The 50,028-nt window shown below is 71.2% G+C and carries 46 protein-coding genes, 3 pseudogenes and 1 riboswitch; of the genes and pseudogenes, 17 read left to right on the forward strand and 32 right to left on the reverse strand.

Annotation, left to right across the window (positions count from 1 at the left end; all coding sequences use genetic code 11):
• Together lysX and G3I40_RS12365 are read left to right on the forward strand one after the other, a co-directional pair.
• On the forward strand, positions 1-3,078 hold a 3,078-nt coding region (lysX, locus tag G3I40_RS12360), incomplete at its 5' end, for a bifunctional lysylphosphatidylglycerol synthetase/lysine--tRNA ligase LysX (protein ID WP_164302202.1).
• Positions 3,079-3,206: 128 nt separating this feature from the next.
• Positions 3,207-3,671 (forward strand): DUF4870 domain-containing protein, encoded by a 465-nt coding sequence (locus G3I40_RS12365; RefSeq protein WP_164302203.1) that lies wholly within the window; start codon positions 3,207-3,209, stop codon positions 3,669-3,671.
• Positions 3,672-3,737: 66 nt separating this feature from the next.
• On the opposite strand, the gene G3I40_RS12370 is transcribed toward G3I40_RS12365, so the two are convergent.
• Positions 3,738-4,145, reverse strand: a complete 408-nt coding sequence (locus G3I40_RS12370) for a hypothetical protein (protein ID WP_164302204.1) — start codon at positions 4,143-4,145, stop codon at positions 3,738-3,740.
• A gap of 156 nt (positions 4,146-4,301) precedes the next feature.
• On the opposite strand from G3I40_RS12370, the gene G3I40_RS12375 reads away from it, so the two are divergent.
• From G3I40_RS12375 to G3I40_RS12390, 4 genes are all read left to right on the forward strand, one after another.
• Positions 4,302-5,738 carry a hypothetical protein gene (locus tag G3I40_RS12375; protein WP_164302205.1) on the forward strand — a complete coding sequence of 479 codons (1,437 nt, stop codon included), beginning with the start codon at positions 4,302-4,304 and terminating at the stop codon, positions 5,736-5,738.
• Positions 5,739-5,957: 219 nt separating this feature from the next.
• A complete protein-coding gene (locus G3I40_RS12380; protein WP_164302206.1) occupies positions 5,958-6,770 on the forward strand; it encodes a hypothetical protein in 813 nt (270 codons plus the stop codon).
• 225 nt (positions 6,771-6,995) lie between these two features.
• Positions 6,996-7,256, forward strand: coding sequence for a hypothetical protein (locus tag G3I40_RS12385; protein ID WP_164302207.1), 261 nt, complete (start codon positions 6,996-6,998; stop codon positions 7,254-7,256).
• The gene (locus G3I40_RS12390) at positions 7,235-7,657 is read left to right on the forward strand and encodes a hypothetical protein (protein WP_164302208.1); all 423 of its coding nucleotides are present in this window, start codon (positions 7,235-7,237) and stop codon (positions 7,655-7,657) included. Before G3I40_RS12385 ends, G3I40_RS12390 begins: the two co-directional genes overlap by 22 nt.
• Positions 7,658-7,735: 78 nt before the next feature.
• On the opposite strand, the gene G3I40_RS12395 is transcribed toward G3I40_RS12390, so the two are convergent.
• Positions 7,736-8,257, reverse strand: a complete 522-nt coding sequence (locus G3I40_RS12395; RefSeq protein WP_164302209.1) for a hypothetical protein — start codon at positions 8,255-8,257, stop codon at positions 7,736-7,738.
• A 279-nt stretch (positions 8,258-8,536) separates the two neighbouring features.
• Here G3I40_RS12395 and G3I40_RS12400 point away from each other — a divergent pair, with 279 nt between their 5' ends.
• Positions 8,537-9,616: a Ku protein gene (locus G3I40_RS12400; protein ID WP_164302210.1), complete on the forward strand. Its 1,080-nt coding sequence runs from the start codon at positions 8,537-8,539 to the stop codon at positions 9,614-9,616.
• Positions 9,617-9,667: 51 nt separating this feature from the next.
• Here the strand turns inward: G3I40_RS12400 and G3I40_RS12405 are convergent, their stop codons facing one another.
• Positions 9,668-10,732, reverse strand: a complete 1,065-nt coding sequence (locus G3I40_RS12405; protein WP_343244908.1) for an aromatic acid exporter family protein — start codon at positions 10,730-10,732, stop codon at positions 9,668-9,670.
• A gap of 247 nt (positions 10,733-10,979) precedes the next feature.
• Entirely contained in the window at positions 10,980-12,098 is a 1,119-nt protein-coding gene (locus G3I40_RS12410; protein ID WP_164302212.1) for a serine hydrolase domain-containing protein, read from the reverse strand.
• A gap of 199 nt (positions 12,099-12,297) precedes the next feature.
• On the opposite strand from G3I40_RS12410, the gene G3I40_RS12415 reads away from it, so the two are divergent.
• Complete coding sequence (locus G3I40_RS12415) at positions 12,298-12,960, forward strand: TetR/AcrR family transcriptional regulator (RefSeq protein WP_164302213.1); 663 nt, start codon at positions 12,298-12,300, stop codon at positions 12,958-12,960.
• A 167-nt stretch (positions 12,961-13,127) separates the two neighbouring features.
• Here the strand turns inward: G3I40_RS12415 and G3I40_RS12420 are convergent, their stop codons facing one another.
• Entirely contained in the window at positions 13,128-13,928 is an 801-nt protein-coding gene (locus G3I40_RS12420; protein ID WP_239091691.1) for a SigB/SigF/SigG family RNA polymerase sigma factor, read from the reverse strand.
• A 119-nt stretch (positions 13,929-14,047) separates the two neighbouring features.
• Between G3I40_RS12420 and G3I40_RS12425 the strand changes: the two genes are divergently transcribed.
• Entirely contained in the window at positions 14,048-14,314 is a 267-nt protein-coding gene (locus G3I40_RS12425; protein ID WP_164302215.1) for a hypothetical protein, read from the forward strand.
• 44 nt (positions 14,315-14,358) lie between these two features.
• Here the strand turns inward: G3I40_RS12425 and G3I40_RS12430 are convergent, their stop codons facing one another.
• The 9 genes from G3I40_RS12430 to G3I40_RS12470 all read right to left on the reverse strand — a co-directional run bounded on the left by G3I40_RS12430 (position 14,359) and on the right by G3I40_RS12470 (position 21,612).
• Positions 14,359-15,348: an SDR family NAD(P)-dependent oxidoreductase gene (locus G3I40_RS12430; protein ID WP_164302216.1), complete on the reverse strand. Its 990-nt coding sequence runs from the start codon at positions 15,346-15,348 to the stop codon at positions 14,359-14,361.
• A 90-nt stretch (positions 15,349-15,438) separates the two neighbouring features.
• Positions 15,439-16,623 carry a zinc-dependent alcohol dehydrogenase gene (locus tag G3I40_RS12435; protein WP_164302217.1) on the reverse strand — a complete coding sequence of 395 codons (1,185 nt, stop codon included), beginning with the start codon at positions 16,621-16,623 and terminating at the stop codon, positions 15,439-15,441.
• 40 nt (positions 16,624-16,663) lie between these two features.
• Entirely contained in the window at positions 16,664-16,990 is a 327-nt protein-coding gene (locus G3I40_RS12440) for a plasmid stabilization protein (RefSeq protein WP_164302218.1), read from the reverse strand.
• Positions 16,991-17,033: 43 nt separating this feature from the next.
• Complete coding sequence (locus G3I40_RS12445; protein ID WP_164302219.1) at positions 17,034-17,591, reverse strand: hypothetical protein; 558 nt, start codon at positions 17,589-17,591, stop codon at positions 17,034-17,036.
• 124 nt (positions 17,592-17,715) lie between these two features.
• Positions 17,716-18,237 carry a DUF6328 family protein gene (locus G3I40_RS12450; protein WP_164302220.1) on the reverse strand — a complete coding sequence of 174 codons (522 nt, stop codon included), beginning with the start codon at positions 18,235-18,237 and terminating at the stop codon, positions 17,716-17,718.
• 267 nt (positions 18,238-18,504) lie between these two features.
• Entirely contained in the window at positions 18,505-18,747 is a 243-nt protein-coding gene (locus G3I40_RS12455) for a hypothetical protein (RefSeq protein WP_164302221.1), read from the reverse strand.
• Between the two features lie 203 nt (positions 18,748-18,950).
• Complete coding sequence (locus G3I40_RS12460) at positions 18,951-19,517, reverse strand: type 1 glutamine amidotransferase domain-containing protein (RefSeq protein WP_164302222.1); 567 nt, start codon at positions 19,515-19,517, stop codon at positions 18,951-18,953.
• Positions 19,518-19,615: 98 nt separating this feature from the next.
• Positions 19,616-20,575, reverse strand: coding sequence for an LLM class F420-dependent oxidoreductase (locus tag G3I40_RS12465; protein WP_164302223.1), 960 nt, complete (start codon positions 20,573-20,575; stop codon positions 19,616-19,618).
• 461 nt (positions 20,576-21,036) lie between these two features.
• Positions 21,037-21,612: a TerD family protein gene (locus G3I40_RS12470; protein WP_164302224.1), complete on the reverse strand. Its 576-nt coding sequence runs from the start codon at positions 21,610-21,612 to the stop codon at positions 21,037-21,039.
• A gap of 149 nt (positions 21,613-21,761) precedes the next feature.
• Here G3I40_RS12470 and G3I40_RS12475 point away from each other — a divergent pair, with 149 nt between their 5' ends.
• Positions 21,762-21,974 (forward strand): hypothetical protein, encoded by a 213-nt coding sequence (locus tag G3I40_RS12475; RefSeq protein WP_164302225.1) that lies wholly within the window; start codon positions 21,762-21,764, stop codon positions 21,972-21,974.
• A 35-nt stretch (positions 21,975-22,009) separates the two neighbouring features.
• Here the strand turns inward: G3I40_RS12475 and tatA are convergent, their stop codons facing one another.
• Positions 22,010-22,222 carry a Sec-independent protein translocase subunit TatA gene (gene tatA / locus G3I40_RS12480; RefSeq protein ID WP_164302226.1) on the reverse strand — a complete coding sequence of 71 codons (213 nt, stop codon included), beginning with the start codon at positions 22,220-22,222 and terminating at the stop codon, positions 22,010-22,012.
• Positions 22,223-22,366: 144 nt separating this feature from the next.
• On the opposite strand from tatA, the pseudogene G3I40_RS12485 reads away from it, so the two are divergent.
• Positions 22,367-23,698, forward strand: a pseudogene (locus G3I40_RS12485) (LCP family protein); the annotation flags it as partial.
• Between the two features lie 27 nt (positions 23,699-23,725).
• Here the strand turns inward: G3I40_RS12485 and mgtA are convergent.
• From mgtA to G3I40_RS12520, 7 genes are all read right to left on the reverse strand, one after another.
• Positions 23,726-26,548 (reverse strand): magnesium-translocating P-type ATPase, encoded by a 2,823-nt coding sequence (gene mgtA / locus G3I40_RS47085; RefSeq protein WP_239091692.1) that lies wholly within the window; start codon positions 26,546-26,548, stop codon positions 23,726-23,728.
• A complete protein-coding gene (locus G3I40_RS12495; RefSeq protein ID WP_164302229.1) occupies positions 26,451-26,825 on the reverse strand; it encodes a metalloregulator ArsR/SmtB family transcription factor in 375 nt (124 codons plus the stop codon). Before G3I40_RS12495 ends, mgtA begins: the two co-directional genes overlap by 98 nt.
• Positions 26,826-27,141: 316 nt before the next feature.
• Complete coding sequence (gene tsaD, locus G3I40_RS12500; protein ID WP_343244909.1) at positions 27,142-28,212, reverse strand: tRNA (adenosine(37)-N6)-threonylcarbamoyltransferase complex transferase subunit TsaD; 1,071 nt, start codon at positions 28,210-28,212, stop codon at positions 27,142-27,144.
• 159 nt (positions 28,213-28,371) lie between these two features.
• A complete protein-coding gene (locus tag G3I40_RS12505; protein WP_164302230.1) occupies positions 28,372-29,964 on the reverse strand; it encodes an ATP-binding cassette domain-containing protein in 1,593 nt (530 codons plus the stop codon).
• A complete protein-coding gene (locus G3I40_RS12510; RefSeq protein ID WP_164302231.1) occupies positions 29,961-30,794 on the reverse strand; it encodes an ABC transporter permease in 834 nt (277 codons plus the stop codon). Before G3I40_RS12510 ends, G3I40_RS12505 begins: the two co-directional genes overlap by 4 nt.
• Entirely contained in the window at positions 30,791-31,738 is a 948-nt protein-coding gene (locus G3I40_RS12515; protein WP_164302232.1) for an ABC transporter permease, read from the reverse strand. Before G3I40_RS12515 ends, G3I40_RS12510 begins: the two co-directional genes overlap by 4 nt.
• Positions 31,739-31,742: 4 nt before the next feature.
• On the reverse strand, positions 31,743-33,305 hold the full coding sequence (locus G3I40_RS12520; RefSeq protein ID WP_164302233.1) for an ABC transporter substrate-binding protein: 1,563 nt from the start codon (positions 33,303-33,305) through the stop codon (positions 31,743-31,745).
• A 51-nt stretch (positions 33,306-33,356) separates the two neighbouring features.
• A riboswitch (cobalamin riboswitch) is annotated at positions 33,357-33,486 on the reverse strand.
• 147 nt (positions 33,487-33,633) lie between these two features.
• Here G3I40_RS12520 and G3I40_RS12525 point away from each other — a divergent pair.
• Positions 33,634-34,425 carry a class I SAM-dependent methyltransferase gene (locus G3I40_RS12525; RefSeq protein ID WP_164302234.1) on the forward strand — a complete coding sequence of 264 codons (792 nt, stop codon included), beginning with the start codon at positions 33,634-33,636 and terminating at the stop codon, positions 34,423-34,425.
• A gap of 68 nt (positions 34,426-34,493) precedes the next feature.
• Here G3I40_RS12525 and G3I40_RS12530 read toward each other — a convergent pair whose 3' ends face one another.
• From G3I40_RS12530 to G3I40_RS12555, 6 genes are all read right to left on the reverse strand, one after another.
• Positions 34,494-34,892: an NUDIX domain-containing protein gene (locus G3I40_RS12530; RefSeq protein WP_164302235.1), complete on the reverse strand. Its 399-nt coding sequence runs from the start codon at positions 34,890-34,892 to the stop codon at positions 34,494-34,496.
• Positions 34,893-34,994: 102 nt separating this feature from the next.
• Positions 34,995-35,897: an MEDS domain-containing protein gene (locus G3I40_RS12535; protein WP_164302236.1), complete on the reverse strand. Its 903-nt coding sequence runs from the start codon at positions 35,895-35,897 to the stop codon at positions 34,995-34,997.
• A gap of 59 nt (positions 35,898-35,956) precedes the next feature.
• Positions 35,957-36,310, reverse strand: coding sequence for an STAS domain-containing protein (locus tag G3I40_RS12540; protein WP_164302237.1), 354 nt, complete (start codon positions 36,308-36,310; stop codon positions 35,957-35,959).
• Positions 36,307-40,452 (reverse strand): SpoIIE family protein phosphatase, encoded by a 4,146-nt coding sequence (locus G3I40_RS12545; RefSeq protein WP_164302238.1) that lies wholly within the window; start codon positions 40,450-40,452, stop codon positions 36,307-36,309. The genes G3I40_RS12540 and G3I40_RS12545 overlap by 4 nt, the downstream gene beginning before the upstream one ends.
• 247 nt (positions 40,453-40,699) lie before the next feature.
• Positions 40,700-41,188 carry a hypothetical protein gene (locus G3I40_RS12550; protein ID WP_164302239.1) on the reverse strand — a complete coding sequence of 163 codons (489 nt, stop codon included), beginning with the start codon at positions 41,186-41,188 and terminating at the stop codon, positions 40,700-40,702.
• A 112-nt stretch (positions 41,189-41,300) separates the two neighbouring features.
• Positions 41,301-41,924: a TetR/AcrR family transcriptional regulator gene (locus G3I40_RS12555; protein ID WP_164302240.1), complete on the reverse strand. Its 624-nt coding sequence runs from the start codon at positions 41,922-41,924 to the stop codon at positions 41,301-41,303.
• A 141-nt stretch (positions 41,925-42,065) separates the two neighbouring features.
• Here G3I40_RS12555 and G3I40_RS12560 point away from each other — a divergent pair.
• Positions 42,066-43,219: pseudogene (locus tag G3I40_RS12560) on the forward strand (NAD(P)/FAD-dependent oxidoreductase).
• 437 nt (positions 43,220-43,656) lie between these two features.
• Positions 43,657-43,842 carry a CsbD family protein gene (locus G3I40_RS12565; RefSeq protein WP_164302241.1) on the forward strand — a complete coding sequence of 62 codons (186 nt, stop codon included), beginning with the start codon at positions 43,657-43,659 and terminating at the stop codon, positions 43,840-43,842.
• Between the two features lie 100 nt (positions 43,843-43,942).
• Here G3I40_RS12565 and G3I40_RS12570 read toward each other — a convergent pair whose 3' ends face one another.
• Both G3I40_RS12570 and G3I40_RS12575 read right to left on the reverse strand, forming a co-directional pair.
• Positions 43,943-44,521, reverse strand: a complete 579-nt coding sequence (locus G3I40_RS12570; protein WP_164302242.1) for an anthrone oxygenase family protein — start codon at positions 44,519-44,521, stop codon at positions 43,943-43,945.
• Positions 44,518-45,375 carry an NAD(P)H-binding protein gene (locus G3I40_RS12575; protein ID WP_164302243.1) on the reverse strand — a complete coding sequence of 286 codons (858 nt, stop codon included), beginning with the start codon at positions 45,373-45,375 and terminating at the stop codon, positions 44,518-44,520. Before G3I40_RS12575 ends, G3I40_RS12570 begins: the two co-directional genes overlap by 4 nt.
• A gap of 87 nt (positions 45,376-45,462) precedes the next feature.
• Here G3I40_RS12575 and G3I40_RS12580 point away from each other — a divergent pair, with 87 nt between their 5' ends.
• Positions 45,463-45,951 (forward strand): MarR family transcriptional regulator, encoded by a 489-nt coding sequence (locus tag G3I40_RS12580; RefSeq protein WP_164302244.1) that lies wholly within the window; start codon positions 45,463-45,465, stop codon positions 45,949-45,951.
• 393 nt (positions 45,952-46,344) lie between these two features.
• Positions 46,345-46,923: a TetR/AcrR family transcriptional regulator gene (locus G3I40_RS12585; RefSeq protein WP_164302245.1), complete on the forward strand. Its 579-nt coding sequence runs from the start codon at positions 46,345-46,347 to the stop codon at positions 46,921-46,923.
• A gap of 253 nt (positions 46,924-47,176) precedes the next feature.
• On the opposite strand, the gene G3I40_RS12590 is transcribed toward G3I40_RS12585, so the two are convergent.
• Together G3I40_RS12590 and G3I40_RS12595 are read right to left on the reverse strand one after the other, a co-directional pair.
• Complete coding sequence (locus G3I40_RS12590) at positions 47,177-48,697, reverse strand: hypothetical protein (protein WP_164302246.1); 1,521 nt, start codon at positions 48,695-48,697, stop codon at positions 47,177-47,179.
• Between the two features lie 119 nt (positions 48,698-48,816).
• Entirely contained in the window at positions 48,817-49,668 is an 852-nt protein-coding gene (locus G3I40_RS12595) for an NAD(P)H-binding protein (RefSeq protein ID WP_164302247.1), read from the reverse strand.
• Positions 49,669-49,764: 96 nt separating this feature from the next.
• Between G3I40_RS12595 and G3I40_RS12600 the strand changes: the two are divergent.
• Positions 49,765-50,028, forward strand: a pseudogene (locus G3I40_RS12600) (hypothetical protein); the annotation flags it as partial.

A 50,028-nucleotide genomic window follows, 5' to 3' on the forward strand; every position in this document is an offset into this window, starting at 1 on the left:
CCGGTCCGCGCGAACCTCGCCTACGCCGCCTTCCTGCTGCTGCTCGCCGGGGCCACCGCGGCGCGCAAGAAGGTCGCCTGGTGGCTGGTCATGGTCTACCTCGGACTGCTGATCGCGGTGGATGCGCTGGGTGTCGGTGTCGGACTGTTCTCGGACTCGCTGCCTTCGTTGATCGTGTGCGCGCTCGTCTTCGCCGTCCTGTGGGTGGCGCGGGGTGAGTTCTACGCCCGCACGAGGCGCGGCTCGGTGCGCCGGGCGTTGGGCGCTCTCCTGCTGGGGCTCGTCGTGGCCGTGGCGGCCGGCTGGGGGCTGGTGGCGCTCTTCCCCGGGACTCTTCGATCCGGTCAGCGTCTGCTGTGGGCGGCGGACCGCGTGTGCGGTGGGCTGGTGTCGGCCGGCTCCTACGACGGCAGTCCGCCCCGGCCGCTGTACTTCTTCCTCGGCCTGTTCGGCGCGCTCGCCCTCCTCAACGCCTGCGCGGTGCTGTTCCGGTCGCAGCGCATGGAGGCGGCCCTGCACGGCGACGAGGAGGCCCGCATCCGCGCCCTGCTGGGCGCCTACGGATCCCAGGACTCCCTCGGCTACTTCGCCACCCGCCGCGACAAGGCCGTGGTCTTCTCCCCCAGCGGCAAGGCGGCCGTCACCTACCGCGTGGAGGCGGGTGTCTGCCTCGGCAGCGGTGATCCCGTCGGCGACCGCGAGGCCTGGCCGCACGCCATCGACGCCTGGCTCGACGTAGCCCGCCGCTACGGCTGGTCCCCGGCGGTCATGGGCGCCTCCGAAGAGGGCGCCACCGCGTTCGCACGGTCCGGGCTCGGCGCCCTGCAGCTCGGCGACGAGGCGATCCTGAACGTCGCCGACTTCGACCTCGACGGCCGCGACATGCGCGTCGCCCGCCAAGCCGTCGGCCGGGTGCGCCGCACCGGCGCCACCTGCCGCATCCGCCGCCACGCCACCCTCACCGACGAGGAGATGGAGGCGATCGTCGACAAGGCCGACGCCTGGCGCGACACCGAGACCGAACGCGGCTTCTCCATGGCTCTCGACCGGCTCGGCGACCCGCAGGACGGCGACTGCGTCCTCCTCGAAGCCCTCGACGCCGACGGCCGCCTGCTGGCCCTGCTGTCCTTCGTGCCCTGGGGCAAGGACGGTGTCTCGCTCGACCTGATGCGCCGGGACCGCAGCGCACCCAACGGCATCATGGAGTTCATGGTCGCCGAACTGTGCGACGCGGCAGGCAGGCTCGGCATCCGGCGCGTCTCCCTGAACTTCGCCGTCTTCCGCTCCGTCTTCGAGGAGGGCGCCCGCATCGGCGCGGGTCCCGTCCTGCGCCTGTGGCGCAACCTGCTCCTCTTCTTCTCCCGCTGGTGGCAGCTCGAAGCCCTCTACCGCTCGAACGCCAAGTACCACCCCGAGTGGTACCCGCGCTTCATCTGTTACGGCGACACCGCCTTCCTCGCCCGCATCGGCCTGGCGTCCGGCATCGCCGAGGGGTTCGTCTCCGTACCGTCGCTGCGCAAGCTGTGGGGCAAGCGGCGCCACCCGGACGGTGTCACCACACCGGCCACGACCGAGGGCCTGCCGCCCATCGAGGCCCTGGGCCTGACGGGACCCGAGGAGACCGGCCCCGCCCGGCTGCCCGACCAGATCCGCGTGCGCCACCGCAAACTGGACCGGCTGCGCGACGCCGGCATCGACCCCTACCCGGTCGGGCTGCCCGCCCGCAGCCACGCCCTCGCCGCCCTCACGGAAGACCTCACCGGCAGCACGGTCACCGTCGCCGGCCGCCTCATGATGGTCCGCGACTTCGGCGGCATCGTCTTCGCCGTGCTCAGGGACTGGACCGGGGACCGTCAACTCGCCCTGACCCGCGACCGATCGGGCCAGGACCTCGTCGACGCGTTCACCTCCGGCACCGACATCGGCGACCACCTCACCGCCACCGGCGAGGTCGGCGCCAGCGACAGGGGCACCCTCACCGTCTTCGTCGCCGACTGGCAGCTCACCGGCAAGTGCCTGCGCCCGCTGCCCGACAAACGACGCGGCCTCACCGACCCCGAGGCCAAGGTCCGCAACCGCTACGTCGACCTGATCGCCAGCCCCGACGCGCGCGACATCGTCCGCGCCCGCTCCAGTGCCGTCCAGGCCCTGCGCCAGGGCCTGTTGGAGCGCGGCTACCTGGAGGTCGAGACGCCGATGCTCCAGCAGATCCACGGCGGCGCCAACGCCCGCCCCTTCACCACCCACATCAACGCCTACGACCTCGACCTGTATCTGCGCATCGCCCCGGAGCTGTATCTCAAGCGGCTGTGCGTCGGCGGCATGGAGAAGGTCTTCGAGATGGGCCGCACCTTCCGCAACGAAGGCGTCTCCTACAAGCACAACCCCGAATTCACCATGCTGGAGGCCTACCAGGCCTTCGCCGACTACGACGACATGCTGCACCTGACCCGAGAGCTCATCCAGGGCGCCGCCACGGCCGCGTTCGGCTCCCCCGTCGCCCGCAAGAACGGCGTCGAGCACGACATTTCAGGGGCCTGGCCGGTCAAGACCGTCTACGGCGCGATCTCCGAGGCGCTGGGCGAGGAGATCGACGCCGACACCTCCCTCGACGCCCTGCACCGGCACTGCGACCGTGCCGACGTGCCGTACACCCCGGACGACCAACGCGGCGACGTCGTCCTGGAGATGTACGAGCGGCTCGTCGAGGAGAAGACGCAACTGCCCACCTTCTACAAGGACTTCCCCACCGACGTCTCCCCGCTGACCCGCCAGCACCGCCTCGACCCCCGCCTCGCCGAGCGCTGGGACCTGGTCGCCTTCGGCACCGAACTGGGCACCGCGTACAGCGAGTTGACCGATCCCGTCGAGCAACGCCGCCGCCTCACCGCGCAATCGCTGCTCGCCGCCGGAGGGGACCCCGAGGCCATGGAGCTCGACGAGGACTTCCTCGACGCCCTCGAATACGCGATGCCGCCCACCGGCGGCCTCGGCATCGGCGTCGACCGGCTCGTCATGTTCCTCACCGGCCGCACCATCCGCGAGACCCTCCCCTTCCCCCTGGTCCGCCGCCACTGACCGGCTCCGCGCCGTCAGCCGCCCGACGGGAAGTCGCAGGGTGCCTGTTACACAAGCCTGCGGGCACTGTGACCTGCGTCTCCTACGGTGGAGTGGTCACCCAGGGGGGCCGACGGGGAGCCATACACATGACGCCCATGACCACCGTGAACACCATGACCACGCAGCAGGCCTGGCCTCGGCCCGCTCATCCGCGCGGCGCGGCCGCCTTCCACGACACCGACAAGGCCTTCTGGGCGCACTTCAGCCTCGCGCTCGCCAAGATCCTGGCCCTCCTGCCCTTCGGCGCGATCGTGCCGTTCCTCCTGCGCCGCAAGGCCAAGGACGCCCACACCCGGCGCAACGCCACGACAGCCCTGAACTTCGCCCTCACCCACGTCCTGTGGCTCGCGGGATTCGCACTGCTGCTGTTCCTCCCGGTCTTCGCCACGCTGAGCTTCAGCGTCGGCTACTGGTTCATCGGCTGGATCGTCCTGTTCGCCGCATGGGAGATCGGTTCCTGGGTGCTGCTCATCCGGGCCATGGTCAAAGCCGTGCGCTACGAGCGCTACAGCTACCCGCGCCTGTACGCCGTGCAGTTCGTGAAGCCCTGATCCATCGGTTCCCGCGGCGCATGGGGCCGACGCCGCCATGCCACCCGCACCGCGGGGGCGGGAACCTCAGCAGTTCCCGATGCAGTCCTTCTTGAAGACCTGCCGGCCGCCGACGGTTCCCGTGATGGAGGCACCCCGGACCTTCGGGTTGTCGCCACTGACGACCTGGGAGTCCGTGCCCAGGTCGGCGGTCATCTTCGCGGGCTCGCCGTCCTCGGTGGTGCCCGTGCAGGTGACGACCATGCGGGAGTCGGACGTGTCGTCGCTCGAGCAGGTCAGCTTGCCCTTGAGGGGGTGCCCTGCCGCCTGGAAGGCCGCCTTCCCGGCCTGGGACGCGCCCGTGCGGGCAACGCCGCCGCCGACCAGGTCCTCCGTTCCGCACCCTGTCAGCGCCACGGCGGCAACAAGAGTCGTGAGCGCGCAGGCGGCACCCGTACGCCGGGTCCTGCCGCGCTTTACGTGTGTGAGGGGCATACGTCCACTGTCGAGCGCCCACCGTCGGACGACCGCACCACTGCGCCACCCGGCGTAAGGCGTGCACCCGTACAGATGACCCAGCAGGCCCGCACGCGAGGCCGGCGCCAGCGTGGCAGGGGTACGTGTCCCTTCCACCGGTGGGAGCTCCTTCTCATGCGCATGCCCGGTCAGCTACGCCCCCGGATCGGCCTGGCCCTCGTCGCCCTCGTGGCGGCCGGCTGCACCACGACCCAGGCCGCTGAGCCCCAGGATGCTTCGACGGGGGCGCCCCGTTCCTTCGACGAACTGGTCGACCGGGTACAGAAGGACGTGGCGACAGCCTGGCCGCACACCGGCCAGGTCTGGCCGGGCGCCGACTTCGCCGGCCACAACCTGCTGCTCACCGACGGAACCGACACGTTCGCCGTGGACACGCACGGCAAGACGACGGTGTCTGCCGAGGACCTGGAGAAGGCGAAGATCGACATCCCGGCCGAGGACGCCTTCGACGTCGTCACCTGGGACGACAAGCCCTCGCTGATCATCCACGTGCCGAAGGACCTGGGACGCGGCCAGAAGTCCGACCCGACGGGGCTCACCGCACCCCAGCCCGGGTACACCTTCGCTCTGGCCGGCCACGAACAGTTCCACCCCTACGTCCAGAACGAGCCCCGGCAGTGGCCCTCGCTGAAGACGCTCAACGAGCAGGACGAAGGCGACCGCACCGAGATGTACCCGCTCAAGTCGGGCCCGCGCGTGGACCGGGCCATGGTCTACAACAGCCTCCTGTCCGCTCTCACCAGCCCCGACGAGCGCGACCAGCACCTGTCCGAAGCCGCCTGGTGGAACGCCGAGTGGCGCAAGGACTACCCCGACGACGCCAAGGGCCAGGACGCGACGGACCTGTTGGAAGGCACCGCCAAGTACTTCGAGCAGTACACGCTGGCCATGACCGAGGTCGACAAGCCGACCGACGCCGCGCAGGTACGGGACCGACTCGCCACGACGCTGAAGCCGATGGCCGTCGCGTCCAAGGGAATCGAGCCCTACGCGATCGGCACCGTCGCGCTGCTCAACGCCGACGCCCAGGGCAAGGACTTCAAGAAGAAACTCACCACCGAACCCACCACACCCCTGGCGGAACTCCTCAAGGGCGTTGCCCCCTCGGACGCCCAGAAGGCCCCGGACAACGTGCAAGAGGGCATCGACAAGGGCGTGAAGTCCACCAACGCGGAGCTGGCCAAGTCGATCGACCCCTTCGTCAAGAACGTCCAGGACGCCGGGCACAGCGTGCTCATGCTGCCCGTGGAATCGGTCTCGGGAAGCATGGGCGGCAAGGGCTTCTACACCACCGAGGAACTCCCCGTCACGATCACGCCCGAGGCGAAAGTGACCTTCAAGCCCGCCGGCGGCCGGCTGCGCGCGGAGAACGTCACGGTCGGGGAGATCGACCAGGACGGCAAGGGCTACTTCGCCATCCCCATCAAGCCCGGCGAGGGCGGCGCCGAGCTGAAGGGCTCCCGGCTGACGCTGCACGGCGGCGGCCTCGACGGCTCCCTCACCGTCAAAGCCACCACCGACGGTGGCCAGAACTTCCTCTACGCCCAGTAGCCGCCGGAGCGGGGCGCGGGGCACCGGAAGGGCGCCACCAGAGGATTTCCTGCCACCCGCGGCACGCTGTGAAGAATTTGCGTTATGTATGCCTTTTGGTCGTTACATCCTCTATGGGTGAGCTTGATGTGGGGTGCGTAACTTCGTAGATGTCGCCACGGAGCAACCGGCTCGGCGGCCATCACCACGAGAACCGCGACCCGAGAGGGCCCCTTTCCCATGCGTATGACCCCCCGCGCCCTGCGTACCGGCATCATCACCGCGACCGCCACCACGGCGATCACCCTCGGCGCCGCCTCCGGCGCCCTGGCCGCCACCCAGCACCAGGCCCCGGCCTCCGTCGAAGCCGCCGCGCACCACACGAAGACGAAGCGCGTCTACGTGAAGACCGTGAAGCTGGCCTCGAAGGGGCACACCGCGAAGGTCTACAAGCTCGGCAAGAACAAGTACCAGGCCGACATCCTGTTCCACGGCAAGAAGATCGCGGTGCTGAGCGCCTTCGGCAAGTCCAAGGCCGCGAACCTCAACGGCTTGCACGTCAAGCTCAGCAAGTACGGGCAGGTCACCTCCTGGGCCGACCGCGCCAAGCCGCAGCCCAAGCCCAAGCCCAAGCCGCAGCCCAACAAGCGTGAGCACGTACGCAACGACACCCTCGCCGACGGTTCGATGGCGCGCATCTACAAGCTCGCCCCGAACCACTGGCAGGCCTCCATGGCGGGTCTGGGCACCTTGGACGCCCACGGCCGCTCCGCCGCGGGCGAGCACAACGGCATGCACGTCGTGCTGAATCCGGACGGCTCGCTGAAGTCGTGGATCGACCAGGCTCCCGCCCCGGCTCCCACTCCGGACCCGGACCCGACGCCGGACCCCGACCCGACCCCGGACCCCGACCCCGTCGTGCCCGATGAGCACGACGGCGGCCTCGTCGACCAGGACACCAAGCCCCAGCCGGACGAGGACACCAAGCCCGCCCCGGCACCGATCGTCCCCTCCACCGACCCGGGCACGGTCACCCTGACTCCCGCCGTCTGACGGCGGGACGGTCCGGCGCCCCCGCGAGGGCGGGAGATCCCTCGACGGGAGCGCGCCGGACCACCACCCCCGACCAGGACAGCGCCGTCCTGACCGCTCACCGCCACGGCCTCCTCCATGACCGGCGGTGAGCAACCTCCCCGACCGAGGCCCGCCCAGGATGCTGTGGGACGCAATCCGGGGCGGGCCTCGGTGCCCGCCACCAGTTGGAAGGTCCGACGCCTCGTGTCCGCGCGTCTGCGAGCCCTGCTCATCGTGTGCGGCGCTCTCGCCGCCACCGCCCTGCCGACCGTCGCCGCGTTCGCCGCCCCGCCCCACGTACCGGCAGACGCCCCGCACTCCACGCCCCGCGAGGAGATCCAGCCCGCCGCACACATCGTCGGCCAGATCGCCCGCAAGACCGCGGAGCGCTCCACGGGCAAACCCCTCGGACTCGTCCCCGAACAGGCCACGCATCGCATCGCGTGCAAAGCCCCGCTCACCTGACCCTGGAGACCCGCGTGTTCGCCGAGCTCGCCCTGGCAGGCACCCTGGCCGTCGCCACCCTGACGACGTCCGTCATCAGCACCCACGTGCCCGCCGACCACCCCACACTGACCCTCAGCCCCGCCACCGTGCGCGCCGGGGACCACGTCGCCGTCACCCTGACCGGCTGTCCCGATCCGGAGGCCGGCGCCCGCGCCGAGGGGCAGCTCGTCGGCGACGGCACGACCGCTCACACGCCCGTCGAGCCGGTCGACCTCAAGCCCACGGGGCCGGACAGCCACACCCTGACCGGCGAAGCGGTCGTCACCGCCGACGTGAAGCCGCACAGCGGCACCCACACGGTCTACGCCGCCTGCGCGGCCGCCCCCGACGATCCGGTCGGCTTCGACCTGCACACCTGACCCCCAGCGCGGAGCCCCACTGCACCGGCCTTCCCTGCCGGTGTGCCAGGGCACCCTGCGCCGCCTCGAAGCCGGCCGCTACTCCTCGCGCGGCCTGCGCGACCGGAGCCAGGCGTAGCCGCCCGCCGCCGAGACCAGGCCGACACCGCCTGCGATGTACGCGGGGTCCATACCGCCCTGGGAACCGCCCACACCGGCGTGGACACCACGGTTCGGGAGCGGATTCGGCATCGTCGGCATCGGAGTCGGCACGACTGCCCCGGACACCGTGAAGCTGTAGGTCGACGTACCGCCGTCACAGTCGACGTCGACGTTGTAGGACCCGGCCTGGACGGTGGAGCTGACCTTCGCTGTACCGGTGTAGACGCGGGCCGAGCCGGTCGACAGGGTGACGTCCCCGTCGAAGGCGTCGGAACTGGCCGTGGCCGAGTCGGCGTCGCAGCCGCCGGACACGGAGAGGATCACCGAGTCGCCCGGCTTGGCGGGGTTGGGCGACGCCGAGAACGACGGCTGGTCGCCCGCGTAGGCGGACGGCAGGGCAATGGTGAGAGCGCTCGCGGTGGTCAGGGCGCTGATGGCGAGGGTCGGTATGACACGCATGAAGGAGGTCCTCGTTCCTCGCGCGGCCCGACGGCACTCCCGTCCAGGGGACACCGCGCACACCCTCATCCATGACAGCCCGACGTCCGGGCGGCGCGGCCAGTAGGCCGGACGGAGTACGAACCCGCTCGCGAAGACACTCCCTGTGCAGGACTGTTCGGGTCTGCTCGTGCCCCTCCCAGCGCGCGCCCCGTGAGCGGGGGTGCCAGCGTGGAGGGGGACGAGAGGGATCTTGTACGGCTGGCGTCCGTGGCGGCAGGCGGGATGGGAGCGGCGGGCATGGCGCGTGCGATCTGGACCGGTGTCCTCACCTTCGGACTGGTGAGCGTGCCGGTCGGTCTTTACAGCGCGATCACGGATCACGCGGTCCATTTCCACCAGTTGCAGCGCGGCACGGCCGACCGGATCCGCAACCGGCGCGTGAACGAACGCACCGGGGAGGAAGTGGCACCCGAGGACATCGTCAAGGGCTACGAGGCGGCCAAGGGCGAGTACGTCGTCGTCGAGCCCGAGGAGCTGGAGGAGATCGCCCCCGGCCGCTCCCGGACCATCGACATCAGCGACTTCGTCAACCTCGGTGACATCGAGCCGGTCTACTTCGACCGCACCTACTATCTCGCCCCGCGCGGCAAGGACTACACGAAGGTCTACGAGCTGCTGCGGGCCTCGCTGGCCGAGGCGGGCAAGGCCGGTATCGCCACCTTCGTCATGCGGGGCAAGCAGTATCTGACCGCGCTGCGAGCCGAGGAGAAGGTTCTCGTGCTGCAGACCCTGCACTGGGCCGACGAGGTCCGCGATCCCGGCCAGGAACTGCCCGCACTGCCCACCGGTCGCGTCGGCAAGGGCAAGGAACGGACCATGGCGCTCCAGCTGATCGATGCCCTCGACGCGCCCTGGGACCCCACCCGCTACCGCGACACCTACCAGAAGCAAGTACAGGAGCTGGTGAAGGCCAAGGCCGAGGGCCAGGAGATCGCCGCGGCGGAGGAAGCCCCTGAGGCGACCAACGTCGTCGACCTGATGGAGGTCCTCCGGGGCAGCCTCGATCAGGCCAAGGACACCAGCGGCAAGAAACCCGCCGCACCACGACAGAAGCGGAAGAAGAGCACCACCGGCACGACACGCGCGTCCAAGACGACGAGCCGGCCCACCGCCGGGAAGTCCCCGTCCAGGACCGGCCGTGCCACGTCGAACGCGAACCGACGTGCGGCGGCCGACGAACTGCAGCAGTTGAGCAAAGCGGAACTGTACGAACGAGCCGGCAAGCAGGACGTTGTCGGCCGCTCCAAGATGAGCCGGGCCGAACTCGTCAAGGCACTCGGCGGCGGCACCGGACGCCGCGCCAAGAACGCAGCCTGATACGCGGCGGTCCCGCCGACACCGCGACCTCCCGGATGCCGATGCCCGGCGTCAGCCCTCGCTGGTGTCCTTGAGGACGTCGCAGGTGTTCTGGAACTCCTCCATCAGGCGCGTCGCCTCCACGATGAGGACGCCGTAGGGCCGGGAGGCGTCCGCCAGCGGCAGTTGGTCCTCGTCGGCGGCGCTGAGCACGTTCTGGAGCGCCTCCTGGGCGGTGCCGGCGAGCTTGCACATCTCCTCTGCCTGACCCGCCAGGGTGTCGGCGTCGAGTTCGGCGATGACGTGCGCGATGTCGCGCAGACTCCCCGCGAAGGCGGCGTAGGCGGTCAGCACGGGACCGTAGGTGTACGTGTTCTCGGTGTCCCGCCAACGGCCCAGGCTGCGGGTGAGCGAGGCCAGCTGGTACACCGCCCGCTCCATGGCGTTCAGAGTCTGGCGGTAGCGGGCGAACGTGAGGTAGCTGCGGTGGGCGGGCAGGAACCGGCGGGGGTTGAGGGACACGCTGCTCTCCGCGACCTCGAGCCCCGCACGGGCCTGGCCGACCGCGGCCTGCACCCGCTCGCCGGAGGCGACCCAGTGCTCGGCGCGCTCGGCGTCCACGTCTCCGCTGCACAGGCCGTCCGCCATGTCGTCCAGCAGCGATTCCATCTCCGCCGCCAGCTGGTGCAGTCCCTGCTCCGCGCTGCGGTACCGCAGGGGAGGCGCGATGCACAGGTTCACGATCAAGCCGATGCCGCAGCCGATCAGCACCAGCAGGATGATCTGCCCCAGTTGGGCGACCCGGTCACTGTTCGTGGTGGCCGAGGCATAGGTGGAGAACGCGAAGAACGCTGCCGTGCCGACCTGGGAACGCTGCTCCCCCAGCGCCTGCCACTGCCCCAGACTCAGGGCGATGACGGCGACCAGTACGAACGCGAACAGGTCGGGCCCGGCCGTGAAGCCGATCGCCGCCTGCACCGCGACCCCGACCACGACCGCCGCGATGTAGCGCAGTGTCTGCCACACCGACTTCGAGACCGTCACGTTCATCGTCAGCACTGCGGAGAACGGCGCGAACGCCGGTGACGTCGCCTTGAGCAGATCGTGGGCGATCCACCAGCTCAGGGTGGACGCCACCACGCACTTCCCGATCAACAGGACGGTGTTGCGCTCGTGCCCGGACGCGCTCCACGCCCGCCTCCACCAGGCCCAACCCCTATGAAACCGTTCCCTCACGCGCGCTGTCTGCCTCTCGTTCTCCAGCCCTTCGGACCGAGGGGCATATCGCCACAAGTAACCCTTGCGGATCAGAAGAAACACAGAACCAGCTGCCTGCCGGATTCGCATGCGCGAAGCGTGCGCACCAGTGGTCACAGAGAAGAAGTCAGCCGTACATCGCCACGCGGGAGAGGGCCGCGAGCGCGCCGTCGATCGGATGGGGCTGCGGTTTGCCGGAGGCGTCCAGCCCGTTCCACCTCTGCAGGTTCATCGCGACGGCCATCTGCCGCTGACCGTCGGCGCGGGTCATGGCCAGCGCTCCGCCGCCCCAGACCGTACCGCCGTGCCCCCAGAAGGTGGCCTGACCCGGCGCATCCAGCGGGTGGAGGCCGAGGCCGTAGTCGATCGTGCTTCCCTCCTGGGAGATGACCGGGACGGTGCGCTGCATCTGCGCGAGCGACGACGGGCTGACGATCTCGCCGGCCAGCAGCAGGCGGTAGAAGCGGTTGAGGTCCGCGACGGTCGATATCAGGGAGGCCGACGGCCCTACCCATGACATGTCGTAGACGCTGTAGTCGCGCGGCGGGTCGATCATCCCGAACCACGATTCGTAGAGCCGCGCGTGCGGGCCCGCGACTGTCGTTCCCTGGGGGAACGCGGTGTGCCGGAGCCCGGCGCGCTCGATGACGTTCCGGGTGATGCACTGCTCGGCCACGGAGCCGGTCACCTGTTCAAGGAGCTGGGCGAGAAGCAGGTAGTTGGTGTTGGAGTACAGCCCCGGCGTACCGCCCGGGGTGCCGACGGCCGGTGCCGTCACCCCCATCTCGATCAGTTCCGTGGGATCGAACCTCGTGTACCGGTGGTCGTCCAGGCTCTGGGGCCGAGTGTCCGCGAGGACGGGGAACGCCTTGAGGGAGGGATAGGCGTACGGAAGGTACTCGGCGAGACCGCTGGTGTGGTTGATCAGCATCCGGACCGTGATCGCGTCACCGCGGTCCCCGGGGACCAGCTTGGGCAGGTACCGGCCGATGGGTGCGTCGAGGCCGATCCGGCCGCTCTCGACCTGCTGCAGCACCGCGGCGGCGGTGAAGGTCTTGGTGATGCTGCCGACGCGGTGGCGCATGTCGGCGGTGACCGGACGGCCGGTGGCGACGTCCGCCGCTCCGGCGGCGCCGCGCCAGACCTGCTCGCCGTCACGCACCTCGGCGAACAGCCCCGGCATCCCGGCGCGGTGGACGTTCTCGATGGCGGCGTCCAGCGCCGCGGGATCCAGTGAATTCCTCACGACATGCGTCCTTTCGCATCGTTCGAGGTGAGCTCCACGTCGACCGCCGGCCCCGGGTGACAGGTGGCGGGCGACAGGGCACGCGTGACACCTCGACCCCCTGGCACCGGGTCGTGCGGCACGCCCATGTCCTCATTATGCACGCGGTGCGTGCAACACCAAGTGCATGGGCTAGACTCGGACCAACGAGAGGGGCGAAATGGCAGGCCGAAGGCGTTGGTCGACCGAGGAAATCCTGGATGCGGCAGCGGAGTTGCTGCGCACGAGCGACACGGAGTCGTTCAGCGTGCGCAAACTCGCCGCGGCTCTGGGGACGGATTCGTCCAGCCTGTACCGGCACTTCCGCAGCAAGACGGAACTGCTGCGCGCGGTCGCCGACCGGATCCTGCTGGCCTCCATGGAGGGCTACCGCCCCGAGGGCGACTGGAAGCAGCGCATCACCGCCCTGGCGCTGCGCGTGCGAGAGGCGTTCGGCCGGCAACCCCAGCTCGCCGGGGTGTGGGGACGGTACGCGTCAAGCGGCGCCGGTTCCCGGCTGGTCATGGAAGAACTGCTGCAGGCCCTGCGCGCCTCGGGACTGCCCGACGAGGAGATCCCGGCGCGCTACCACCGCATCGCGGTCCTCATCGTCGCGTTGATCGCCTCCGAGGCCGGGGTCAGCACCATCACGCCGGACGAGTCCGAACAGGGCATGGAGCTGTTCCGCGTCGCGGTGCTCGGCGCCGACCCCGAACGCTTCCCCGCCCTGGCCCACTTCGCCCGTGACGTCCGCCCCCTCGGCGTCGACCGCCGCGCCGCGTTCGAGGAGCTCCTCGCCGCCCAACTCGCCCACATCGAGGCCGCGATCGGCCCGACGAGCTAGCTGAGCGGGCGGCGTCTCACGGCATCACCCGACCGGTGTGCCCTCGTCCCAGTGGCGAGCGCGCTCGTCCTGGCCGGACAGGTCGTGGTCGCGGCGATGTCGATGTCGATGACATGGCGGAGGCGCCGGGCATGGACTCGCACCCGGCGCCGCCTCCCTCTATTCGCTCACGCAGCTTGCGGATAGGCGTCGGCGCCCTCCTGGAGGGCGTGCTCGCGGACCTGCGTGCAGCTGCGGGTGATCAGCCGGGAGACATGCATCTGGGAGCAGCCGACCTCTTCCGCGATGCGGGCCTGGGTCATGTCCTCGAAGTAGCGCATGTAGAGGATCTTGCGCTCACGCTCCGGGAGCGCGCGCAGCCCCTCCTTGGCGGCTTCGCGGTCAGTGATCAGGTCGTAGGCCGGCTCGGCCTTACCCAGGGTGTCGGAAAGGCTGAACCCGTCCGCGGACCCGCCCAGCTCGGCGTCCAGGGACAGGCTGGTGTAGCTGTCCATCGCCTCCATGCCGTCACGGACCTCGTCGAGGCTCAGTCCGGCTCGCGTGGCGACGTCCTCCATCGTGGGCTCGCTCGTATGACCGGGCTGGTCGATCAGTTCCCGGCGCGCAGCGCGGACCTTGTTGCGCAGGTCCTGCACGCGCCGCGGGACACGTACGTCCCAGCCGTGATCACGGAAGTGGCGCCGCAGTTCGCCCGTGATGGTGGGCACCGCGTACGACTCGAACGCGCCGCGCTCGGGCTCGAAGCGCTCCACCGCCTTCACCAGGCCCAACGCGGCGACCTGCTTCAAGTCGTCCAGGCTCTCGCCCTTGTTGCGGAACCGCAGGGCCAGCCGGTGTGCCATCGGCAGCCACGCCTCCACCAATTCCTCCACCAGCACGTCCCGCTCGGGTCCCTCAGGCGTGGCCGCGAGGTACAGGAACGTCTGCGCGGTGTCAGGGGCGTCGTCGTGCGCATGGCGATTAGGCATAAGGGTTCGCTCCCTCATCGTTGCGATCGGCAAGGATGACCAGGAGCCGGTCAACACCCCATCCGGAGTGGGCCTTTGCTCCTGGCAGAGCGCCTGTGGTCCCAAGCACTGACACCCGCTTGCCCGGCGACCGTGCGAGCAAACAGCCCGTTGTCCACGAGACTTACGATCCCTGCCCCGGCACCGTCGGCGCCGCCGCGACCGGCCCCGTCCAGCGCGTCATTGGGACGGTTCGCGGTCCTCGCGGTGCCCGCGGGACCCGGGGCCGTCCTCGCGGCTTCGTCGAGTACTTCATTCTCGACGGCCTGACCGGCATCACCCTGCTCGGGCTCGCCGGCTGGCTGGCTGGCTGGCTGGCTGGCTGGCTGGCCACCGAACGCCAATAGGGCCTGGCCGGGTGACCCCGGCCAGGCCCTATTGGCGTTCGAGGTCAAGAACTGGTGCGGGGGCCGGGCTCCTGTTGGTTGGCATCGCGTACGGCCCGGTCGTTCCGTGCGCTGCCCCAGGCCCGGATCTTCCGGGCGAGCGGGTTGCGCGGCAGACCGGCCTCAGCGCCTTGACGCAGTTCTCCTCGGCCCGAGGCGGACGGCAGGAGCCTCGCGGTGAGGCCCGTCAGACGGGTGGTCAGGCCCGGTGCCACGCCGTGCGCGAGCTGGGCCGCCTTGGCCGGTGCGGTGAGCACGAGGCGGGCGCGACGCTGGATCACCGCGTCCACGATCCGCCGGGCCGCCCGGTCGGCGTCCATGGACAGCAGCGGGGCGCCCGCGGCAGCGCTGAACCAGCCGAACTCGGCACTCGTGTCGCCGCCGAACTCCGCCTGCCGGTGCGAACCGGTCCGCATGAGGCCGGGGTGGACGGCGGTGACGCTCACACCCGCGGCTGCCGTCTCCGCGTGCAGCCCCTCGGCGAGAGCACCGACCGCGGCCTTGGCGCACGAATACGGCAGCAAGTGAGGTACGCCGAGCAGGCCGCCGACGGACCCGATCAGTGCGAGGCGTCCACGGGTCCTGCGGAGATAGGGCAGCGCTTCCAACGACGTGTGCAGTGCGCCGTGGAACATCGTCTGCATGGCGTCGGTGAACTCCTCGGGACCGACCGCCTCCACAGGTGCGACCTGGATGACCCCGGCATTGGCGATCACGATGTCCAGGCCGTCGCGTTCATGGATCACGCGCATCATCTCGCGCACCGCTGCCCGGTCGCGTACGTCGCACACCGCCACGTGCACGGTCGCGCCCGTCTCCTCCCGCAACTGGCCTGCCGCACGCTCCAGTTCGTCCGCGTCCCGGGCGGCGATGGTCACGGTGCATCCGCGCTCGATCAGGCGCCGGGCGAGGAACAGTCCCAGCCCGCGGGAGCCTCCGGTGACCAGGGCTCCCGGCCCTCTGAGCCGGGCAGGAAAGCGAGTTCGGCCAGCCATGTCGTTCCCTTCTGGAAATCTGGAGATGTGCAGATCCGGAGGTACCGGGGTCGATCACACGGCACATGCCGTGGCGTCGGGACGCGCCGCTCACGGCTTCAGCAGCGTCTTCACCATGCCGTCCTCCTTGGCCTGGAACGTGGCGTACGCCGCCGGGCCCTCGCGCAGAGGCAGATGATGGGTGGCGAAGCCGTCGACGCCGAGCGGGTCGTCGTCGGTCAGGTGCGGGCGGATGTCCTCGATCCAGCGCCACACGTTGGCCTGCCCCATGCGCACCTGCAGTTGTTTGTCGAACATCGTGAGCAGGGGCAGCGGACTGGCGGCCCCGCCGTAGACGCCGCTGATCGACAGTGTTCCGCCACGGCGCACCGCGTCGATCCCGGTCAGCAGGGCACCGAGCCGGTCGACGCCGACGTTCTCCATCAGGGGCCGGGCGAGCTTGTCGGGCAGCAGCCCGGTGGCCCACTGCGCGGCCTGGGCCAGCGGAGCCCCGTGGGCTTCCAGGCCCACCGCGTCGATGACGGCGTCCGTACCGCGGCCCTGGGTCAGGTCACGTACCGCGTCTCCCAGATCCTTGTCGTGGTCGCGCAGATCCAGCGTGGTCACGCCGTGCCGCCGGGCCCGTTCGAGGCGGGCGTCGACCAGGTCGACCCCGATGACCTGTTCCGCACCGCGCAGCCGGGCGATCCGGGTCGCCATGTCCCCGATGGGGCCGAGGCCCAGGACGGTGACGCTGCCGCCGCGGGGGATGTCGGCGTACTCCACGGCCTGCCAGGCGGTGGGCAGGACGTCGGACAGGTAGACGAAGCGATCGTCGGGTGGCCCGTCCGGCACCTTGATGGGCAGCGTGTTGCCGAAGGGCACCCGCAGGTATTCGGCCTGCCCGCCGGGCACCTGCCCGTACAGCTTCGTGTAGCCGAACAGTGCCGCTCCGCTGCCCATGGGCGTCACCTGCGTCGTCTCGCACTGCGACTGCAGTCCTCGCCGGCACATCCAGCAGGTGTTGCAGGAGATGTTGAACGGAATCACCACCCGGTCCCCCACAGCCACTCCCGTGACCTCGGGACCGGTCTCCACGACCATGCCCATCGTCTCGTGTCCCAGGATGTCCCCCGGGTCGAGGTAGGGGCCGAAGACCTCGTAGAGGTGCAGGTCCGATCCGCAGATGCCGGTCGACGTCACACGGACGATGATGTCGTCGGGCTTCTCGATGCGGGGGTCGGGGACCTCCTCGATGCGTACGTCACGCTTTCCGTGCCATGTCAGAGCGCGCATGCCGACACGCCTCCCAAATTACGTCGCGTGCAGGTGTGCCTCAGCGGTCCACGGCCTTGGCCAGCTCCGCCTTGTTCATCGAGGAGCGGCCCCTGACGTTCTTGCGCTGCGCCTCGGCGTAGAGCTGGTCCCTGGTGCGGCCCTGCGCTCCCTTGTGAGAACGTTCGCCGCCGCGCTCCGAGGCCGACTTGGGGTCCTTGGTCGAGGTGCGGCTGGCCGTCCGGGACTCGCCGCTGCGGGCCCGCTCCTTGTTCACGGTGCGCGCGGCGATCTCCTCCGCCCGCTTCGTGGACTCGCCGCGCTGCTTCGCACTCTCCTTGACGTGTTCGTACTGCCGCTCCCTCTTACGGCTGGCTCCTGCGGGCATGACCGTTCCTTTCGTCGATGAGCAGAGATCTTCTTCCAGGGGCTCACACCATGCGGCGTCTCGCCACATGACAGGTGACTGCCTGGAGCAGCGAACACCCCGCGTACCCACGGTCGGCGCCGTGATGCGATGCGGCGTCGTCGCCCGCCACCAACTCCCCCCACTCCTCCGCGAGGGCACCGAACCAATCGGCTTCACCCGACCACGAGAACAACGCCAGGCCGTCGGTGAACGCCAGCCGCGCATAGGCGCACCGTCCGTCGCGTTCCTGGATACGCCGACGCAGAACGCCCCAGCGGGACGCCTCGTCGCCGGTGAATTCGCGCTGTGCTCCTCCGGTCGACTCGTCCAGCACCGTGACCGCGTCGAGAAAGTCGAATTCCGCGTACACGAACCGCGAGCCGACATGCGATGCCAGATCCAGGAACTCCGCGCCGGAAACCGTCCCGGAGTCCAGGGTGCGCACCGACATCGTGTGTTGTTCGGGCAGCGCGAGCATGTGCGGGACGAGACGGATCCGCCCGCAATCCGCCAGCGCTGACGCGTGTTCCGTCAATTCGTCGAGATCGGTGGAAGAACTGGCAGGCGCGACGGACGACATTTACCTCTGCCTCTCTTCAGACCGGGCCAAAGAGCCCGGAACCCGGAATCCTCCGAGTGCCCCCGCTCAGGGAAGGTAAGGCGTCGTCACCTTCGCCGCCCGTGCGTCGCTGCGGAGGTCACGCTCATGAACGAGGTCCGGATGCGCCGGAACCGTCCGTCTCGGTCTCCGTGTAGCGTCCCCTGGCCCAGAGGGGCAGCAGGAACCAACACAGCACGTACCAGGCGAGGATGGCCCCGACGAGGAACGGCACGATCCAGTCATGCATCGCGACCCGCAGGATGAGCAGGAGTGCCGAGGTCAGCGTGCACAGGAGCAGCACGAGGCCGACCATGGTGAGACGTGAGGCCCAACGCACCGCCTGCGCCTTGATCCGGCGCCCGCTCACGAGCCGGTGGAACGCGACCGGCCCGATCAACGCGCCGGTGGAGGCCGAACCGAGCAGGACCGTGACGACGTAGATGGTGCGATCGGTGTCGGACAGCTCCGGGAAGCGCGGGGTGAAGACCACGGTGAGCAGGAACCCGAAGAGGATCTGGACCCCTGTGAGAGCCACCCGCATCTCCTGGACGAGGTCCATCCACATCCGGTCCGCTCGCTGGTCGACGGACTCCCTGCGACCGCGCTCAGGATTCAGCGCGCCCATGCTTCTCCCATGGCTCGTCCGCCTCTCCCCGCCGGCACCGTCACCGACGGGTGTCGCTTTCGGGCCTGCTTCCTCTTCGGAATATGTCCCGGATCCGACGCGGCGGCCAGTCCAGCGCGCCTGGATCTGATGCGAGCCGACGCCGGCGGCAGGGGCCGCGGAGGTGTACGCAGACACGGGTGGGCTGCGGGAAGGCCCTCGACGCCCCCTCGGGCATGACTGATCCCGGCGGCCCTGTACCGGGGCGCCGGGATCAGGTTGTTCAGGTCAGGCCGACGGCTCGTCGGGCACGGGATGGTCCGTCTTCGAGCCACCGGGCGGCGGATCGCCGCGATGGTCGGGCTCGGCCTCGTCGGGCTGCGTCTGGCCTTCTTCGGGGTGACCCTGCACGTCGAGAGGGTCCTCTTCGTGTGCTCCGGCCTGCTGGTCGGGAAGATCGCGGGGCACGGCGGGCGGACGCTTGCCGGGGGTCTCGGGGCGCACCTCGGGGTCGGGTGGTTGCCTGGTCATGTCTGCCCTTTCCGTGCTGGAGCGGTGGAACGCGTTCGGCTTCTCTGTGCGAGTTCTCTGTGCGAGCCGGATGTTGCTCACGGCCGAGCCTCGGGTCCCCTGGGCCCTCGGCGTTCAAACGCGGCGCCACCTCGGCGGAACCATGTCCGCGCCGCGCAACCGCTCGGGTACGGGTACGGCTCGTCCCGCGCTCCTGCGTCGTCTCAGATGCGGCCGAGCTGTTCGCGGATCGCCGTCACGAAGTCGTCCAGGTCCTTCGGGGTGCGGGAGGTGATCAGCGGGAAGCCGCCCTCCGTGTCCACGACGACCGCCTCGTCCACCCACGCCTTGGCGCCGGCGTTGGTGATGTCGGTGCGCAGGGACGGGTACGAGGTGAGGGTCTTGCCCCGCAGCACGTCGGCCTCCACCAGCGCCCACGGGCCGTGGCAGATGGCGGCGACGGGACGGCCGTTCGCGACGAACGCCTTCACGGTGTCGACGGCGGCCTCCTCCAGGCGCAGGTGGTCGGCGTTGAGCGTGCCGCCGGGGATGAGCAGGAGGTCGTGCGGGGCAGCGCCCAGCGCCTCGTAGGACACGTCCGGGTCCACGCTCTCACCGGGGTCCTTGTCCCCCTGCAGCGTCTGCACCGGGTCCGTGCTCACGGCGGCGACGGTGACGTCGACGCCGTCCTTGCGCAACTCCCGCAGCGGGACGAGCAGTTCGTCCTGTTCGACACCGTAGTTGGTGACGAGGGCGAGGACGCTGCGGCCTTCGAGTCGTCGGTCGGTCATGGAGTGCACCTTTCTGCGCGGAGTGTGCCGGATGCGGGAGCGCCGCCACGGTCTCGGCGGGCTCCGGCTCTTTCATCCGGCCAGGTAGGGGGTCAGGGTCAGCGGGCGTCCAGCCGCGGAAGGACCTCGCTGCGATAGAAGTCGAAGAAGCCCTGCTGGTCGGGCCCGATCTGGCCGACGTACACCTCGTCGAATCCCGCGTCGACGTAGGTCGCCACGGCGCGGACGTGTTCGTCCACGTCGTTGCCGCAGACCATGCCGTCGGCCACGGCCTCCTCGGTCACGAGCGTCGCGGCCTGCTCGAAGTGAGCGGGGTCGGGCAGCACTTGACCGAGTTCGCCCGGCAGGAACTGGGTGGGCCACAGCCGATGGGCCGTCTTGACCGCTTGGGCCCGGTCGGGGCCCCAGCACACCTTCATGCCGCCGAGGATCGGCTTCTGGCCGCCTCCTGCGCGCCGGAACTGGCCCACCAGATCGGCCTCGGGGGTCATCGTGACGAACCCGTCCCCGATCCGGCCGGCCAATGCCGCCGCCTTGGGACCGAACCCGGAGACGTAGATCGGCACGGGCTCGTCGGGCACCGTGTACAGACGGGCGTTCTCCACCGTGTAGTGCTTGCCGCGGTGGGTGATCTCCTCGCCGCTCTGCAGGCTCCGGATGACCTGGACCGCCTCCTCCAGCATCTCCAGGCGCACATCGACAGCCGGCCAGGGGTCACCGAGAATGTGCTCGTTGAGCGCCTCACCGCTGCCCACACCGAATCGGAAACGGTTGCTCGTCAGGACCCCCGAGGTCGCGACGGCCTGAGCGGTGACCGCCGGGTGCATCCGAACGGTGGGGCAGGTGACGAACGTCGTCACGGGCAGTGACGTCGCCTGGGCGAGCGCGCCGATCATCGACCACACGAAGGGGCTCTGCCCCTGCTCACCCGTCCACGGGTGGTAGTGATCGGAGAGCGCCAGGCCGGTGAATCCGGCCTGTTCCGCGGCGCGAGCCTGCTCCAGCAGCTCGGCCGGCGTGAACTCCTCGCTCGCCAGGAAGTATCCGAAACGCGCCATTGCCTGCTCCTCACTGCGTTGTAGCTCGCCACGCCGCCGCTTCGTGGGCTGTTCGCGCGCCCGGCAGTAACCCGGGCCCGGTCCGGCGGGGGGCGCGTGGCTTCCTCGGCGCACCCTCATCAGCCTGCGCGATCCCGGCGAACGGCACCACACGAGGGGGTTCGAGAGGCCCGTGTACCCAGCGGTCGCCACCCGAATCGAGGAAGAGGCTCCAGGTCACCGGGCCTGTCACCCCGCGCCCGGCCCGCAGCCGGCTGCCCCAGGAGCCCCGTCGCGTACGCCCGTCGCGGATACGCGAGGACCGGCGACGCCCGCGGACCGGCCCCGTCAGACCTTCCTCCCGCCGGGGAAGGCAGGATCGCCGCAATGCCGGGGGGCACGGGGTCACCAGAGCGCGGGGCCCACCGTCCGGCTGTGAGGAGGTGCCAGGACAAGCGGACGCGGGCCACGCCGCATGAGGGTCAGACCTGTACGCCGAAGTCCTGGGCGATCCCCCGCAGTCCGGACGCGTAGCCCTGGCCGACCGCGCGGAACTTCCACTCCGCCCCGTGCCGGTACAGCTCGCCGAAGAGCATCGCCGTCTCGGTGGAAGCGTCCTCGGACAGGTCGTAGCGGGCGATCTCGGCGCCGCCCGCCTGGTTCACGACGCGGATGAACGCGTTGCGGACCTGGCCGAAACTCTGCCCGCGCGCTTCGGCGTCGTGGATCGACACCGGGAAGACGATCTTGTCGACCTCGGCGGGCACGGCCGCCAGGTTCACCTTGACGCTCTCGTCGTCGCCCTCGCCCTCACCCGTGAGATTGTCGCCGGTGTGCTCGACCGAGCCGTCCGGGCTGGCGAGGTTGTTGTAGAAGACGAAGTGCTGGTCCGAGAGCACCTTTCCGGACGCGTCGCACAGCAGGGCGCTCGCGTCGAGGTCGTAGTCGGCACCCGTCGTGGTCCGCACGTCCCAGCCCAGGCCCACCAGGACCGCTGTCAGGCCCGGCGCCTCCTTGCTCAGGGACACGTTGCCGCCCTTGCCCAGGGAAACTCCCACCGCTGCTACCTCCATCGTTCGAGCCGTCGGTCACGGCGTGCTGCCACCCGGGACAACGCGCATGCCACGGCAATGGTTCCATTGATTGCGCAATCACTAAAGCTTCATGTAGGGCACAGGCCTACACCCACCACCACAAGGAGTACCCGATGTTCTCGGACGTGGGCCCCCTGGAGACGGTCACGATCGCGGCCATCGGAGGCAGCCTCATGCTCGGGCCGGACAGACTGCCGGAGTTCCTGCAGAACGCGGGCCGTACGGTGCGCAGACTCCGCAAGTTCCCCGAGAGCGCCCAGCAGGAGGCCGCCCCGAACTCGGCCCGGGATCCGAGGAGTTCGATGTCCGCGGCCTGCGCCCGATGACCTTCGTGCGCAAGCACGCCCTGACCGGCCGTGGCTCAGCGAACGGCGCCGGGCTCGTCGGCCGCGGCCTTCGCGGGCTCCGCCGTCCGCACCCCCTCCTCCTTCATGGCCTTGGTCTCGCTCTTGAGGATGCGCAGCGACTTGCCCAGCGAGCGGGCTGTGTCGGGCAGCTTCTTCGAGCCGAAGAGCAAGATGACCACCAAGGCCAGGATCAGCAGGTGCCAGGGCTCAAGGGCGTTGCGGAACACGGAGTCCACCTCTCGTCGCATTGCTCGCGCCGGAGCGCGGCGGATGCGCCGCGCTCTCAGCATTACTTGCTACATTGCGCAACCGTACAACCTTGGGGTGGCGCCGGTCTCCCCTGACAAGACCCACACGACGAAGGCCCGTACATGACGCAGACCTCCGAGGCACGGGCCGCACGTGCCCGGCACAGAGCCACGTCCTCGCGCCGCCGGCTGCGGATCGCACTCACCACGGGGCTGGCGGTCCTCGTCCTGGTGACGGCCGGCGCGGGCTGGCTGTACCTGAAGCTCAACGGCAGTATCGACACCTTCGGCGCGGACGGCGTGTCCAAGAACCGTCCCGACGCCGAGGCATCGAAGGGCGAGAACGTCCTGGTCATCGGCACCGATGCCCGCACCGGCGGCAACAGCGCTCTGGGCGGCGGCGACAAGCGCGACATCGGACGCTCCGACACCGCGTTCCTGCTGCACGTCTACGCCGACCACCGGCACGCCGTCGGTGTCTCCCTGCCCCGCGACACCCTCGTGACCGTCCCGCCGTGCAGACTCCCCGACGGCTCGTGGAGCAGGACGCAGCCGAACGTGATGTTCAACTCTGCCTACGCGATGGGCAACACGGCCGAAGGCAACCCCGCTTGCACCCAGAACACGGTGGAGGAACTGACCGGGCTGCGGGTCGACCACACCGTCGTCGTCGACTTCATGGGCTTCTCGAAACTCACCGATGTCGTCGGCGGCGTGAAGGTGTGCCTGCCGAACGACATCCACCAGAACGACCTCGATCCGAACCGCACCTCCCCGGGCAGGCTCGTCTTCAAGAAGGGCGAGCAGACCGTCGCGGGACAGCAAGCCCTCGACTACGTCCGCATCCGGCACGGCATAGGTGACGGCTCCGACATCGGCCGCATCAAGCGTCAGCAGGCCTTCGTCTCCAGCCTCCTGACCAAGATCAAGGACGACGGCTTCACGCCCGCCAGGCTGCTGCCGCTCGCCGACGCCGCCACCAAGTCCATGACCGTGGACCCCGGACTCGGCTCCGCGGACAAGCTGCTGAAGTTCGCGATGTCGCTCAAGAACATCGACCTGCACAACACCAAATTCGTCACCATCCCGTGGCGGTACCAGGGCAACCGCGTCGCCGTCGTCCAGCCCGACGCGGACGCGCTGTGGGCGGCGCTCAAGGACGACCGCACCCTCGACGGCAAGAACGCCGGCGCGAAGAGGAGCGGCGGGCCCACCGCATCCGCAGCGCCTGCGGCAAGCGCCGCCGGCGAGATCTCGGGCCGGGGCATCTCCGTCGCCGTCTCCAACGGCACCACCACGCGAGGTCTCGCCGCACGGGCCGCCGACCGCCTCACCGAGCACGGCTTCACCGTCACCGGCACCGGCAACGCCTCCTCCCGGCACCGCGCCACCACGACGATCACCTACGGCCCCGGGCAGAAGGCCGACGCCCAGGTGCTCGTCGGCCTCTTCCCCGGCGCCGAACTTACCGCCGGCACCGGCTCAGGCCTCGGCGTCGCCCTCGGCTCGGACTACTCCCCCGCCGCCACAACCGCCTCCGCGCCCCCGAAGGCCCTGCCCTCCCGCGTGGCCGACGGCGCACGTTCGGCCGATGAGGACATCTGCTCGAACCTGTCCTACGGCTGAACCCCGCGCCCGCCTGCCCAGCACGAGCAGTGCCGCCGCGTACAGCGCGAGGACCGCGGCCAGCAGCAGGTAGTACAGGGCGGGCAGCGACGTCAGGCCCAGGAGCGGACCCAGAGGTGTGAGCGGGACGGCGAGGCCGATGACGGCGAGACCGGTGGCCGCCCAGCGCACCGGCCCCGGCGTGCGGCCCTCGGCGGTGCGGCGCCCGGTGCGCAGCAGAAGCATGACGAGGGCCTGGGTCAGCAGGTTCTCGGTGAACCACCCCGCGTGGAAGCCGGCCTGGTCCTCCGGACCGAACGCGCCGGGCAGGCACACGGCGATGACCCCGAAGGTGGCGAGGTCGGCGAGCGCCCCCAAGCCCCCGAAGCCGGTGAGGGTACGTAGGAAGGCGCGCGGTCGCAGCAAGGTGGGGCGGCGCAGTGCGGCCGGGTCCGGCCGGTCGTGGGCCAAGGCGAGCTGGGCAGCGTCGAAGCACAGGTTCTGCACGAGGACCTGCGCCGGGAGCATCGGCAGGAACGGCAGCAGCAGCCCCGCCACGAGCATCGCGATCACGTTGCCCAGGTTGGAGGAGAACGTGATGCGCAGGTACGAGGCGATGTTGGCGCTGGAGCGCCGACCCGCGTCGACCGCGTGCCCGATGGCGGTGAGGTCCTTCTCTGCGAGCACCACGTCCGCGCTGCGACGGGCCACGTCGACACCGTCGCGCGGGCAGACGCCGACGTCGGCGGCGCGCAGCGCGGGCAGGTCGTTGACGCCGTCACCGAGGAACCCGGTGGTGTGCCCGCGGGCTCGCAGGGCGCTGACGACGCGGGCCTTGTCGGCGGGGGTGCAGCGGGCGAACACCGTGGTGCGGTCGGCCAGCCGGGGCAGGTCCTCGTCGCCTAGACCGGCCAGTTGTTCGCCCGTGACGACGTCCCCCGGGTCGATGCCCAGGTCGCGGCAGGCGCGTGCGGCGGTGGCCGGATGATCGCCGGTGAGCACCTTCAGCGTGACGCCCTGTCCGGTGAGGGCGCGGACGGCGTCCGGCGCAGTGTCGGCAAGGGCGTCGCGGAAAGCGACGAAGCCGCAGAAGGTCAGGCCGCGTTCGTCGACCGGTGTCCAGGCACGGGTGCGGGCCGCGCGCCGCGCCGTGGCCACGGCCAGCAGCCGCACCCCGTCGGCGGCCAGGTCAGCGGCGCGCTTCAGCAGTCCGGCGCGCTCCTCCTCGCTCATCGCGCAGCGTTCCAGGACCTCCGGCACGGCGCCCTTCACCGCGAGGGTCAGGGTGCCGAGCGCGCCGGGTTCGCGTACGACGGCGGTGGCGAGGCGGCGTACGGGATCGAAGGGCAGGGCGTCGACCCCGTCGTACGCCTCCCAGTCCTCGGGTCCGGTGGCGGCGAGGAGGGCCTCGTCCAGCGGGTCGGGGTCGGCGAGTTCGGCGGTCTGCAGCGTCCACCAGGCGCAGGCCCCCGCCCAGTGGAGGGCGTCGGGGTCGGTGCGCCCGGCGTCGACGACGGGTTCGTCGCGGGTGAGGGTGCCGGTCTTGTCGACGCACAGCACGTCGACGGCGCCGAGGTCGTGCAGGGCGGGCAGGCGGCGCACGATGACACCGTGGCTGCGGGCGAGCAGCGACGCGCCGCGGGCCAGGCAGGTGGTGACGACGACCGGGAGCATCTCGGGCGTCAGGCCGACCGCCACGGCGACGGCGAACGGCAGCGTCTCCAGGCCCCGGCCGCGCAGCGCCGCGTTCGCCATCAGGACCAGCGGCGGCGTGATCAGCACGAACCGGATGAGCATCCACGAGATGCCGTGCACGCTGCGGTCGAAGGCGCTCGCCGCGCGCCGGTGACCGGTGCCGCGCACCGCGGCGAACCTGGTGTCCGACCCGGTCGCCACCACGACCGCGGTGCCGCTGCCCGAGGCGACGCTGCTGCCCTGGAAGCACAGGTGGACGGTGTCGCCTCCGCGCGGCGCCTCCACCGGCCGCTTCACCACGGGCGCCGACTCCCCGGTCAGCGCCGCCTGTTGCACGGTGAGGCCGTGGGCCCGCAGCAGCCGCAGGTCGGCGGGGACGAGGTCACCCGGCGCCAGCCGGACCACGTCGCCGGGCACCAGGTCGTCGACCGGGATCTCGCGCACCTGCGGATCGGCCCCGGCACCGTCCCTGCGCCGCACGCTCGCGGTCCCCGCGACCAGTTCCCGCAGCCCGTGCCCGGCCCGGTCGGCGCGGTACTCGCCGTGCGCACGCAGCGCACAGCTGACGCTCACCAGGGCGAGGATCACGCAGGCGGTACCCCACGCGGCCACCAGCGCGGAGACGAGCCCGAGGCAGAACAGCACCGCGGTGAACGGATCGCGCAGGCCCTGCCGGAACCGCCTGGCCCAGGAGACGCGCCGGGCGGCGGGCAGCGCGTTCGGTCCGTACCGGACCAGCCGGTTCTCGGCCTCGTCCCCGGTCAGCCCGCGCGGGCTCGTCCCCAGGGCGCGCAGTGTCTGCAGGACGGTCAGGTCGCCGGGGGCGGAGAAGAGGGCGGGGCCGGCCGGGAGTTCGGAACGCTCCGCGGCGTGCCGGGCGGGATGGTGCGTCGCCACCTCGGCGTCTTCAGGCACCGGCCCCGCGCAGGCGGCGCAGCGGGGCACCGGCCTGCTCGGCGCGCTCGGTGAGCTGGCCGACCATGAGCTGCACCACGGTGACCACATCCGGGTCGTCGACGTAGTACACCTGCCGGCGTCCTTCACGGCGTGCGCGGACCAGACCGGCCAGCTTCAGCTTGGTCAGGTGCTGGCTGACCGCGGGCAGCGCACCGCCCACCCGCTCGGCGAGCCCGCTCACGTCGCTCTCGCCCTGCGCCAGGGCCCACACCATGTGCAGCCGTGTCGGCGACGCGAGCAAGGCGAACGACTCGGCCGCCCGGGCGAGCACGTCCGGGGCCGGATCCTCGAACCGTCCCACCGAACCGCCAGACCCTGCCACCACCGGCTCACTCCTGTCCCGCGCCGACGCTCCCGCACGACGGCGCCGCGCTCGTGTCTTCGCCGGGCAAGTCTAGGCGTCACGGCACCGAGGCCGACGTCACGGGACCGAGGCCGAGAGGGGCGGCCGGGGGTCCGGTCCGAGACCGCCGCCACGTCGACCGGTACCGGCACGTGACCGTCCTCGATGGCCAGGCACCACAGCCTGTCGTCGATGCGGCGGCGAACGAACTCCCGGACCCCGTCCATCCCACACTCCGGGGGCGGGACGCGTACGCCAACAGCCGCTCGGCAGCGACGAGTCGGATGGGGGGTCACTCTCACGCAGCCCGCACCGCGGACGCTCCCTTCGGGGTGAGAGAGGCGTACTCCAAGGGTGCGGACGGGTCGATGGAGACGTCCAACGGAGCGGGCTCGGCGCCGGCCCGGACGAGGAGATCGCCCACCGCGGCGATCATGGCGCCGTTGTCCGTGCACAGCGTCATCGGCGGCACGCGCAGGGCGATGCCCGCGGCCCGGCACCGCTGTTCGGCCAGCGCCCGGACGCGGGAGTTCGCGGCCACGCCGCCGACCACGATGAGCGTCTTCACGTCGTGGTCGCGGCACGCCTGCAGCGCCTTCCGGGTCAGCACATCGGCGACGGCCTCCTGCAGCGCGGCCGCCCCGTCGGCAACCGACGGCTCCGCGCCGCGCGCACGGTGCTGCTCGACCCAGCGTGCCGCTGCCGTCTTGAGGCCGGAGAACGAGAAGGCGTACGGGTCGTCGCCGGGCCGGGTCAGCGGGCGCGGAAATGCCACGGCCTTCGGGTCGCCGTCGCGTGCGGCGCGGTCGATGGCCGGCCCGCCCGGGTACGGCAGGCCCAGGATGCGCGCGACCTTGTCGAAGCACTCGCCGACGGCGTCGTCGAGGGTGTCGCCGAGGTGGAGGATCGGATCGCGCACCAAATCCCGGACCAGGAGCAGGGAGGTGTGGCCTCCGGAGACGATCAGCACGACGCAGGGCTGTGGCAGCGGCCCGTGTTCGAGGGTGTCGGCGGCGACGTGCCCGGCCAGATGGTGCACCCCGTACAGCGGCACACCCGCCGCGTACGCAAGGGACTTCGCGCCGGCCAGGCCGACCTGCAGCGCCCCTGACAGACCGGGTCCGGTCGTCACGGCGACGGCATCGATGCGGTCCAAAGACAGATCGGCCCGGGCCAGCGCCTGCCGGACCACCGGAGCGAAGGAGTGCAGGTGGGCACGGGCCGCGATCTCGGGCACCACGCCGCCGAAGCGGGCGTGCTCGTCCATGCTCGACGCCACTACGTGGGCCAGCAGCTTTCCGTCCTGCACGATCCCCGCACCGGTCTCGTCGCACGACGACTCGATCCCCAGCACCACCGGTCCGCTCACCACGACCTCCTTCTGCACATATTCCGTAGTTGCAATATATGTGCAATAAGAGATCACCGGACGCCCGCCCCACCGCACGCCACCGAGGAGGGGCGAGACCGCCCGCCGGGCTTCCTCCGCGCCGACTTCCACGGGTCCCCGCCGACGCCCCGCCCGCTCTCACCCTCGCGGAACGGCTCGCCCCCGCACTCCCGGCAGCAGCCTGTCGACCTGCCCGCGTCGCACGCAGCGGCCGCTGTCGAACTCGACCACCTCGTCGGCCACCGCGCGCACCGCGGGCAGGTCATGGCTGAGGAAGAGCAGTGCCGTCGAGGCGGGGGCGAGCAGGTTCGGCAGTGCGGTCAGGGCGAGTTCGCGCGATGCGGTGTCCAGCGCGGAGGTCACCTCGTCACAGACCAGCAGCGCCGGGCGTGCCGTCAGGGCGCGTACCAGTGCGCAGCGCTGCAGCTGGCCGCCGGACAGCTCGTCGGGATTGCGGTCCAGCTGGGCGGCGTCGAGGCCCAGCGCGGCCGCGACGTCCCTCGCCTCGGCTGCCGCTTCGGCGGGGCGCAGACCCCGCAAGAGGCGTGCGGTATCGGCCAGTTGACCCAGGAGCGGGCGGTGCCTCTCGAAGGAGCCCGCGCTGCTCTGGTGCACGTATTGGACGGCACGGCGCTGGGCGGTGGTGCGCCGGTCGATGCGGGCGGGCAGCAGGGCTCCGTCGAGGTGCACTTCGCCCGAGGTCGGCGTGGTCAGACCGGCCAGGACCCGGGCGAACGTCGTCTTGCCGGAGCCCGAGGGTCCGAGCAGCGCGGTTCTGCTGCCGGGCGGAAACGACATCGACACGGGGCCGGTGAGGGGGTCGGCGGACCGGCGGCGGACGACGATCGCCATGGCGGTGACGCCGGCGGATCGAGCCGTTCCAGGACCGTTCGCCGTGGGTGGCGCGTGGCGCGCGGCCGTTGTGCGGTGCTCCGCGGCGAGCAGTTCCCGGGTGGCGCGATGACGTGCTGCGGTGCTCTGCCCGGCCACGGAGTCGTCGGTGCCGAGGACCTCCCTCGCGGGGCCGCTCTCCACCGCCCGCCCGTGCTCCAGCACGACGACCTGGTCCGCCGTCCTGCGGACCGTGGGCAGGTCGTGGCTGAGCAGCAGTACGCCCGCGCCGGCGTCCGCAAGACCACGGACGGTGCGGCCCAGCGCATGGGCGAGCGCAGGGTCCAGGCCACTCGTGGGCTCGTCCAGGACGAGCAGTCGTGCCCCCGTGACCAGGGCGGAAGCGAGCGCGAGTCTCTGTTGCTGCCCTCCGGAGAGCTGGTGCGGGAAGCGGCGGTGAGCGGTGGCCCGGTCGAGACCTGCGGCGTCAAGAGCGCGTGCGGCGGCGGCCATGCGCGCGGCGCGTCCCCGGTGGCCGAGCGCGGCCAGTTCCGTCAGCGCTCCCTCCACCCGGCGGACCGGGTCGAGCACTTCTTCGGGATGCTGCGGCAGGTGGGCGGCTCGCCCCGCCCGTGCCGAGCGTCGCCCCGCCGGGCTGAGGGCCATGAGATCCGTGCCCTCCAGCAGGACGCTCCCCGACAGCGTCACGGAGTCTCGCGAGGCGCCGAGCGCGGCCAGCCCCAGCGTGGTCTTGCCACTTCCGGACGGTCCGACGACGGCGACGACCGTGCCCGGCCCGACGGTCAACTCGACCTCGTCCAGGAGTGGGTGCGGCGCGCCCTCCGCATGGGCCGAGACTTCCGCCATTGCCAGGAGCGGCGCGGGAACGGCACCGGTCATGCTCTCCTCCTCTTGCCCGCGAAGGTGCGGTCGACGAGCAGGTTGCCGCCGACGCACAGTGCCGTCAGCAGACCCGCGGGCACCAGCACGGCGGCGGGCTGGGTGAACAGGGCGTCGCTGTTGCGCTCGATGAGTACCGCCCAGTCCGGCGAGGACGCGGGCAGACCGAGACCGAGGAAGTTGGCGGACGCCAGCAGGTACAGCACGGTGGAGAACCGGCCACCCGCGTCGGTGGCCAGCGGCGCGGCCACCTCCCGGGCCACGTGCCGCAGATGGATGTACGCCCAGCCGTGCCCCTGCATGCGCAGCGCCTCGACGACCGTCCGGGAGCCGGGCGCGAGCGCGGCTCCTCGCACCAGGCGGGCCACGGCCGGGACCTGGAGCACCCCGGCGACCGCCACCAGTCCCGTCCACTCGCGGTGCCCTGTCGCGGCCAGGGTCATCAGCACCAGCAGGCCGGGAAAGGCCAGCAGGAGGTCCATCGTCCGCATGACCGTCTCGTCGAGACCCCGGCGCGGGCCCGCCGCCAGCAGCCCCAGGGGAATCCCGGCGGCCATGCCGACGGCGAGCGCGGCCAAGGCGCTGCCCACCACCGAGGCACCTCCCTGGAGCACGAGCGAGAGCACGTCGCGCCCCAGCACGTCCGTGCCGAGCGGATGCCCCCGGCCGGGCGACTGCGAGGGCAGCGCGTCCTGCTGGGGCGAGTCGTCCCCGGCCCACAACGGCCCCACGAGGGCAAGCAGTACGGGGACCCCCAGCAGGACCAGGGCGATCCACGGGCGGCGGCGCCCTGCCGTACCGGTGGTGTGCGTACCGTGCTGCAGGGTCATGCCGTCACCTCCCGGCGGGGCGCCAGGCGATGGGCGGCCAGGTCTCCGAGCAGGTTCACGAACACGGCGGTGCCGGCGAACAGCAGCGCGTACGTCTGGAATTGCGGCGCGTCCCGGTTCTGGACCGCCTCGACGAAGCCGTTGCCCAGCCCCCGGAATCCGAACACCGCCTCCACCAGCACGGCGCCGCCCAGCAGCCCCTCCACGCAGCGGGCGTACTGCTGCGCCGCGGGCCCCAGCGCGTTGGGCAGGACGTGGCGCAGTACCACGGTGCGCTCCCGCATCCCGAGCAGGCGCAGGTGCTCGGCGACGGCGCCGTGCCGCTCGGCCGCCACGCCCGCCCGGATCTGCCGGGCCAGGTCACACAGGTGGCGGGACGTCAGCACGATGACGGGAAGCACCAGGACGGCTGGCTGGGCGAGCAGGGCGTCCGCGTCCATGCCGACGGCGGTGGCGGGCAGCAGGCCGGCCGCAAGGGACACCGAGGCGACCAGCAGCAGTCCGAGGACGAACTCCGGCACGGCATGCAGCACCAGCGCGGCCGTGTTCAGGGCGCGATCGACGCGGCTTGCCTCGCGCAGCCCCGAGACGGTGCCCACGACGGGTGCCAGCACGGTGACCAGCAGCAGCGCCGGCACGCCCAGCAGCACCGTCACGCCGGCGCGGCGGCCGATGTCGTCGCCGACCGGCAGCCCGGTCGTCAGGGAGTTGCCGAGATCACCGGTGAGCAGATGGCCGAGCCACTGACCGAAGCGGGTCCAGGCAGGTTCGTCGAGACCCAACTGGTCGCGCAGTGCGGCGACTTGTTCGGGGGTGCCGAGCTCCCCGCGCAGCACGTCGGCCGTGTCACCGGGCAGTAGCGTGCCGACGGCGAACACGGCGACCAGCACCACCAGGCACTGCAGGACAGCGAGCAGACAGCGTCGCAGGACGTAGGCGCGCACGTCGTCAGCTGATGCGGACCCGGTCGAAACGGGCCCAGTCGTGCGAGTTCGGCGGCGCGGCGCGCAACCCGCTGACCGTCCGCGCGAGAGCGTCGTTGGCATCGGAGAACGCCCACACGAGGAGCCCGGACTCGTCCCGGGCGATCTTCTGGGCGCGGGCAAGGAGCGCGAGGCGGTCCTGCTCGTCACGACTGGCGCGGGCCCGGTCGAGCAGCGCGTCGAACTTCTTCGAGACGTACTGCGTCTGATTGCGGGCGGCACCGCCGCGCACCCGCTGCTGCAGGAAGTCGGAGACCGGCAGGGTGGAACTGGTGTTGAAGGCGGCGACCCCGCTGGTCTTGATCTCGCTGAAGTACGTGCTGGACGCACGGGTGTTGGCCGTCAGCTTCAGTCCGACCTCACGCAACTGCCGCGCCATGAGGTCGGCGGCCGGCTCCCAGGCGGCGTCGACCGCACTGGTCTCCACGGTGATGTGCAGCCCCTGCGCACCGGCGGCCTTCACCAGCCGCCGCGCCTCGTCGACGTCCCGCTCCCGTGGGGCGAGGCCCTCGGGGTAGCCGTCCAGGCCGAGACCGAACAGGTCGTTGCCGACCTCGCCGTGCCCCGCCAGCGCGATGCGGACCAACGCCTCCCGGTCGATGCCCAGTTGCACGGCGCGTATCAGCCGGGGGTCGTCGAACGGCCGACGCCCCGTGCGCAGCAGCAGTTGCTGCGCGGTCGCCCGCTTCGCGGTGAGCAGGCGGACGGCGCTGTCCTTCTTCAGCCGCTCCACGGAGGAGCCGGCCATGTCGGCGCCGTAGTGCACCTGGCCGGACAGCAGCGCGTTGAGCCGTGCCGACTCCTCGTTGGCGGGGACGATCTCCAGCTCGGCGATGTGCGGGGCGCCGTCCCAGTGGTCGGCCCAGCCGCGGTAGCGGGCGGTGCCGCCGGGCGTGAACGACACGTACGTGAAGGGGCCGGAGCCGACGGGCTTGCGGAAGTCGGTCGTCCCGTCCGGGACGATCTCCGTGCCGGGGCCGGCGAAGACCATGGGGAAGGCGAAGTTCGGGGACTTCAACACGAACTCCACGGACCGTGCGCCGTCGGCCCTGCTCGCGGCGAAGTCGATCGCGGAGAGGAGCACCTGCGACGGCGAGCCGGTCCTGGGATCGGCGGCGCGCCGGTAGCTGTAGAGGACGTCCTTCGCGGTGACCGGTTTCCCGTCGTGGAAGGTCGCCTCGCGCAGGCGTATGCGCCAGCGGGCGCCGGAGGCGTCGCTCTCCCACGCGTCCGCGAGCCGCTTGCGCACCGACATGTCGTCCGCGTACGTACCGAGCGTGTCGTAGAGGGCCTTCGCGCGGGCCTGGTCGACGAAGTTCGGGGCGACGTGCGGATCGAGGGTCTCCTGGGAGCCGCCGGAGGTGAACGCGGCGCGGAATCGGGTGCTGCTCCCCCCGTCCTTGGTGTCGGCGCCGCAGCCGCTCAGCAGGCCGGAACCGGCGAGCGCCAGAGCGCCTCCGGCCGCCAGTACGCCGCGCCTGCCCGGTTGCGGGCGTCGCTCCGGCTGCGTCCGGACATGCGTCGTCACATCGATCCTCTCCGGGGTGTCCTCGCCCCTGCTGCTGGACCGGCGACGGGTCAGTCTCCTGGCTCCCGGATCGCAGCTCGCCTCCGCCTTCCCGGCCGCGTACCGCGGTCAGTGGCGTGCGGGAGGATCGCTTCCCGGTCACAGTGGCGGGACCGCGCCGGATTCACACCGGCTTCCTGGTCCCCGTCGCCTCGTGCGCTCATTGTGACGCACGCGGCGCCGCGCACCTCCACCCGGTGGGCACCGCGCGAGCGGCGACCTGTGTGATCAGGTGGAGGGGAACCCCGCCGACCCCGACCCGGCACCCAGGGAAGGAACCTCCGCACCCATGACACCGAACGTCTCCACCGAGCGGCACAACTGGCAGCACTGGCAGTCCAGTTGGGATCGCCAGCAGGAGTGGTACATGCCGGACCGGGAGGAGCGGTTCCGCGTCATGATCGACACGGTCGAGGCGCTGACGGGCCGCTCACCGCGCGTCCTCGACCTTGCCTGCGGCACCGGCAGCATCGCGGACCGCCTGCTGCGCCGGCTCCCGGACGCCGATGTCACCTGCGTCGACATCGACCCGCTGCTGCTCACCATCGCCCGCGGCCACTTCACCGGCGACACCCGCGTCATCTTCGCCGAGGCCGACCTCACCGACCCGGCCTGGACACGGCGCCTGCCCCACGCGTCGTACGACGCCGTGGTCACCGCGACCGCGCTGCACTGGCTGGACACCGAGCCCCTCACCCGCCTGTACGGCACGCTGGCCGGGCTGCTGCGCGAGGGCGGTGTCTTCCTCAACGCCGACCACATGAAGGACGAGTCCGCGCCGCGCATCAACGCCGCTCTGCACACCTTGCACACCGAGCGTCAGCGTCAGCAGCGCGAGAAAGGGTCCCTGGACTGGGCCGACTGGTGGCGGGACGCGGCCCGCGACCCGCTCCTGTCGGACGCGGCGAGCGAGCGCTTCGCGCTCCTGGGCGATCCCCGGCAGCCCCGCGCGGGCGCGCCGCGAAAGGACCGCCCGACCGCCACCCGCTGGCACCTCGAGACGTTGCTGGCCCAGGGCTTCGGCGAGGCGCGGCAGGTGTGGTGCTCGGCGAGCGACGCGCTGGTGGCCGCACTCCGCTGACGGCACACGGCCGCCGCGCGCAGGAGGAGCAGTTGCCTCGATCAAGCAGCCTCGGGCGCCGGGGACGGCTAGAGGGCGCCCTTGTCACGCAACAGCGGCAGGAGGTGGTGTGCGACGGCGGGGGCGAGCCGCAGGTCCGGCTCCCGGCCGTCGATCCAGCGCAGGGCGGACAGTTCGGCCGCCGGTACGGGCTCGCCGATCAAGGTCGTGGAGAAGACGGTCAGTTGCATCGGGACTCCTTCGAGCGCTGCCGTCTCCTCCACCTCGGCGAGCCGCTCGAGCCTGCCGGACGCGACTCCCAGCTCCTCCTGCAACTCCCGTACCAAGGTCTCCTCCGGCGCCTCTCCCGGCTCGGGCTTGCCACCCGGAATGTAGAAGATGTCCGGCGCCGCCTGCTTGCTGACGACGAGCAGCTTCCCTTCCTCGACCACGGCTGCGGCGACGACCTTCATGACTGTGTGATCCATCCCCGCATTGTGCCGCCGGACGCCCCTCCCCCGTGAACCCCCTTTCGGGGTCCGCGCTGCCGCGTACGCCTCGGATCCGCCCGGCCGATCCTCACGGCCCCCTCAAGGACGGCGGGCCGTCGCCTCCGACGGCGCGGGCGGACTGACCGTCAAGGACGTGTCGGCGTCCCAGCCGGCCACCCGGATCACCTCGCACAGCGTCGGCGCGAGTTCGACGACGCGCAGCCGCCGCCCCTGTCCGAGTCCGTCGGCCGCCTGCGCCAGGGTGCGCATGCCCGCCAGATCGATGAACTCCAGCCGGCTCATGTCGACCCAGACATCACCCGGCCGCCGGTCGAGGGTCTGCAGAGCGGCGGCCAGCGCATGACTCGTGTGGACGTCGATCTCGCCCTCGACACGCAGACAGGGCTGCCCCGCACGGAACGCGGGCACGAGGCGCAGGCTCGACGAGTCGTGCAGCGGTTCGAGTTCCACCCGGCCGGGGTGCCGGTGGTCGAGGTGGTCCAGGCGCTCCGGCGGGAACCGGTGGGTGTCGTACTGGCAGATCGCCGAGGCCCGCTGCCCGGCGAACACCGCGTTGACCTTTGCCTCGTACTCCTCCAGCAGTTCCACACCGTGCGTGGCGTCCAGCGCCCAGCTCATTTCGCCGCTGACCCGCAGTCCGGAGAATCCGGCGGCCAACGCGGAGCGGACCCGGCGGTGCATCTGTTCCACACCGGCGTCCGGGTCGAAGCGGCCCGCCGTGAGATAGCCCTCCTGCGCCGTGGCCACCGACAGCTGTCCGCGGTCGGCCGCCGCGGTGGCCGGGAGGCCGGCTTCCTCCAGCCAGGCCAGCACGTCCGGCACGGACCGACGGTCGGCGAAGTACGTCAGGTGTTCGCCGCGCCGGAGCCCCGCCGACAGATACGTGCCGATGATCTTCTGTCGTACGGCGTCCTCGTCGAACAACAGGCACAGGTGGTGGCCTTGGTCCGCCTCGCGGATCGGCCGCTCCCGGAACCCCACTTTCGCTCACCCACGCTTCGTGGTGACGTGACCCGCGTGGTGGCGATCCGATCGCGCCCTCATGGCGAGACGTCCGCTTGACCGGATTCCCGGCCCTCGGGTCGCCCGTTGACCGAGGGCGAGCCCTCCGGGCCGCGTACGGCGGCGAGTTCGGTGAGACCGGAGACCTCCACCACGGTGGCGAGCAGTTCGGGAACGATCAGCTCCAGGCGTTCGGCGTAGGAGAACAGGACGTTCAGCCCCGCACTGTCGAGGTAGCTGACGGACCCGAGGTCGACGACGACGCGGCCCGACAGGTCCGCGAGCGCCCGGTCGAGCCGCTCCGCGTTGGTCATGTCGATCTCGCCCGCGGCCGTCAACCAATGGGTGCCGTCCGGGAGTTGGCTCGCGGTGAGGAGCAGCTGGGTGGTCATGACGAGATCCTCGCGCGCATGTCGACGACGGTTCCGGTGGTGCCGGGTGAAATGGTGACGTGCTGCATCAACGCTCGCATCAGGGTAATACCGCGCCCGCGGTGCGCGCTCGCCTCCGGCACCGGTGTCCGCCAGCGGCCGGAGTCGGCGACGGTCAGTCGCAGGTCGTCGAGGAACAGCTCGGCGCGTAGCTGGATGACGTCGCCCGGGGCGTCCCGATGCCCGTGTTCGATGGCGTTCGCGCACGCCTCGCCGGCGGCGATCAGGATGTTCTGCGACGTGGTGACGGGGATTTCGCAGCGGTACAGCCAGGTACGCAACGCATGGCGCACGGGGGCGAGTTGGGAGGACTCCGCGGGGAAGGTGAGGGCGAGCGGGCTGGGGTGACGGTAGAGCAGGAGCGCCACGTCGTCGTCGTAGCCGTCCGGCGGCGCCAGTCTGCCCAGCACGTCGCTGGCGATCTCTTCCACGGTGAGGTGCCGCCCGTTGCGCACGACCTCACCGGCGGCGACGATGCCCTGGGTCAAGGACCGGCCCCGGCGCTCGACCAGTCCGTCGGTGTACAGCAGGAGGGTGGCCCGGGCGGGCAGTATGCACTCGGCCTGGGGGCGGGTCCTGCCCGGCCGTACGGCCAGCGGCAGGGAGCGCGCCTCGTCCAGGAGACGGGACGTGCCGTCGGGGTCGGTGAGGATGCCGGGCGGATGCCCGGCGGTCGAGTACACCAGGCGCCCGGTCTCGGGATCGAGCACCCCGCAGAAGACCGTAGTGCACTCGGCTCCGGGCAGGTCTGCCGCGAAGTGGTCGAGCGCCTGCAAGACGCTCGCGGGCCCGGCGTCCTGGAGCAGCAACGCCCGGCAGGCGCTGCGCAGTTGACCCATGACGGTGGCGGCCTCCAGGCCGTGTCCCACACAGTCGCCGACGACGATGCCGATCCTGCCGTCGGTCAGGGTCAAGGTGTCGTACCAGTCACCGCCGACCTCCAGCGGCCGGGTGGCGGGCTCGTAGCGGACGGCGAACCCTTCCGGCAGGCGGGACGGGCCGAGGATCGCGCGCTGCAGCGCGACGGCGGTCTCCCGCTGCTGGTCGATCTGGTGGGCCCTGGTCAGGCCCTGCGCCAGATGGCCCGCGAGCAGGGACAGCAGCAGCTGGTCCTCCTCAGTGAAGGCGCGGTCCCCCAGGTCGATCCACACCACCATCGCCCCCTCCGGGTGTTCGAGGACGACGCCGGCTCCCGCGTCCCCGGGGACCGGGGTGAGCAGGGGGCGCGCACGAAGGGCCTCGATCGCGCGGCGACGCGCCTGCGGAAGCTCCTGCCAGGTGAGCGGCGCGCTGGCGGTGAGCGTCGGCTCGTCCGGCCGGTCGAACACGGCGGCGACGACGGTACGTGCCTGCCACAACACCTGTAGTTCGGCGAGCGCGCCCGCCAGTGCGTCGGCCAGGTTCGTGGCCCGGGAGAGCCGGGTGCTCAGGGAGGCGAGGGCGCTCTCGCGCTGGATCGCGTAGTGCTCGGCGCTGACGTCGCGCAACGTACCCACCACGACCCGGCGTTCGGTGTCGGGATCCTGGGCCTGGGCGAAGGTGACGGTCGCCCACAGCCGGTGGCCGTCGCGGTGGATGACGGGAACGGTGCGCGAGCCGTTGGCGGCACCGCTCATCCACGTCAGCGGCCCGGCGTCGTCCGGGTCGGCGGCCGGTGCCCACCACGGGTGGGCCGGCGGGTACGGCAGCCCTTCCGGGCCGTAGCCGAGAAGGTCGCTGAACGCGGCGTTGATCTCGATGACCTGCCCGTCCTCGTCGCAGACGAAGAAGGCTTCCTGGAGCGAGTCGACCAAGGCGGTCCGCCAGCGCGCGTGGTGGCCGCGCAGCCGGGCCAGCTCGATGTTCGCCCGGGCCCGCGCCAGGAGTTCGGCGGCCGCGAACGGTTTCACCAGATAGTCGTCCGCGCCCGCCCGCAGGCCCTCGATGGACGCCTCCTGCCCGGCCCGCGCCGAAAGCAGCAGGACCGGCACTGACGCCGTCCGGGAGTCCTCCCGCAGGACCCGCACCAGGGCCAGTCCGTCGAGCCGCGGCATCATCACGTCGCTGATGACGAGGTCGGGGGCGTGCGTGCGCACCGCGTCCAACGCCGCGCGCCCGTCACCGACGGCCTCGACCCGGTACCCGGCGCCCGCCATCAGACGGCTCAGGTACTCCCGCATGTCGGCGTTGTCGTCCGCGATCAGCACCCGTGCCGACGCCGGGGCCAGCGCGCCCAGCGCAGGCGTCAGCGAATCGGCAGGCTCGGGGGCGAGGCCCGCGCCGGCGTCGAGGTGCTCGGTGGGCAGCCAGCGCAGGGCTTCTTGCAGATAGGGGTCGGCCGAGGCCACCTTCGTACGGGCGTCGCCGGGCGGTGCGATCGTGCCCGCCGGCAGGTGACCGCTGCCGAAGGGCAGGCGGATCGTGAAGCACGTCCCCTCGCCCTCGGCGCTCTGCGCGGTGATGGTCCCGCTGTGCAGGGAGACGAGTTCCTGTACGAGGGCCAGGCCGATGCCGCTGCCTTCGTTGGACCGCGCGCGGGTGTTCGCGATGCGGTGGAACCGCTCGAACAGCCGTGGCATCTCGGCGGCGGGCACGCCGACGCCGCTGTCCTCCACCGTGACGACGGCGTGGGTGCCCTCGCCGTGGACGGCGACGCGCACGGAGCCGTCGAAGGTGAACTTCAGCGCGTTGCTGAGCAGGTTGAGGACCACCTTCTCCCACATGTCGCGGTCCAGGTGGACCGGCTCGGTGAGCGGCTCGCAGTCGACGTCGAACGTCAGCCCGGCCCGGTCCATGGCCGAGCGGAACACGCTGGCCAGCTGCGCGGTGACCGTGGCGAGGTCGACGGGTTCGTAGACGGCCTGCATGCGCCCGGCTTCCAGGCGCGAGAAGTCGAGGAGGGTGTTGACGAGTTTGGCGAGCCGCAGGGCGTTGCGGTGGACGACGTCGAGTTCCTCGCGCATGCCCGGGTCGCTGTCGCCCGTGCGTCCGCGCAGCTCGTCGAGCGGGCCCATGATCAGGGTGAGCGGGGTGCGGAACTCGTGGCTGATGTTGGAGAAGAAGGCGGTCTTGGCCCGGTCCAGCTCGGCCAGCGCCTCGGCTCTGCGCTGCTGCGTCTCGTAACTGCGGGCGCTGGAGATGCCCGCCGCGATGTGACCGGCCGTCAGCTCCAGGAATCCCCGGTAGCCGTCGTCGAGCGGCCGGTAGCGGTTCATGCCGGCGACCAGGAATCCGTACGGCGCGCTGCCCTGCTGCAGGAGCGGCACGACCAGTGCCTCGCGGGGCGGGTCCGCCCACTCTCCGGCAGGAAGGGCCTCGACGGCCTCCAGGTCGACGCGGATCTGTTCACCGCGCGCCAGCGCCGCCAGCGGCCACGGCGCCCGCGGGGCATCGGCGGTGACGACGGCCGGCGCGGCCGGATGGCCCTCGCCGATGCCGGAGGTACCGGCGAGACGGGCACCGCCTTCACCGTCGAAGAGGTAAGTGAGCGTGAAGGGGAGGTCTTTGAGGTTCCGGCTCAGCTGACGATCGGTGAACGCCAGCATCTCCTGCTCCGTACGCACCACGCTCGGGTCCGAGCCGATGTCCCGCAGCGTCGCCATGCGACGCTCGCCGATCACCCGGTCCGTGTCCTCGCTGACCACGCACAGCATGCCGACGACGGCTCCGGTGTCATCGCGCAACGGGCTGTACGAGAAGGTGTGGTACGTCTCCTCGGGGAAACCGGAGCGCTCCAGGAACAGCAACAGCGCTTCGTCCCAGGTCGCCTGACCGGTTGTCAGAACGGTGTCGATGCGGGGCCCGATGTCGTCCCAGATCTCCGCCCACACCTCCCGGGCCGATCTGCCCAGCGCCCAGGGGTACTTGCCGCCGAGCGTGTCGCGCCGGTAGGCGGCGTTGCAGAAGAAGGTCAGCTCGGGGCCCCACGCCATCCACATGGAGAACCGGGACGACAGCAGGATGTTCACCGCCGTCCGCAGGCTCTGCGGCCAGTTCCCCGGCGGGCCGAGCGCGGTGGCGGCCCAGTCGACCGCGGCCAGGTCCCGGCCCACCTCACGGTCGGCGGTGAACGCGTCGGTTTCGGTGTGCACCGACGGCTCGCGCTCCATCTCGTCCGAACCCATGCCGCGACACCCCTTCGCACCAGCAGGCTGGGTCGCCGACCGGCACCGTGCACCGTCGCGACCCGGGGCAGCGGACATCCGGCGACCGTGTTGGTCAGCCTGTACCGCCAAGAATCCACATTGCCAGACATGGCGGCAAAGAGACTGTTCTTTGCCGCATCACGTCAGTACGCCGTTGCCCGCCATGCGGTTCTGGCTTCTGGCCTCTGGCTTCTGACCTCTGGCGCGAGAGAGTGAAGTGCCGGGCCTACCAGTCGAGTTCGAGGGAGCCGCCGACCGGCAGCGCGTGCCAGCGCTGCGCGTAGTCGTCGAAGCGGGCCATGATGCGGTCGATGACCGGAGGCAGTTCGTCCCCGCTCACGTAGGCCGGGAGCGTCTTCGCGTGGCCGTGGCGCACCTCCCAGACAGCGACCGCGCTTGCCGCCAGTGCCTCCGAGCGCGCCATGTCCGCTCGCGCCTGCGGAGTCGGCTGCGTCGGCTTCGACTTCCGGCGCCGCGCCGCCTTGTTCCGCTCGGCGGGGTCCGCGGGCCAGAACAGGCCGTTGTCGCCGGCGGCCAGTCGCCCGTACACCCCGCGCTTGATTCCCGCCTCCGCCTCGACCAGGAAGTGCACCAAGTCGTGCGGCAGGTACGAATGTCCGCCGGGGCCGTTGCGCGGCGCCAGCGCGGCGCCCGTCTCGCGGTGCACCGCGATCCAGTAGCCGGTGCCGGGGCCCTTGGTGAAGACGACGCGCATGTCGGTCACGTTAGAGGCCGGGGCCGCCGCCCCGCATCTCGTTTCCCCTCGCCGACCGGTCCTCGTACAACGGGTCACCGCGGTCGGACCGGAGGCGGCGTCGGCACAGGCCTCAGGAAGGTTCGCCGGCAGGTCGGCCGACGGCGGCCGTCCATCCCTGGTCGAGCAGGAGGCACGCTTGGTCGATGGCCGCGGCGGGATCCGGGCGGGATCCGGCAAAGGCGAGGGCTTCCAGCGTGAACCGCGCGTAGGCGGCGCAGAGCAGGTCGTCCTGCGGCCGTCCCGTCTCGTCGGCAAGCACGCGGGCCAGGGCGTCCTCATGGCGCAACGTCATGGCACGGGCGTACTCGCGCAGCGCCGGCGTCTCCTGGATCAGGCGCTGGAACGCGGCGAAGCGGGGATCACTGGTGTGGGACGAGGCGGCGTAGCCGGTGAAGTACGCCCGCAGGGCCTGCGGGATCGTCTGGCCGGGCAGCCGGTCGGTGACGGCGCCGACCAGAGCGGCTTCGTTGTCGGCGTCCTCGTCGAAGACCAGGGCCTCCTTGCCGCCGGGAAAGTAGTTGAACAAAGTCGACACCGATACGTCGGCGACCTCGGCGATCTCCCGGACGCCCACTTGCTCGTAGCCGCGCTCCAGGAACAGGCGCAGCGCCGCGTCGGCCAGCGCCTGGCGGGTGGCGGCCTTCTTGCGGGCGCGTCGCCCACTCGAGGCCGCGCCTCCGGTCGTCTCCGTCATGCCTCGCACCTTACTCCAGTTTTTCGAACGACAACATATTTTGCACTGTTGTATGTTTGTAGCGGTTGGAAATATTCAAACGCCGCGGAACGGATCAGCCGTGCACCGACACCCGTGCCGACACGGCATGAAGGGACCCCCATGAACGCCATAACCCCCACCCAGGCCAGGATCAGCGTCATCGGCGCCGGACCCGGCGGACTGACCTGCGCTCGCATCCTCCAGCGGCGCGGCCTCGCGGTCACCGTCTACGACCGCGACGCGGGGCCCGACGCCCGCAACCAGGGCGGCACCCTGGACCTGCACGCCGACAACGGCCAGATCGCCTTGCGTGAGGCCGGTCTGCTCGATGAGTTCTTCGAGCTGGCACGCCCGGAGGGGCAGGAGATGCGTCAGCTGGAGCCGGGCGGTGCGCTGCTTTCGCACCAGGTTCCGGAGTCCGACGAGCTCTTCAAGCCGGAGATCGACCGCGGCCAACTGCGCGACCTGCTGCTGGAGTCGCTGCTGCCCGGAACGGTGCGGTGGGGCAGCGCACTGGAGAAGGTCGACGGCCCGCCGACGGACCGCGGCAGCTGCACTTCTCCGACGGCACCATCGTCGAGAGCGACTTGGTCATCGGCGCCGACGGTGCCTTCTCCCGAGTACGCCGAGCCGTGTCCCCCGCCGTCCCCGAGTACTCCGGGGTGAGCTTCCTGGAGGCCTGGTTCGACGACGTGGACAACAGCCACCCCGAGATCGCCGCACTGGTCGGCCAGGGCGGCGCCCACGCGGCCGACGGCGCACGCGGCATGTTCGCCCAGCGCAACGGCGGCAACCACATCCGCGTCTATCTCATCCAGCGGGCCCCGGCCGACTGGATCCACCAGAGCGGCCTGGCCGCCGCCGACACCGCTGCCATCCGCGCCCGGCTCCTGGAGAGCTACGCCGACTGGTCACCCCAGATGCAGCGGCTGATCACCGACAACGACGGCCCCTACGTGCAGCGCCCGATCTTCGCCCTGCCGGTCCCCCACACCTGGGAGCACAACCCCACCGTCACCCTCCTCGGCGACGCCGCGCACCTCATGCCCCCGCTGGGCGTGGGCGTCAACCTCGCCATGCTCGACGCCGCCGAACTCGCCCTCGCCCTCGCCGACTCCACCACGGTCGACGAGGCCGTGCGCGCCTACGAGCAGACCATGCTCCCCCGCTCCACGGAGACCGCCAAGCTCCTCGAAGGCGGCGCCGAACACCTCCTGTCGCTCGACCTGCCCGACCACAGCGACGCCGAAGGGGACGACCTGGTCCGCTCCTGAGGCCCAACACGCCCCCGATCGGCACCCACCGCACAGCCGCGTCATGAGTGAACAACCCTCTACGCACCGGTGACTGACGGTCGCTGCATGCGGTCGAGGCGTCCCCCTGCCCCGGTCCTGGCGGCCGAGCCCTGACGGTTTCGACGGCGCCCCTGGATACGCGCTGGGGACCACGGACCAGCGCACCGTGGAGGCAGAAGTCAGGCAGGAAGAAAACACGATCGGCGTCAGATGCGCGCCGCGTTCCCTTCGCCCATTAGGCCCATCCCTCGTCGGCCCTGGCCGGCCCGCCACAACGGCGGACAGGCCGCCGCCAGTACCACCGGCGGTCCCGCAAAGCGCCTCGAACCGCAGGCCGGCCCCCGCGCCCGCCGCTCCAGGTGCGAGCCCCACAGTCGCTTCGTACCGTGGCAGCACCCCACCACAAAGGAGTGACCATGGGCGAGAACGCGATGGACAAGGCCAAGGGCAAGGCCAAGGAGATGCTCGGCAAGGCCAGTGGCAACGATCGCATGAAGACCGAGGGCAAGGTCGATCAGGCCAAGGCCGATGCCGAGAAGATGCGCGACAAGGCCAAGGACAAGGTCGAAGGCGCCCGCGACTCACTGAAGAACGACGAGTAGGAACAACGCCTCCACTGCGCCCTCCCGGCGACCGGGAGGGCGCAGGCGTGTCGAGGTGCACGGACCGCGCCACCCAGGACCGGCCGCGCCGCGGTCCCCGTCAAGTCCGTTGTCGGAGTGGCGAACGTTCCGGCGCGCCCGGGGATCCGACCGGCGATGCCGCGCGGTCAGGGGCCCGCGCTCCTCTGGCCGCATGGGCGATCAGCGCTCCGAAGGCGAGCAGGCCCGCGCAGGTGCGCACTCCGTGGGCGATCTGCCAGCGATCACGTACGCGGGCCCAGTCGGCAGGTGGCGCCTGCACGTGCCAGTCGAGCTGGTCGGCGTTGATCGGCAGATTGACCGCGAGTGTCAGCACGAGAATGCCGGCCAGCAAGGTGAGCGCCGTCAGCAGCAGCCAAGGGGTACGGCCTCGCCCCTTGAATGCGAGGACGACGAGAAAGACGGTGGCGATCGTCGCCGGCAGGAGCGTTGCGGTCGCAAGCCGGTCCAGCGCGTCGAGCTCGACCTGCCGCACCTGGGTGTACACCTGCCCGTCGAATCCCCGTAGGGACATCTCCAGTACGAACACGGCGACGAGGAACCCGGCGAAGACTCCCGAGAAGAGCAGGCTCGCTCCTCGCGCAAGTGCGGCAACTCGACTGGCGGGCGCGGTCGTTGACTTGTCCGGGTGGGCGGTCATGAGCCGGCGGCCGGGGCCAGGAAGGCCGGGGCGTTGTCATCGGCCCATGCACGGAAGGTCAGTGCGGGGCGGCCCAGGAGGCGTTCCACCGTGTCCGTGGTCGGGCCCGGCGCCTTCGCGTAGTCGGCCAGGGAGCCGAGGAGCCGGTCGGGGACGTCCTGTGGCAGCCCCTGAGCGAGCAGGGACTGCCGGACCTGCTCGGGGGCGACCTCCTGGAAGGCCAGTTCCCGTTCGATGGCCTCACCGATGAGACGGACCTTGTCGCGTTGGTCGAGGGAGTACGGGCCGGTGAGTAGATAGGCGCGCCCTGCGTGCGCGGGCTCGCGCAGCGCGCGTACGGCGACTTCTGCGATGTCTCGCTGGTGGAGCGGCGAGGTTGCCGCGCTCGGGTAGGCGCCGCGCACGATGCCGGTCGCGCGGATCTGGGGCGCCCAGGCCAGGGCGTTGGCGGCGAAATCGGCGCAGCGCAGGAACGTCCACTGCACGCCGGAGTCCCTGACCGTCTGCTCGATGGCCCTGAACTGGTCGGCGAACCGGCGGTGGCCCGCCGGATGTTCGACGGTCGCGGCCGACAGCACCACGACGCGTCGCACGCCGTGGGCCGCGGCGTGCGCGAGGAAGTGAGCGGCTGCCGTGCCGACCGCGCGCGGGTTGAGCAGCACCGCCTCGGTGCCGTCCGGCCACTCCGAGATGCCACCGGGCGCGGACGGATCCCCTTCCACCACATGCACGCCCACGGGCAGGGCCGCCCTGCCGGGATCGCGGGTGACCGCCGCCACCTCCTCGCCGTCCTTCAGCAACAGGTCGACCACTTCGCGTCCGACGCTGCCGGTCGCTCCGATCACCATGAGCATGATCTTGCCCCTTCGCCTCCGGACCCCGACTATTCGGGTGCCGTAATATACGAGAACCGTAGCATGTTGATTCGGGAGGCGTACATTATGAGTTCCGTAGCATCTGGGGATGCGGCCCGTCGGCGACGCCGGGCCACCGTCGAGGTGCAGCAGGGACTGCGCGAGCTGAGCGCCGAACTGACCCTGCTCAACCGGAAGGTCGGCACCCGCCTCGGGCTCAAGGACACCGACCTGGACTGCCTCGATCTGATCAACGCCCATGGCCCGCTGAGCCCCACCGCTCTGGCCCAGCGGGCCGGACTGCACGCCGCCACCATGACCGGCGTCCTCGACCGGCTCGAACGCGCGGGCTGGATCGCCCGCGAGCGCGACCCCGCCGACCGCAGGGCCTCCCTGGTCCGCGCCCTGCGTGATCGCAATGCCGAACTGCTGGCGCTCTTCGCCGGCATGAACTCCTCGCTGGAGCTCATCTGCTCCGATTACGACGCCGCCGACCTGGAACGGCTCGCCGGCTTCCTTCGCCGCACCGCCGACGCAGGGCGCAAGGCGGCCGGCGAACTGGACGGGAAGCCGTAAGGCCGGTCGAGGAGAGCGCGACGCCGCACGCATGGAGGGCGCCACGACAGGCCCCGCGCACTGCCGCAGCACGCTCCGCACCACCGCCGCATCCGGGGAGTTGGCCGCACGGCACCGGGCCGGGCGCCGCCGGGACGAAAGCAGCCCTCCGCCGGCCTGGGCGCCACCCCCTGGGCCGGAACGGTCCCTCGTCCACCCCTCCCCCGGCCCCGCGGGCGCCGTTGCTCCCGCCCCGCGGCCATGCCAGCATGCGCGTCGACGATCAGCGTCTTGGAGGCGGGCATCAGATGCGGGTTCTGGTCACCGGCCTGCACGGGAGTCGGCGCTCAGCCATGACTACGGCTACTCTGCTCGAAGTGGTGTGAGCGTAGTACTACCCCTGGAGTGGTCACAGTGGTGAGGCGGAACGACCAGCGGCGCGCGGCTCTCGTCGACGCGGCGATCGAGGTGCTGGCCCGGGAAGGCGCACGCGGTCTGACGTTCCGGGCCGTGGACGCCGAGGCGGCCGTTCCCGCCGGAACGGCATCCAACTACTTCTCCAGTCGCGACGACCTGTTCACCCAGGCCGGCGCCCGGGTCTACGAGCGACTGCAGCCCGACGAGGCCACGATCGCCCGCCAGCAGGCGGCCGGCCGCGACCGGGACACCTACGTGGAGCTGATGCGCGAACTCGTCGGCCGCGTCTCCTCCTTCCGCACCGGCTACCTCGCGCTCCTGGAACTCCGCCTCGAAGCCACCCGCCGCCCCGAACTGTCCAAGGTCCTCACCGAGCGGGTCCGGGCCGACGTGGATGCCAACGTCGCCTATCACGAGGCTTCCGGTCTCCCCGGCGACACCACGGCCGTCAAGCTGCTCATCCTGACGTTGAACTGGCTGATCGTCGAACAGCTCACCCTGCCGGGCGTCTTCTCGGAGGCAGAGCGCGACCACCTGGTGACCGCCGCGGTGGAGCGCCTCGTTACGGCGGAGTAGCCGCCCGGCATCCGTCCGCCGCGGGAACAACGAGGCGCGGTCGGCCTACTGTTCGCCGGTGAACTGTGGGCCTTCGCCTGGATGTAGATCTCCTTGCCCGACGCGTCGTAGGCGCCGAACGCTCCCGCAGCTTCGCCCACATCGAATCCGCTCCGCCACAGCGAACGCGGTGAGAGCGTCAGCGAGTTCGGCCGAGGGTTCCTGCGCGAAGGCATACCCGAGGACCTGTCTCGGCGCCCCCTTACGGACGGGGTCAGCGTCGGTGCCGTCGCCGCCGCAGCAGCAGGGCTCCGCCCACGACGACGCACGCCGCGGCGCCGCTCGTGATGCTCCATGCGAGAGGGTGCCCCGATGGGGTGGACGCCGTGTACTTCTCATCGAGGTCCACGGTCACCGCGGCCGTGTGGTCGGCCGTGTCGGGGTCCTTGGGCGGTGCGTCGCCCTTGCGCTCGGTGAGCCGGACGGTACCGTCGCCGGCGCTCTCGCCGAACTTCAACGTGAACGGGAGGGTCTCGTCGGTGCCCGGTTCGTGCACGCGCAACGGGCAGGTGTAGACGGTTCCCTTGTGCCGGCACGTCGGCTCGAAGTAGTCCTCGTCGAGCTCTTCCATCGGCTCCTTCAGCACCTCCGCTCCGCGCGGCACCGTGAAGACCATGTCGTACGCCCCGCCCTGCCCCGGGTCGCCGGGCCCGTCGCTGCGGGCGCCGACCCGCACCTCCTGCTGCGCGCCCGGAGCCGCCCGCACATGGGCACCGATCGCCGCGTAGTCGGCGGGGTTGTCCGTACGCACCTCGGTCCACGCCTCGCGCTCGGCGTTCCACTGCCCGCTGCCGCCCGAACGGATCTGTGCGCGCAGCGGCGGGCCGTCGCCGGGCTCCCCGCCGTCGGGGACGCGCACGTCGTAGTACGGGCCGAGGTCCAGCGGCCAGGCGGACTGGCGCAGTGAGCCGTGGTCGAGTGTCTTGGGGGTCCGTATCCGCAGACCGGGGCTGAACACCGCCGTCTGTCCGGGGCGCAGCTGGAGGTCGGGAAAGGTGCAGTAGGCGGTGAGGGGTGCGTCATCGGTGCCGGTGTAACGGCAGTTGGCGAAGCGCTGCGTCGCTGTCAGTTCGCCGTCGACCACGACCATCAGGCCGACCCCGTCGGCCGTCGTCTCTCCGGTGTTGCGGACGGCGAGGTCCAGGCCGGTCTCGGCGCCGGGCCGCACGCCGGCGATGGTCTCGGGGCGCCGGACCTCCAGGATGGGTCCGCCGACCACCACCGTGGTCGTCGCGGTGGAGACGTGGCCGTCCGGGGCCCGGTAGCTCATGCGCAGCTCGCCCCGGTCACCGGGCTCGCTGCCCGGCGCTGCGGTGGGGAGGGCGCCCGCCCAGTCGGCCCAACTGTCGTATTCGGCCCCGACGTTGCAGACCACTCGTACGGCACCGGTGCTGGTGCAGCCGTTGCCGAACTGCTTCAGCCGCAGCGTCTTTTCCGCGCCGCTGACGTCCATCGTGAGGCGTCCCGTCCTCTCTCCCACGGCCCCGTCGCCACCACGCGTGTACTGGACGTGGAGGCGCTTGTCCCGTGCGGGGCGCTTGCGGCCGCCGAACGGCTTCACGTGATACGTCCTCGGCGCCACCAGCCCCGAATCGGAGGGGGGTTCGGCGGACGCCGTCACGCTGCCGGGCAGCAGCGCGGCAAGCACGACGAGGATCGACGCGACGGCACAGCGGACGACGACGCGGCGCCGTCCGCTCGGGGGAACGGAGCGATCCGTGAGCTGTACTGACACGCGGCAAGTCGAACACAGGCCCGTGGAGCGGCCAAGGGCCTGCTGTCACGACTCGGGAACAGCTGCGCACCCGGCACGGACCAGCCGTGACCGTGACGAGGCAAACCGTCCCCGCATTCCTACTCGAACGCCGCCCGGTGCTCCGTCGCCCATTGTGCGAAGGTGCGCGGCGGCCTGCCGAGCACCCGCTCGACCTCGTCGGTCACGATCGCGTTGTGCCCCGCTCGCACATAGGCGAGTCCCTCCAGGACACCGTCCACGGCCTCCTCCGGGATGCCGAGGGAACGCACGAAGGCGCGGGATTCGGCCTCTGTCACGTCGACCGAGGGGACGTCGCGGCCGAGCACCTTGCCGAGCAGCGTCGTCATGTCGGAGAGGGCCAGTGTCTCGGGGCCGGTCAGGGTGTAGGTGCGGCCGTGGTGGTCGTCCGTGAGGAGGGCCTCGACGGCGACCGCCGCGATGTCGGAAGGGTCGATGACGCCCTGGGCGCCGCCGCCGTATTGGTCGGGCACCGGGCGGCCGGCTCGGATGTCGCCGGCCCACCACAACAGGTTCGACGCGAACATGGAGGGGCGCAGCACGGTCCACCGCAACGGGCCGTCGCGCAGCGCCTGTTCGCCTGGGACGTGCCAGGCCCCGCCCGGGCCGATGCCCGGGTCCCCGGTGCCGATCGCGGAGAGTTTGACGGCGCGGCGCACTCCCGCTGCCCGCGCCGCCGCGAGCAGCGCCAGATCGTGGGCGCCCGGCGAGGCGGCCCGCGGGGCGGTGACCATGAAGACGGCGTCGACGCCGGTGACCGCTGCGTTCAGCGAGCTCGGATCGTCGTAGTCGCCGCGTACGACCTCCGTCCCGGGCCCGAACCGGGCGCGTGCCGGGTCCCGGGTCAGGGCCCGGTGCGGGACGCCGCGTGCGGCGAGGAGACGGACGACTTCGCTGCCGATGGTGCCGGTCGCACCGGTGATGAGGATCATGCGTGCCACGTTGGCTGCTCTGCGCGGCCCGCGGATAGGAAATTCCGGCAGGCTTGAACCGCCCCCGTGGCGGCCCCGGCTGGCTACCGTGAGGTCGTGACCACCGCGACCGATTCCCTCTCCGCCGTCTTCGCACGGCAGACGGCGATCAGGACGGCGTCCTGGACGTCCCAGCTGCCGACGCGGCTGGTCGAGCCGCCTGCCGCGCTGCGCCCCTGGATCACCGATGTCGGGGTCACGGCGCACGAGCCGGACGGCACGCGCTCGGTCCTGCACGTGCCGGACGCGGCGGTGCGGCTCGTCCTGCGGAGCCGCTCGGGCGGCGGCAGCGACGTCCTGGCCGTCGGGCCGCGCGCCCGG

This window comes from Streptomyces sp. SID14478 (assembly GCF_010548525.1).
Lineage (GTDB): Bacteria > Actinomycetota > Actinomycetes > Streptomycetales > Streptomycetaceae > Streptomyces.

Excerpts from the sequence above, each read along its gene's own strand:
- G3I40_RS12455 (WP_164302221.1), bottom strand. The coding sequence starts at position 18,747 with ATGACCAGGCAACCACCCGACCCCGAGGTGCGCCCCGAGACCCCCGGC.
- G3I40_RS12420 (WP_239091691.1), bottom strand. The coding sequence starts at position 13,928 with ATGCCTAATCGCCATGCGCACGACGACGCCCCTGACACCGCGCAGACG.
- G3I40_RS12575 (WP_164302243.1), bottom strand. The coding sequence starts at position 45,375 with ATGCTCATGGTGATCGGAGCGACCGGCAGCGTCGGACGCGAAGTGGTC.
- G3I40_RS12555 (WP_164302240.1), bottom strand. The coding sequence starts at position 41,924 with ATGACGGAGACGACCGGAGGCGCGGCCTCGAGTGGGCGACGCGCCCGC.
- G3I40_RS12400 (WP_164302210.1), top strand. The coding sequence starts at position 8,537 with ATGGCGCGTGCGATCTGGACCGGTGTCCTCACCTTCGGACTGGTGAGC.
- G3I40_RS12505 (WP_164302230.1), bottom strand. The coding sequence starts at position 29,964 with ATGACCGGTGCCGTTCCCGCGCCGCTCCTGGCAATGGCGGAAGTCTCG.
- G3I40_RS12570 (WP_164302242.1), bottom strand. The coding sequence starts at position 44,521 with ATGACCGCCCACCCGGACAAGTCAACGACCGCGCCCGCCAGTCGAGTT.
- G3I40_RS12550 (WP_164302239.1), bottom strand. The coding sequence starts at position 41,188 with ATGCGCGTCGTCTTCACCAAGGGCCCCGGCACCGGCTACTGGATCGCG.
- G3I40_RS12465 (WP_164302223.1), bottom strand. The coding sequence starts at position 20,575 with ATGGCGCGTTTCGGATACTTCCTGGCGAGCGAGGAGTTCACGCCGGCC.
- G3I40_RS12595 (WP_164302247.1), bottom strand. The coding sequence starts at position 49,668 with ATGATCCTCATCACCGGTGCGACCGGCACCATCGGCAGCGAAGTCGTC.
- G3I40_RS12460 (WP_164302222.1), bottom strand. The coding sequence starts at position 19,517 with ATGACCGACCGACGACTCGAAGGCCGCAGCGTCCTCGCCCTCGTCACC.
- G3I40_RS12370 (WP_164302204.1), bottom strand. The coding sequence starts at position 4,145 with ATGCCCCTCACACACGTAAAGCGCGGCAGGACCCGGCGTACGGGTGCC.
- G3I40_RS12580 (WP_164302244.1), top strand. The coding sequence starts at position 45,463 with ATGAGTTCCGTAGCATCTGGGGATGCGGCCCGTCGGCGACGCCGGGCC.
- G3I40_RS12565 (WP_164302241.1), top strand. The coding sequence starts at position 43,657 with ATGGGCGAGAACGCGATGGACAAGGCCAAGGGCAAGGCCAAGGAGATG.
- G3I40_RS12365 (WP_164302203.1), top strand. The coding sequence starts at position 3,207 with ATGACGCCCATGACCACCGTGAACACCATGACCACGCAGCAGGCCTGG.
- G3I40_RS12430 (WP_164302216.1), bottom strand. The coding sequence starts at position 15,348 with ATGGCTGGCCGAACTCGCTTTCCTGCCCGGCTCAGAGGGCCGGGAGCC.
- G3I40_RS12415 (WP_164302213.1), top strand. The coding sequence starts at position 12,298 with ATGGCAGGCCGAAGGCGTTGGTCGACCGAGGAAATCCTGGATGCGGCA.
- G3I40_RS12395 (WP_164302209.1), bottom strand. The coding sequence starts at position 8,257 with ATGCGTGTCATACCGACCCTCGCCATCAGCGCCCTGACCACCGCGAGC.
- G3I40_RS12440 (WP_164302218.1), bottom strand. The coding sequence starts at position 16,990 with ATGCCCGCAGGAGCCAGCCGTAAGAGGGAGCGGCAGTACGAACACGTC.
- G3I40_RS12375 (WP_164302205.1), top strand. The coding sequence starts at position 4,302 with ATGCGCATGCCCGGTCAGCTACGCCCCCGGATCGGCCTGGCCCTCGTC.
- G3I40_RS12475 (WP_164302225.1), top strand. The coding sequence starts at position 21,762 with ATGTTCTCGGACGTGGGCCCCCTGGAGACGGTCACGATCGCGGCCATC.
- G3I40_RS12540 (WP_164302237.1), bottom strand. The coding sequence starts at position 36,310 with ATGACCACCCAGCTGCTCCTCACCGCGAGCCAACTCCCGGACGGCACC.
- G3I40_RS12510 (WP_164302231.1), bottom strand. The coding sequence starts at position 30,794 with ATGACCCTGCAGCACGGTACGCACACCACCGGTACGGCAGGGCGCCGC.
- G3I40_RS12445 (WP_164302219.1), bottom strand. The coding sequence starts at position 17,591 with ATGTCGTCCGTCGCGCCTGCCAGTTCTTCCACCGATCTCGACGAATTG.
- G3I40_RS12380 (WP_164302206.1), top strand. The coding sequence starts at position 5,958 with ATGCGTATGACCCCCCGCGCCCTGCGTACCGGCATCATCACCGCGACC.
- G3I40_RS12435 (WP_164302217.1), bottom strand. The coding sequence starts at position 16,623 with ATGCGCGCTCTGACATGGCACGGAAAGCGTGACGTACGCATCGAGGAG.
- G3I40_RS12525 (WP_164302234.1), top strand. The coding sequence starts at position 33,634 with ATGACACCGAACGTCTCCACCGAGCGGCACAACTGGCAGCACTGGCAG.
- G3I40_RS12450 (WP_164302220.1), bottom strand. The coding sequence starts at position 18,237 with ATGGGCGCGCTGAATCCTGAGCGCGGTCGCAGGGAGTCCGTCGACCAG.
- G3I40_RS12545 (WP_164302238.1), bottom strand. The coding sequence starts at position 40,452 with ATGGGTTCGGACGAGATGGAGCGCGAGCCGTCGGTGCACACCGAAACC.
- G3I40_RS12530 (WP_164302235.1), bottom strand. The coding sequence starts at position 34,892 with ATGGATCACACAGTCATGAAGGTCGTCGCCGCAGCCGTGGTCGAGGAA.
- mgtA (WP_239091692.1), bottom strand. The coding sequence starts at position 26,548 with ATGTGGTCACCGTGGTGCAGCTCATGGTCGGCCAGCTCACCGAGCGCG.